The organism is Nonomuraea sp. LPB2021202275-12-8 (assembly GCF_037044575.1).
Taxonomy (GTDB): Bacteria; Actinomycetota; Actinomycetes; order Streptosporangiales; family Streptosporangiaceae; genus Nonomuraea.
The window spans coordinates 57,137-114,086 of record NZ_JBAHWD010000004.1; the positions used below are offsets into that span (position 1 = coordinate 57,137).

The 56,950-nt window shown below is 71.3% G+C and carries 48 protein-coding genes (2 of these 48 cut by a window edge); 28 read left to right on the forward strand and 20 right to left on the reverse strand.

Translation table 11 applies throughout. The features are described from left to right. The 3 genes from V5E28_RS08820 to V5E28_RS08830 form a co-directional block, all read right to left on the reverse strand. On the reverse strand, positions 1–862 hold the 5' portion of the coding sequence (locus tag V5E28_RS08820; protein ID WP_336205930.1) for a maltokinase N-terminal cap-like domain-containing protein. The gene continues 473 nt to the left of window position 1, outside the view; the window shows 862 of its 1,335 coding nt (coding positions 1–862); its start codon is at positions 860–862; its stop codon lies off the left edge, out of view. 3 nt (positions 863–865) lie between these two features. Then, entirely contained in the window at positions 866–2,566 is a 1,701-nt protein-coding gene (gene treS, locus V5E28_RS08825; RefSeq protein ID WP_336205931.1) for a maltose alpha-D-glucosyltransferase, read from the reverse strand. A 71-nt stretch (positions 2,567–2,637) separates the two neighbouring features. Continuing rightward, entirely contained in the window at positions 2,638–4,740 is a 2,103-nt protein-coding gene (locus V5E28_RS08830; protein ID WP_336205932.1) for an alpha-1,4-glucan--maltose-1-phosphate maltosyltransferase, read from the reverse strand. 241 nt (positions 4,741–4,981) lie between these two features. On the opposite strand from V5E28_RS08830, the gene glgP reads away from it, so the two are divergent. Beyond that, on the forward strand, positions 4,982–7,564 hold the full coding sequence (gene glgP / locus V5E28_RS08835) for an alpha-glucan family phosphorylase (RefSeq protein ID WP_336205933.1): 2,583 nt from the start codon (positions 4,982–4,984) through the stop codon (positions 7,562–7,564). Between the two features lie 46 nt (positions 7,565–7,610). Beyond that, on the forward strand, positions 7,611–8,507 hold the full coding sequence (locus V5E28_RS08840; protein WP_336205934.1) for a MurR/RpiR family transcriptional regulator: 897 nt from the start codon (positions 7,611–7,613) through the stop codon (positions 8,505–8,507). Here the strand turns inward: V5E28_RS08840 and V5E28_RS08845 are convergent. Further along, positions 8,470–10,395, reverse strand: coding sequence for an N-acetylmuramoyl-L-alanine amidase (locus tag V5E28_RS08845; RefSeq protein WP_336205935.1), 1,926 nt, complete (start codon positions 10,393–10,395; stop codon positions 8,470–8,472). The two genes, V5E28_RS08840 and V5E28_RS08845, sit on opposite strands and share 38 nt — an antisense overlap. Before the next feature lie 113 nt (positions 10,396–10,508). Between V5E28_RS08845 and V5E28_RS08850 the strand changes: the two genes are divergently transcribed. Together V5E28_RS08850 and V5E28_RS08855 are read left to right on the forward strand one after the other, a co-directional pair. Continuing rightward, positions 10,509–11,408, forward strand: a complete 900-nt coding sequence (locus V5E28_RS08850; RefSeq protein ID WP_336205936.1) for an NAD-dependent epimerase/dehydratase family protein — start codon at positions 10,509–10,511, stop codon at positions 11,406–11,408. Further along, positions 11,401–12,174: an enoyl-CoA hydratase/isomerase family protein gene (locus V5E28_RS08855; RefSeq protein ID WP_336205937.1), complete on the forward strand. Its 774-nt coding sequence runs from the start codon at positions 11,401–11,403 to the stop codon at positions 12,172–12,174. Before V5E28_RS08850 ends, V5E28_RS08855 begins: the two co-directional genes overlap by 8 nt. Here the strand turns inward: V5E28_RS08855 and V5E28_RS08860 are convergent. Then, a complete protein-coding gene (locus V5E28_RS08860) occupies positions 12,161–13,240 on the reverse strand; it encodes an endo-1,4-beta-xylanase (RefSeq protein WP_336205939.1) in 1,080 nt (359 codons plus the stop codon). The two genes, V5E28_RS08855 and V5E28_RS08860, sit on opposite strands and share 14 nt — an antisense overlap. Beyond that, a complete protein-coding gene (locus tag V5E28_RS08865; protein WP_336205940.1) occupies positions 13,237–14,577 on the reverse strand; it encodes a glycoside hydrolase family 30 protein in 1,341 nt (446 codons plus the stop codon). The genes V5E28_RS08860 and V5E28_RS08865 overlap by 4 nt, the downstream gene beginning before the upstream one ends. Before the next feature lie 188 nt (positions 14,578–14,765). Between V5E28_RS08865 and V5E28_RS08870 the strand changes: the two genes are divergently transcribed. The 10 genes from V5E28_RS08870 (at position 14,766) to V5E28_RS08915 (ending at position 26,678) form a co-directional block, all read left to right on the forward strand. Further along, entirely contained in the window at positions 14,766–15,131 is a 366-nt protein-coding gene (locus V5E28_RS08870) for a hypothetical protein (RefSeq protein WP_336205941.1), read from the forward strand. Continuing rightward, complete coding sequence (locus V5E28_RS08875) at positions 15,122–16,366, forward strand: DUF6395 domain-containing protein (protein WP_336205942.1); 1,245 nt, start codon at positions 15,122–15,124, stop codon at positions 16,364–16,366. Before V5E28_RS08870 ends, V5E28_RS08875 begins: the two co-directional genes overlap by 10 nt. A gap of 19 nt (positions 16,367–16,385) precedes the next feature. Beyond that, positions 16,386–17,228, forward strand: a complete 843-nt coding sequence (locus V5E28_RS08880; RefSeq protein ID WP_336205943.1) for a M55 family metallopeptidase — start codon at positions 16,386–16,388, stop codon at positions 17,226–17,228. A 19-nt stretch (positions 17,229–17,247) separates the two neighbouring features. Beyond that, complete coding sequence (locus V5E28_RS08885; protein ID WP_336205944.1) at positions 17,248–18,792, forward strand: flavin monoamine oxidase family protein; 1,545 nt, start codon at positions 17,248–17,250, stop codon at positions 18,790–18,792. 59 nt (positions 18,793–18,851) lie between these two features. Beyond that, positions 18,852–19,364, forward strand: coding sequence for a YbaK/EbsC family protein (locus V5E28_RS08890; RefSeq protein WP_336205945.1), 513 nt, complete (start codon positions 18,852–18,854; stop codon positions 19,362–19,364). A gap of 188 nt (positions 19,365–19,552) precedes the next feature. Then, the gene (locus V5E28_RS08895) at positions 19,553–21,592 is read left to right on the forward strand and encodes a serine/threonine-protein kinase (protein ID WP_336205946.1); all 2,040 of its coding nucleotides are present in this window, start codon (positions 19,553–19,555) and stop codon (positions 21,590–21,592) included. 16 nt (positions 21,593–21,608) lie between these two features. Continuing rightward, on the forward strand, positions 21,609–23,411 hold the full coding sequence (locus tag V5E28_RS08900) for a serine/threonine-protein kinase (protein WP_336205947.1): 1,803 nt from the start codon (positions 21,609–21,611) through the stop codon (positions 23,409–23,411). 36 nt (positions 23,412–23,447) lie between these two features. Further along, on the forward strand, positions 23,448–24,674 hold the full coding sequence (locus tag V5E28_RS08905) for a serine/threonine-protein kinase (RefSeq protein ID WP_336205948.1): 1,227 nt from the start codon (positions 23,448–23,450) through the stop codon (positions 24,672–24,674). Positions 24,675–24,925: 251 nt separating this feature from the next. Further along, complete coding sequence (locus tag V5E28_RS08910) at positions 24,926–25,705, forward strand: electron transfer flavoprotein subunit beta/FixA family protein (protein ID WP_336205949.1); 780 nt, start codon at positions 24,926–24,928, stop codon at positions 25,703–25,705. A 19-nt stretch (positions 25,706–25,724) separates the two neighbouring features. Next, positions 25,725–26,678 carry an electron transfer flavoprotein subunit alpha/FixB family protein gene (locus V5E28_RS08915; RefSeq protein WP_336205950.1) on the forward strand — a complete coding sequence of 318 codons (954 nt, stop codon included), beginning with the start codon at positions 25,725–25,727 and terminating at the stop codon, positions 26,676–26,678. 197 nt (positions 26,679–26,875) lie between these two features. Here V5E28_RS08915 and V5E28_RS08920 read toward each other — a convergent pair whose 3' ends face one another. The 7 genes from V5E28_RS08920 to V5E28_RS08950 form a co-directional block, all read right to left on the reverse strand. Further along, positions 26,876–27,370 (reverse strand): HIT family protein, encoded by a 495-nt coding sequence (locus V5E28_RS08920; protein WP_336205951.1) that lies wholly within the window; start codon positions 27,368–27,370, stop codon positions 26,876–26,878. 17 nt (positions 27,371–27,387) lie between these two features. After that, positions 27,388–27,993, reverse strand: a complete 606-nt coding sequence (locus V5E28_RS08925) for a response regulator transcription factor (protein WP_336205952.1) — start codon at positions 27,991–27,993, stop codon at positions 27,388–27,390. Beyond that, positions 27,990–29,111: a sensor histidine kinase gene (locus V5E28_RS08930; protein ID WP_336205953.1), complete on the reverse strand. Its 1,122-nt coding sequence runs from the start codon at positions 29,109–29,111 to the stop codon at positions 27,990–27,992. The genes V5E28_RS08925 and V5E28_RS08930 overlap by 4 nt, the downstream gene beginning before the upstream one ends. A 17-nt stretch (positions 29,112–29,128) precedes the next feature. Continuing rightward, entirely contained in the window at positions 29,129–29,926 is a 798-nt protein-coding gene (locus V5E28_RS08935) for an ABC transporter permease (protein ID WP_336205954.1), read from the reverse strand. Beyond that, positions 29,923–30,843, reverse strand: a complete 921-nt coding sequence (locus tag V5E28_RS08940) for an ABC transporter ATP-binding protein (RefSeq protein WP_336205955.1) — start codon at positions 30,841–30,843, stop codon at positions 29,923–29,925. The genes V5E28_RS08935 and V5E28_RS08940 overlap by 4 nt, the downstream gene beginning before the upstream one ends. Positions 30,844–30,942: 99 nt before the next feature. After that, positions 30,943–32,127, reverse strand: coding sequence for an MFS transporter (locus V5E28_RS08945; protein WP_336205956.1), 1,185 nt, complete (start codon positions 32,125–32,127; stop codon positions 30,943–30,945). Between the two features lie 207 nt (positions 32,128–32,334). Continuing rightward, positions 32,335–32,850, reverse strand: coding sequence for a TetR/AcrR family transcriptional regulator (locus V5E28_RS08950; protein WP_336205957.1), 516 nt, complete (start codon positions 32,848–32,850; stop codon positions 32,335–32,337). A 53-nt stretch (positions 32,851–32,903) separates the two neighbouring features. Here V5E28_RS08950 and V5E28_RS08955 point away from each other — a divergent pair, with 53 nt between their 5' ends. Further along, positions 32,904–34,067, forward strand: a complete 1,164-nt coding sequence (locus V5E28_RS08955) for a cysteine desulfurase family protein (protein WP_336205958.1) — start codon at positions 32,904–32,906, stop codon at positions 34,065–34,067. A 62-nt stretch (positions 34,068–34,129) separates the two neighbouring features. On the opposite strand, the gene V5E28_RS08960 is transcribed toward V5E28_RS08955, so the two are convergent. Further along, on the reverse strand, positions 34,130–35,182 hold the full coding sequence (locus tag V5E28_RS08960; protein WP_336205959.1) for a DUF695 domain-containing protein: 1,053 nt from the start codon (positions 35,180–35,182) through the stop codon (positions 34,130–34,132). A 79-nt stretch (positions 35,183–35,261) separates the two neighbouring features. Here V5E28_RS08960 and mnmA point away from each other — a divergent pair, with 79 nt between their 5' ends. Continuing rightward, entirely contained in the window at positions 35,262–36,320 is a 1,059-nt protein-coding gene (gene mnmA / locus V5E28_RS08965) for a tRNA 2-thiouridine(34) synthase MnmA (RefSeq protein WP_336205960.1), read from the forward strand. A gap of 23 nt (positions 36,321–36,343) precedes the next feature. Here the strand turns inward: mnmA and V5E28_RS08970 are convergent, their stop codons facing one another. Further along, complete coding sequence (locus V5E28_RS08970; RefSeq protein WP_336205961.1) at positions 36,344–36,976, reverse strand: MBL fold metallo-hydrolase; 633 nt, start codon at positions 36,974–36,976, stop codon at positions 36,344–36,346. A gap of 23 nt (positions 36,977–36,999) precedes the next feature. Here V5E28_RS08970 and V5E28_RS08975 point away from each other — a divergent pair, with 23 nt between their 5' ends. The 7 genes from V5E28_RS08975 to gatB all read left to right on the forward strand — a co-directional run bounded on the left by V5E28_RS08975 (position 37,000) and on the right by gatB (position 46,089). Next, positions 37,000–37,992: a methionine synthase gene (locus V5E28_RS08975; protein WP_336205962.1), complete on the forward strand. Its 993-nt coding sequence runs from the start codon at positions 37,000–37,002 to the stop codon at positions 37,990–37,992. Between the two features lie 42 nt (positions 37,993–38,034). Further along, entirely contained in the window at positions 38,035–40,230 is a 2,196-nt protein-coding gene (gene ligA / locus V5E28_RS08980; protein WP_336205963.1) for an NAD-dependent DNA ligase LigA, read from the forward strand. Between the two features lie 201 nt (positions 40,231–40,431). Then, on the forward strand, positions 40,432–42,504 hold the full coding sequence (locus V5E28_RS08985) for a putative bifunctional diguanylate cyclase/phosphodiesterase (RefSeq protein WP_336205964.1): 2,073 nt from the start codon (positions 40,432–40,434) through the stop codon (positions 42,502–42,504). A gap of 1 nt (position 42,505) precedes the next feature. Beyond that, on the forward strand, positions 42,506–42,736 hold the full coding sequence (locus V5E28_RS08990; RefSeq protein WP_336205965.1) for a hypothetical protein: 231 nt from the start codon (positions 42,506–42,508) through the stop codon (positions 42,734–42,736). Between the two features lie 76 nt (positions 42,737–42,812). Continuing rightward, positions 42,813–43,112, forward strand: coding sequence for an Asp-tRNA(Asn)/Glu-tRNA(Gln) amidotransferase subunit GatC (gene gatC / locus V5E28_RS08995; RefSeq protein ID WP_189136523.1), 300 nt, complete (start codon positions 42,813–42,815; stop codon positions 43,110–43,112). Next, complete coding sequence (gene gatA, locus V5E28_RS09000; protein ID WP_336205966.1) at positions 43,109–44,599, forward strand: Asp-tRNA(Asn)/Glu-tRNA(Gln) amidotransferase subunit GatA; 1,491 nt, start codon at positions 43,109–43,111, stop codon at positions 44,597–44,599. The genes gatC and gatA overlap by 4 nt, the downstream gene beginning before the upstream one ends. Positions 44,600–44,601: 2 nt before the next feature. Then, positions 44,602–46,089 (forward strand): Asp-tRNA(Asn)/Glu-tRNA(Gln) amidotransferase subunit GatB, encoded by a 1,488-nt coding sequence (gene gatB, locus V5E28_RS09005; protein WP_336206406.1) that lies wholly within the window; start codon positions 44,602–44,604, stop codon positions 46,087–46,089. Positions 46,090–46,111: 22 nt separating this feature from the next. Here the strand turns inward: gatB and V5E28_RS09010 are convergent, their stop codons facing one another. After that, positions 46,112–46,684 carry a TetR/AcrR family transcriptional regulator gene (locus V5E28_RS09010; RefSeq protein ID WP_336205967.1) on the reverse strand — a complete coding sequence of 191 codons (573 nt, stop codon included), beginning with the start codon at positions 46,682–46,684 and terminating at the stop codon, positions 46,112–46,114. Between the two features lie 90 nt (positions 46,685–46,774). On the opposite strand from V5E28_RS09010, the gene V5E28_RS09015 reads away from it, so the two are divergent. Then, entirely contained in the window at positions 46,775–47,680 is a 906-nt protein-coding gene (locus V5E28_RS09015; protein WP_336205968.1) for a TIGR03564 family F420-dependent LLM class oxidoreductase, read from the forward strand. Between the two features lie 127 nt (positions 47,681–47,807). Beyond that, positions 47,808–49,127 (forward strand): MFS transporter, encoded by a 1,320-nt coding sequence (locus tag V5E28_RS09020; protein WP_336205969.1) that lies wholly within the window; start codon positions 47,808–47,810, stop codon positions 49,125–49,127. Positions 49,128–49,163: 36 nt separating this feature from the next. Here V5E28_RS09020 and V5E28_RS09025 read toward each other — a convergent pair whose 3' ends face one another. Genes V5E28_RS09025 through V5E28_RS09035 form a run of 3 tightly spaced genes read right to left on the reverse strand, consistent with a single transcriptional unit; the run spans position 49,164 to position 52,171 of the window. Continuing rightward, positions 49,164–50,687, reverse strand: a complete 1,524-nt coding sequence (locus V5E28_RS09025) for a tripartite tricarboxylate transporter permease (RefSeq protein ID WP_336205970.1) — start codon at positions 50,685–50,687, stop codon at positions 49,164–49,166. After that, positions 50,688–51,203 (reverse strand): tripartite tricarboxylate transporter TctB family protein, encoded by a 516-nt coding sequence (locus V5E28_RS09030; protein WP_336205971.1) that lies wholly within the window; start codon positions 51,201–51,203, stop codon positions 50,688–50,690. It abuts the gene before it with no gap. Then, on the reverse strand, positions 51,203–52,171 hold the full coding sequence (locus tag V5E28_RS09035) for a tripartite tricarboxylate transporter substrate binding protein (protein ID WP_336205972.1): 969 nt from the start codon (positions 52,169–52,171) through the stop codon (positions 51,203–51,205). Before V5E28_RS09035 ends, V5E28_RS09030 begins: the two co-directional genes overlap by 1 nt. Before the next feature lie 143 nt (positions 52,172–52,314). Between V5E28_RS09035 and V5E28_RS09040 the strand changes: the two genes are divergently transcribed. From V5E28_RS09040 to V5E28_RS09050, 3 genes are all read left to right on the forward strand, one after another. Then, positions 52,315–53,892, forward strand: a complete 1,578-nt coding sequence (locus tag V5E28_RS09040; protein WP_336205973.1) for a sensor histidine kinase — start codon at positions 52,315–52,317, stop codon at positions 53,890–53,892. Then, positions 53,889–54,551 (forward strand): response regulator, encoded by a 663-nt coding sequence (locus V5E28_RS09045; RefSeq protein ID WP_336205974.1) that lies wholly within the window; start codon positions 53,889–53,891, stop codon positions 54,549–54,551. The genes V5E28_RS09040 and V5E28_RS09045 overlap by 4 nt, the downstream gene beginning before the upstream one ends. A 92-nt stretch (positions 54,552–54,643) precedes the next feature. Beyond that, positions 54,644–56,647, forward strand: a complete 2,004-nt coding sequence (locus V5E28_RS09050) for a VanW family protein (RefSeq protein ID WP_336205975.1) — start codon at positions 54,644–54,646, stop codon at positions 56,645–56,647. 3 nt (positions 56,648–56,650) lie between these two features. Here V5E28_RS09050 and V5E28_RS09055 read toward each other — a convergent pair whose 3' ends face one another. Beyond that, on the reverse strand, positions 56,651–56,950 hold the 3' end of the coding sequence (locus V5E28_RS09055) for a PQQ-dependent sugar dehydrogenase (protein ID WP_336205976.1). The gene runs 753 nt beyond the window's last position; the window shows 300 of its 1,053 coding nt (coding positions 754–1,053); its start codon lies beyond the right edge, outside the window; the stop codon is at positions 56,651–56,653.

The window sequence follows — 56,950 nt, forward strand, 5'->3', positions numbered from 1 at the left end:
GCTCGCGCAGTTCGGGCACCTCGGCCACGGCGCGCCCGAGCTTGCGCCGGAACCCCTCGGCCATCCGCTTGACCTCGTGCGTCTCCACGGTCCCGGTGGGGAAGGCCTGGGCCAGCTCATGGTGGACGCGCGCGGTGGCGGCGCCGAGCCGGCACGCCTCGGCGGCGAAGTCGCCGCCCGCCTCGGCCGCGGCGAGGCCGGGCAGCGAGTTGTACAGGTCACGCACGCTGGTGAGCGCCAGGTCCCAGCCGTCGGTCGAGTTGGACAGGAACTCCTGCATGATCGCCAGCGTGGTCGGGGTCCCGTCGAGGCCGGTCTCGATCCACCCGTACGGCTGGGCGATGTGCGGGGCGTGCCGGTCGGCCAGCGCGGTGATGATCTCGAGCTCGGGGTTGACGCCCGGGATGAGGCGGCGGAACAGCTTGCAGATGTAGCCCTCGCCGAACACCAGCGAGGTGTTGGACTGCTCGGCGCCGAGCACCATGCTGCGGATGGAGGTGTCGATCTCGACGCCCGGCATGTGCCTGAAGCGCACCTCGCCCTGACCGGCGCCGCTCGCCATGGACTCGAGGATCCAGTGGGTCAGCTCCGGGTCGTGGACGGCGTCGTAGACCTGCCACTGCTCGTGCCGGCCGATGAGGGCGTGCTGGAGGGTGTCGGGGAGCTGCCTGCGCATGCCGAGCAGGAGCTGGTAGCGCTCCCGCGAGCCTTCCTGCCACACAGCGACGATCAGGTGGCGCAGGCAGGGGTCGCCCGCCTCGATCGTCGCGTCGGACTCGATCGACAGGGAGTCGATCGGGCGCCCCTTGCCACCGAACCAGCGCTGATGTCCGATCCACGCGGCAAGGAGCTCATCCAGCACGTCTTACTCCTCCTGGGTGATGGCAGGCGGGAGAGTGAACCAGTAGAACCCATGCCCAGGAAGCGTCAAAAGATACGGAAGCTCACCAATTGGTGGAAATGGAACCCCGCCCATCGTCTCGACCGGCGAGACGCCGACGAATCTCCGCAGGTCCAGCTCCACCGGCTGCGGGAAGCGGGACAGGTTGTTCACGCAGAGCATCCGGTCGTCGCCCAGCTCGCGGACGAACGCGAGCACGCTCGGGTTGGATGAGTTGAGCTCGGCGAACTCGCCGAGCCCGAACACCGGATGGCGCTTACGGATCTCGATCATGCGCCTGGTCCAGTGGAGCAGCGAGCCGGAGCTCTTCTGCTGCGCCTCGACGTTCAGCGCCTGGTAGCCGTAGAGCGGGTCCATGATGACCGGCAGGTAGAGCCGCCCCGGATCGCAGTCGGAGAAGCCGGCGTTGCGGTCGGGGTCCCACTGCATGGGCGTGCGCACGCCGTCGCGGTCGCCGAGCCAGATGTTGTCGCCCATGCCGATCTCGTCGCCGTAGTAGAGCACCGGGGAGCCCGGCAGCGACAGGAGCAGCGCGGTGAACAGCTCGATCTGGTTGCGGTCGTTCTCCAGCAGGGGGGCGAGACGGCGGCGGATGCCGACGTTGGCCCGCATGCGGGGATCCTTGGCGTACTCGGTGTACATGTAGTCGCGTTCCTCGTCCGTGACCATTTCGAGCGTCAGCTCATCGTGGTTACGGAGGAAAATCCCCCATTGGCAGTTTTCGGGGATCTTCGGGGTTTGTGCGAGGATTTCCGAGATGGGGTATCGGGACTCCCTGCGCACCGCCATGAAGATGCGCGGCATCAGCGGGAAGTGGAAGGCCATGTGGCACTCGTCGCCGCCGCCCACCGAGTCGCCGAAGTACTCCACCACGTCCGAGGGCCACTGGTTGGCCTCGGCGAGCAGCACCCTGTCGGGATAGATCCGGTCGACCTCCTTGCGGACCCGCTTGAGGTATTCGTGCGTCCTCGGCAGGTTCTCGCAGTTGGTGCCCTCCTCCTCGAACAGGTACGGCACCGCGTCCAGCCGGAACCCGTCGATGCCCAGGTCCAGCCAGAAGCGCAGCACCTCCAGCATCGCGTCCTGCACGGCCGGGTTCTCGTAGTTGAGATCCGGCTGGTGGTGGAAGAAGCGGTGCCAGTAGTACTGGCCGCGCACCGGGTCGTAGGTCCAGTTGGACGTCTCGGTGTCGATGAAGATGATCCGGGCGTCGGAGTAGGCCGTGTCGGTGTCGGACCACACGTAGAAGTCGCCGAACGGTCCCTCCGGATCGTGCCGGGCGGCCTGGAACCACGGGTGGGCGTCGCTGGTGTGGTTCATCACGAGGTCCGCGATGACGCGCATGCCGCGTTTGTGCGCCTCGTCCACCAGCTTGACGAAGTCTCCGAGGTCGCCGAACTCGGGAAGGATCTTCATGAAGTCGGCGATGTCGTAACCGCCGTCGCGCAGCGGCGATTCGTACAGCGGCAGCAGCCAGAGGCAGTCGACTCCGAGCCACTGCAGGTAGTCGAGTTTGCCGATCAGGCCCTTGATGTCGCCGGTGCCGTCTCCGTTGGAGTCGGCGAAGCCCCTGATCAGGACCTCATAGAAGACCGCACGTTTGTACCAGTAGGGATCGCGAGGCTTCTCCTCGTCGAAGGAGTTGGGAATGGGTGTGGAGCTCATGAGCTCTCCCCTCGGGGGCTCATGAGGGAGGCGCTTTCACACACGTTGAAGACTCCCCGCTGAATTCAGTTCTACCGTGGCGAGGCCCGGACGGTGAGAATGTGGGCAGGCTGGATGTGAGGGTCGAGACGCACGTAGTTGCTCTGCCGCCAGCGGTAGGACTCGCCCGACAACTCGTCGTCCACGACGAACTCGGCGTTCCAGTCGAGCCCGATCGCGGGCAGGTCGAGATCGACCGTCGCCTCGTGGGTGTGGTGAGGGTCCAGGTTGATCACTGCCAGAACGACGTCGCCCAGCCCGTGCCTTCGTGTGGCCGTGTCATAGGCGCCCGGGAGTCGCTTGGAAAAGCAGATCATGTCCGGTTGGTCGACCCTGTGGAACCGTAGATTACGCAATTCCTGCAGTGCGGGATGGGCTCTTCGAAACAAATTCAAATGCGTGATGAGAGGAGCCATACTGCGGCCTTCTCGTTCAGCAAGAACCCAATTACGAGGTTTGTACTGATATTTTTCGCTATCTAGATATTCCTCACTGCCGGGCCGTACCGGGACATTCTCTGCCAGCTCGTAACCGGAGTACACACCCCAGGTCGGTGAGGCGAGAGCGGCGAGCACGGCCCTGATCTTGAAGGCGGGCACGCCTCCGTGCTGGAGGTATTCGTGCAGGATGTCAGGCGTGTTGACGAACAGGTTGGGCCGCAGGAAGTGCGACGTCTCGTCCGCCAGCTCCGCCAGATACGCCTCCACGTCCCACTTGGTGTTCTTCCAGGTGAAGTACGTGTAGGACTGGTGGAAGCCCACCTTGGCCAGCGCCTGGAGCATCGGCGGCCGGGTGAACGCCTCCGACAGGAAGAGCACGTCGGGGTCGCTCGCGTGGATGTCGGCCATCAGCCGCTCCCAGAAGGCCACCGGCTTGGTGTGCGGGTTGTCCACCCGGAAGATCCGCACCCCGTGGTCCATCCAGTGCCGCACCACCCGCTTGACCTCGGCGTAGATGCCCTCGGGATCCCTGTCGAAGTTGAGCGGGTAGATGTCCTGATACTTCTTGGGCGGGTTCTCGGCGTAGGCGATCGTCCCGTCCGCCCTGATCGTGAACCACTCCGGGTGCTCCTTGACCCATGGATGGTCGGGAGAGCACTGCAGCGCGAAGTCGAGCGCCACCTCCATGCCCAGCTCACGGGTGCGGGCGACGAACTCGTCGAAGTCCTCGATGGTGCCCAGGTCCGGGTGGATCGCGTCGTGCCCGCCGTCCTCCGAGCCGATCGCCCACGGCGAGCCCGGCTCGTCGGGCTCGGGGCTGAGCGTGTTGTTGCGGCCCTTGCGGAACGTCTGGCCGATCGGGTGGATCGGCGGCAGGTAGACGACGTCGAAGCCCATCTTGGCGACCGCGGGCAGGCGCTTCGCGGCAGTCTGGAAATTTCCGGACTTGGAGATGCCGTCCTCGTTGACCACCGCGCCCTCGGACCGCGGGAAGAACTCGTACCAGGAGCCGTACAGCGCCCGGCGCCTGTCCACCCTGATCCGCTGCTGTTTGGCCCTGGTCACCAGGTCGCGCAGCGGATGGGCCTCCAGCAGCGAGGCTGTCTCCGGCAACTGCGCGATCGACAGCCGGGCCCGCGGGTCCAGCTCCTCGTCGCGCAGCGTGGCCGCGATGGCGAGCAGGGCGGCCCGGTGCCCGCACGCGGCCTCGCCGTTGGCGCCGTTCCGGCCGTTCTTGCGAACGTCGTTGCGGGCCTGGACGGCCGGGTGCCCGGAGCCGTCGGAGCCGGGGCAGTCGGCCTGCCGCACGGCCCTGGCGGCGCGCTCGAACAGCCGGGCGCCCTCCTCGCACATCAGATCGGTGTCCATGCCACGCGGGATCTTGATCTCCGCGTCGTGCAGCCAGGTGGCGATGGGATCACTCCACGCCTCCACGCGGAACAGCCAGTCGCCCTCGGTGGGCAGGCTGACCTCCACCGACCACCGATCGGTGGCCGGCGTGACCTCGCGCATCCGTCTCAGCCGGCCACGCTGCCCGTCGGGCGCGGTGAGCACCACGCCCGCGGCCACGGCGTCGTGGCCTTCTCTGAACACGGTCGCCGAGACCTCGAAGGTCTCGCCGGCGACCGCCTTGGCGGGCCACTGCCCGCAGTCGACGACGGGGGAGATGTCCGTGATGGGAATTCGTCCGATCATCGCATTTCAAGGTTGCGACGGCACACTCGGTACCGCCGGAGGCTTTCCGTAGCAGGAACGATCCTTGCATGTAAATTGCGGGCAGCAGTGGATAGACCTCCCGAGTGTCACCGGGAGAGCTGACATTGGAGAAAGTTGCCCCAATCGTCCCTCTTCATGCTTCGTCCCGGAAGGTGGTTTGAAGGCCGTTGCCGGGGGTGAAGGACTCAGAGGTCCCTCCTAGCCCGTAGGGTTCGAAACTGTGAGAGCTATCCGCCGGTTCACCGTCCGGACTGTCCTGCCCGCGGAGCTGGCCGCACTCGGCGAGCTCGTGCACAACCTGCGCTGGTCCTGGCATCCCGAGACGCTGGACCTGTTCGCCGAGGTCGACTCGGACCTCTGGGAGCAGGTCGGCCACGACCCGGTCGCCCTGCTGGGCGCCGTGGGGCCCGACAGGCTGGCCGAGCTGGCCGCCGACCGCCGCTTCCTGCGCCGTCTCGCCGACGCCGCCGACGATCTGCGCGAGTACATGACCGCGCCGCGGTGGTATCAGACGCTGCCCGACGCCGCGCGGGCCATCGCCTACTTCTCCCCCGAATACGGCATCGCCGCCGCCCTGCCGCAGTATTCGGGCGGCCTGGGCATCCTGGCCGGAGACCACCTCAAGGCGGCGAGCGACCTGGGCGTGCCGATCCTGGCCGTCGGGCTCCTCTATCGCCACGGTTACTTCACTCAGTCGCTCTCGCCAGAGGGCTGGCAGCTGGAGCACTACCCGTCGCTCGACGCGGGCGGCCTGCCGCTGAGCCTGCTCAAGGACGACGACGGCACCCCGGTCAGGGTCCGCATCGGGCTGCCCGGCGAGCGGGTGCTGCACGCGCAGGTCTGGGTGGCGCAGGTCGGCAGGGTGCCGCTGCTGCTGCTCGACTCCGACGTGGCGGAGAACGACAACGCCGCCCGCGACGTCACCGACCGTCTCTACGGCGGCGGCACCGACCACCGCCTGATGCAGGAGCTGCTGCTGGGCGTGGGCGGGGTGCGGGCCATCCGCTCCTACTGCCGCATCACCGGGCACGCCGACCCCGAGGTCTTCCACACCAACGAGGGCCACGCCGGATTCCTCGGCCTGGAGCGCATCCGCGAGCTGACCGAGGCCCGGCTCTCCTTCGACGAGGCACTGGAGGCGGTGCGCGCCGGCACGGTCTTCACCACCCACACCCCCGTCCCCGCGGGCATCGACCGATTCCCCGTCGACATGATCGCCCGCCAGTTCGGCGGCGACAACGCCTGGCCCACCGTCCCGGTCGAGCGCATCCTCGCGCTGGGCGCGGAGGCCGACCCCAGCAGGTTCAACATGGCCGTCATGGGCATGCGCCTGGCGCAGCGGGTCAACGGCGTCTCCAAACTGCACGGCCAGGTCAGCCGCGACATGTTCAAAGAACTGTGGCCGGGATTCGACCTGGACGTGGTGCCGATCGGCTCGATCACCAACGGCGTGCACGCGCCGACCTGGGTGGGGCGCGAGCTCATGGAGCTGGTCGCCCGCGAGCTGCCCTCGCTGCTGGAGAGGGCGCGCGGCTGGGAGGGCGTCCAGAAGATCCCCGACGCCGAGATCTGGAACATCAGGGGCATCCTGCGCGCCCGCCTGGTCCAGGGCGCCAGGGACAGGCTGCGCAAGTCCTGGCGCGCCCGAGGCGCGTCCCGGGCCGAGCTCGGCTGGATCGACGACGTGCTGGACCCGGAGGTGCTGACCATCGGGTTCGCCCGGCGGGTGCCGTCCTACAAGCGGCTCACGCTGATGCTGCGCGACCCCGACCGGCTGACCGAGCTGCTGCTGGACCCGGACAAGCCGGTGCAGATCGTGATCGCGGGCAAGGCCCACCCCGCCGACGAGGGCGGCAAGAAGCTGATCCAGCAGATCGTCAAGTTCGCCGACCGACCCGAGGTGCGCCACCGCATCGTCTTCCTGCCGGACTACGACATGACCTTGGGCCAGCTCCTCGTCCAGGGCTGCGACGTCTGGCTCAACAACCCGCTGCGCCCGCTGGAGGCCTCGGGCACGTCCGGCATGAAGTCGGCGCTCAACGGCGGACTCAACTTGTCCATCCGCGACGGCTGGTGGGACGAGTGGTACGACGGCACCAACGGCTGGGCCATCCCCACGGCCGACGGGGTGAGCGATTCCGACAGGCGTGACGAGCTCGAGGCGACCGCCCTCTACGACCTGATCGAGCACGAGGTGTCCGACCGCTTCTACGACAGGGCCGGCGACGGGCTGCCGCGCCGGTGGATGGAGATGGTCAAGCACACGCTGGCCTCGCTCGGGCCCAAGGTGCTGGCCGGCCGGATGCTGCGCGACTACGTGGTGGGCCTCTACTCGCCCGCCGCCGGCGCGGCCCGCGCGCTGTCGGCCGACTCCTACACACCTGCCAAGGCGTTCGCCGCCTGGCGGCTGAAGGTCACCAGGGCATGGCCGGGCGTGCGCGTGGAGCACGTGGAGGCCGCGGGCATCGGCGACACCCCGGAGGTGGGCGCGGCGCTGGAGCTGCGCGCCACGATCGCGCTGGGCGACCTGGAGCCGGGCGACGTGCTGGTGGAGGCGGCCTACGGCAAGGTGGGCCCGCACGACGAGCTGGTCCACCCGGCCTACATCGAGCTGACGCCCGGTGACGTGGACGACGACGGCCGGGCCCACTACACCGGCGTGGTCCCGCTGGACCGCACCGGCGCGTTCGGCTACACCGTCCGCGTGGTCCCGCACCACCCGCTGATGGCCGCCAAGGCCGAGCTGGGCCTCATCGCCGTGCCCGAGGAGCCGGCCGGGATGACGAACGGCACTCTGCGCTGATCCGGTGCCGGTAGCAAAGCGGTGAACGACCGGCATAATCGGGACTGTGGACGACAGCGGCAACGGCCTGCGGGCTGACAATCTGGTGGCCACGGTCCGAGGTGTGCTGCCGTCCCTGACGCCGGCCGCGCGGACCGTCGCCCGCCTGATCCTCGAGGATCCCGCGACGGTGGCGCGGAGCACCATCACCGAGCTGTCGGCCGCCTCCGGCACCAGCGAGGCCACCATCGTGCGGACGGCGCGGCTGCTCGGCTTCGCCGGCTATCCGCAGCTCCGGCTCGCCCTGGCGGCGGCCGCCGCCCAGCCCGATCGGCTGGTGCCCGGCGACCTGGCTCCCGACGATCCGCTGTCGGAGGTCATCCAGAAGGTGGCCAGGGCCGAGTCCGAGGCGATCAACGACACGGTCGCCCAGCTCACCTCGGAGCGGCTCGGCCTGGTCGTCGACGCCATCGCCGGCGCGCGCCGGGTGGACGCCTACGGGGTGGGCGCCTCCGGTCTGGTGGCGGAGGACGTGGCCCAGAAGCTGCTGCGCATCGGCATGTCCAGCCACGCCTTCCAGGACGCCCACCTGGCGCTGACCAGCGCGGTGCTGCTCAAGCCGGGCGACGTGGCGATCGGCATCAGCACCTCGGGTCAGACGCCCGACGTGATCGAGCCGCTGCGGCTGGCGGGGGAGGCGGGCGCGACCACCGTCGCGATCACCAACAACCCCCGCTCCGCCATCGCGGAGCTGGCCGAGCACGTGCTCATCTCGGCCGGGCGCGAGACGGAGTTCCGTCCCGGCGCCCTGGCCAGCCGGATCAGCCAGCTCCTCGTCGTCGACTGTGTGTTCGTCGGCGTCGCCCAGCGCACGTTCGACTCCTCTCAGGAGGCTCTCACGAGCACCAGGCGCGCCGTCGCGGACTTCACCAGGCGAACGACACCCGCACGTCGTCAGCCTTGACGAACATCACCCGGTGCCCGAACTGGATCTGCAGATACTTCGTCTTGCCCCGGACCACCGTGTGGCCGGCCGGGTCGAAGGTGACGGCCCGGTAGTACTCCGCCGGCGCGAGTCCGGACAGCGTGTACTTCTCGCCTGCCGAGAACGTGTACTGCAGCGGGGTGACCGCCTGATACGGGATGCCCTCGGGGTAGGCCTCCTGCTCCGGATACGCCCTGCCGTACACCGGGACGGTCGCCAGGCCCGGCTTGGGCGTCACCACGAGTCCCGCCGACGGGATGGCGGTCGGCGCCGAGGCCGGGTTGTGGAACCAGGCCTTCTGGCCGAGATACCAGATCGCCGTCCAGTCGCCCTGCCGCTCGGCCACCGCGTAGCGCTGGCCGGTGCTCGCCCTGGCGCTGTGGTCGTACACGCTGTAGAGCGACTCGCCCGTGGGGTGCTTGCCGATGTCCTTGACCAGCGGCGCGTCCGCGCGCGGCTCGGTGCGCAGCCAGACGGTGTGCGCGCTGAGCGGCGGGCAGGCGGCCTCCGGGTTCTTGCGGTCGCAGCCGTAGAAGTACGGCTTGTTGGTGGCGAAGTCGGGCCTGATCATCACGCTGCCGGCCTTCGGGCCGCCGAACGGGTGCAGCGGCGCGCCGAGCAGCTTGAAGTAGTGCGCCCAGTCCCAGAACGGTCCCGGGTCCTCGTGCATGCCCCGGACCGTGGTCGGCAGGGTGCCGGGCACGTTGTCGTGGCCGATGATGTGCGCGCGGTCGAGCGGCACGCCGTGCCTGATCGCCAGATAGCGCACGAGCCTGGCCGAGGTGCGGTACATCGCCTCGGTGTACCAGGTGGTGCCCTCGGCCAGGAATCCCTCGTGCTCCAGGCCGATGGACTTGGCGTTGATGTACCAGTTGCCGGCCTGCCAGCCTACGTCCTTGGCCTTGATGTGCTGGGCGATGTGGCCGTCGGCGGAGCGCAGGGAGTAGTGCCAGCTCGCCCGGTTGGTCGGGTTCTCCACCAGCCCGATCGACGGGCGGAAGTAGCCCTCCATGTCATGAATGACGATGTAGTCGATCTTCTGGTTCTTCGGCCGGTCGGACAGGTCGTGGTTGCCGTAACTGCCGGTGGGCAGCTCGGCGTAGCCTGCCGGGATCCACTCGCAGGAGATCGTGGACGGGCACTCCACGCCGTCGCGGCGCGGCGGGCGCAGGCCCAGCTTCTCCAGCCACTTCGCGACCGTGGACAGGCCGGCCACCGGCGCCAGCCGGACCTTCTGGCCGTCGTCGGTGACGCGCTCCTCGCCCGACTTGATGGTGGCGTAGACCTCGTCGGCGAAGAATTTGGCCGCCTCCGACTCCTCGGCTCCCGAGTATCGGGCGACCGCGCCGTACCACTGGCCGGGGTCGTCGCTGAGCGGCGCGCCGAGTGACTTCTGATAGTCGGCCAGCAGCGCCGCGCCGCCCCTGATGTTGGCCGCCGGGTCGGTGCGGAGCTCCTCGTGGCTCTCGCCGGTGAGCTGGGCGGCCTTCTCCATGGTGCGGAGCGAGGCGGGGATCTCCACGGGGGCGGGCGTCTCGGTGGGCGGGGCCAGTGGCCTGCTCTCGTCGCCTCGCGCGTCCTCCTCGCCCTCGGCGTGGTGGTTGGTCCCGGTGTAGGCGGCGGCGTCGGTCAGGTGCATGGGCCCGAATCCGGCGTCGTTGCTGGGGCGGCCGGCGTGGGCGTCCCACCGCGACTCCAGGTAGGAGACGCCGAGCAGCACGCTCTCGGGGACCTGGTACTCCTCGGCCGCCGCGGCGAATGCCTGCTGCCGGTCGTCCGGCTCCGCGGCCCGCGCGGCCGTGGACGTCACCGTGGTGTTCACTAATGGCAGGATGGCGACCGCGGCGATCGCCAGCGCTCTGCGCATGTATCGCTCCTTGACTGGGGGGCTGGACGGAGTCAGCGTCTCAACAATTTCCTTCTTCGGCGAGAGTTTTGCGAAGGAATTTTTCAGTCGTTAACACCTTATGGATGGGGCGGATGACGGCGATCGTGACCGGAGCCGCCGGATTCATCGGCCGCGCGCTGACCTCTGCCCTGCTCACGGCGGGTGAGCTGGTGATCGGCGTCGACCGCCGCCCGCCGCCGGCTCACGAGAGCCCGGCCGGCCGCCCGGGTCTCACGTGGCTGACCGCCGACGTGCTCGACGACGACGACCGGCTCAGCGCCGCATTCGCGGCGGCCGGCGCCGTCTACCACCTGGCCGGACGTCCCGGAGTGCGGGAACGCGGCCCGGCCGCCGCCCGCGCCCGCCACCGCGACAACGTGCTCGCGGGCGCGCGCGTGCTCGCCCTCACGCCGCGCGCCGTACCCCTGCTGGTCGCCTCCTCCAGCTCGGTGTACGGCGGCGCCACGGACGGACGGCCCAGCGCCGAGACCGACCCGCTGCGCCCGGCAGGCGGCTACGCCCGGAGCAAGGCGGCGTTCGAACTCCTCTGCCGGGGCCGCCAGGTCACGATCGTGCGCCCGTTCACCGTCGCGGGGGAGGGGCAGCGCCCCGACATGGCGCTGTCGCTCTGGCTGGCGGCCGCCCGCGAGGGCCGCCCCTTACGGGTGCTCGGCTCGCCGGAGCGCACCCGCGACGTCACCGACGTACAGCAGGCGGCCCGCGCCCTGATCGAACTCACCGGCTTCGACGGCACGGTCAACCTCGGCACCGGACGGGGGCGCAGCCTGCGCGCCATGATCGGCGCGGTGGCCGAGGCCACGGGCACGCGGGTCCGCCTGGAGATCGTGCCCGCCCCGCCGGCCGAGCCCGCGGACTCCCTGGCCGACACCCGCAGGCTGCGCTCGATCATCGGCTGGACGCCCGAGACGGACCTGCTGGAGCTGGTGCGCCGACAGCACGACGCCGCTCTTGTAGGGTCGGATCATGGCTGAGTTCGTGAACGTCGAGGTGGCCGACCAGATCGCCACGATAAGGCTTGACCGTCCGAAGATGAACGCGCTCAACGGCCAGGTCCAGCGCGAGATCGCCGAGGCGGCCCGCGCCGTGGACGCGGACCCCGGGGTGCACGCCGTCATCCTCTACGGCGGCGAGCGCGTCTTCGCCGCCGGTGCCGACATCAAGGAGATGGCCGGCATGTCGTATGCGGACATGGCCGCCCACTCCCGCACCCTGCAGGACTGCTTCACCGCCGTCGCCCGCGTCGGCAAGCCCGTCATCGCGGCCGTCACCGGCTACGCCCTCGGCGGCGGCTGCGAGCTCGCCCTCTGCGCCGACTTCCGGGTCGCCGGGGAGTCCGCCAAGCTGGGCCAGCCTGAGATCCAGCTCGGCATCATCCCCGGCGCCGGCGGCACCCAGAGGTTGCCGCGCCTGATCGGCCCCTCCCGGGCCAAGGACCTCATCTACAGCGGCCGCCACGTGCCGGCCGCCGAAGCCCTCGCCATCGGCCTGGTGGACCGCGTCGTCCCCGACGCCGAGGTCTACCAGGTGGCCCGGGACTGGGCCGCCACCTTCACCGGCGGGCCCACGGTCGCGCTGCGGGCCGCCAAGCAGGCGGTGGACCAGGGGCTGGAGGTGGACCTCGACACCGGCCTGGAGATCGAGCGGCTCCAGTTCGCCGGGCTCTTCGCGACCGACGACGCGAAGATCGGCATGAGCGCGTTCGCCGAGAAGTCCACCCCCAAGTTCACCGGCCGCTGACCCTTCTCGTGGCGAGCAGGGTCTCGTAGGCCGGTTTCGGAGCGAGGTTCTCGTCGAACAGGCAGGCCGCGCCCTCACCGTCGAACCAGCCCGGGACCCAGGAGTGCCGGTCGGTGAAGCCCCAGACGGTGAACTCGCGGCAGGCCTTCACGCTGAGGCAGTCCGACAGCGCCCTGCCGTAGTACTCCGCCTGGGTGGCGAGCTTCTCGGGCGTCACGGGCAGCACCATGCGCACGTCCATCTCGGTGATCGCGATCTCCAGGCCGAGGTCGGCAAACCGCCGCATGACGTTGGCCCAGTCGCCCGGATAGCCGTACTGGATGCCGAGGTGTCCCTGGAAGCCCATGCCGTCGATCGGCACCTTCTGCGCCTGCAGCTCCTTGACCAGGGTCAGCGTGCCTTCGATCTTGGGCGCGTTCCACTCCACGTTGTAGTCGTTGAGGTAGAGCTTGGCGTGCGGGTCGGCGCGGTGCGCCCAGCGGAAGGCGTCGGCGATGTAGCCGGGGCCGAGGTGCGTCAGCCAGATGCTCTGCCGCAGCGTGCCGTCCTCCTCCAGCGCCTCGTTGACCACGTCCCAGGCCCTGATCTTGCCCTTGTAGCGGCGCACCTGGGTGGTGATGTGCTCGCGCAGGATCGTCCTGAGCTCGGCGGCGTCGATCGTGCCGTCGGCGACGCCGCGGGTCAGCCAGCCGGGGAGCTGGTTGTGCCAGACCAGCGTGTGACCGCGCACCCGCTGACCGTGGCGTCGGGCGTTGCGCACCACCTCGTCGGCGTCGTCCCAGGTGTGGACGCCGCGCTCGGGCTCGACGGACTCCCACTTCATCGCGTTCTCCGCGGTGACGTGGTCGAACTCGCGGTTGAGCACGGTCCTGTAGTCGGGCTCGGCGCGCAGGGCGGCTACGTCCACGGCGGAGCCGATGCTGATGCGGTGCTTGCGTGCCAGGTCACGCAGGTCGCGCGGGCCGTGAGCCGACCCGCTGCCGGGCCCGGCGGCGGTCGCGGGCGCGGCGAGGGCGAGCGGGGGCACGGCGAGTGCCAGGGCCAGGGCGAGGATCAGCGGTCTCATCGGTGTCCCCTGATGACGATGGTGGTGAGCGCGCGGGGCTGGAGGGTGACGGCCGAGCCGGCGACCGGCTGCGGCGTCAGCGAGTTGGCGCTGTCGGTGAGGTAGGAGGTCGCCCTGCCGTGCACGCCCCGCCACGTCACGGGCGCGGTGCCGGTGTTGAGGACCTCGATCACCTTGGAGCCGTCGGGGTTGCGGAACGCCGAGACCTTCAGTGCGGGGTCGGCGGCCGAGGCGCCCAGCCGCACCGCGCCGGGCCTGATGAACCTGCTGTAGGCGGCCAGCGCCCACATCCGCTTGGACACCCGGTAGGTCCTGGCCACGTCGTCGATCTGCATCAGGGCCCGGGTGGCGCCGCGCGAGGCGCCGAACCAGTAGACGTAGGCGTTGACGTTGCCCAGCGTGAGCGCGTCGTGCACCGCCTGCGCGATCGTGAAGCCGTCGTAGCCGCTGCCGTCGTCCCAGTTCTCGTTCCAGGTGTCGCCGTTCGGGTTCCACTCCGACATCCAGGTGTTCCGCCTGGTCGGCAGCGGGGCGTCGACCGGGCTGGCGTAGGTGTGGCCCGTGTGGACCTTCACCCAGCGGCGCGCCTGCGGATCGGCCTCGATCGCCGCCGTGTACGCCTTCGCCTCGTTCCAGCCGAAGGAGTCGCAGCAGGTCACCTTGACGCCCTTGGCGATCGGCCCGAGCACCTTGACGAAGGCGGCGGCCTGCTCGGGGGTGAAGCGCATGGAGGCGTACGTCGCGGTCCAGTCGGGCTCGTTCGTGAACCCGAGGTCGGTGATCTTGATGCCTTCGCGGGCGTAGAACTTCGTGTACTGCATCAGGTAGCGGGCGTAGGCCTCGGCCCACTCGGGCTTGAGGGTGCCGCCGTTCTTGTCGTCGCCGTTGTCCTTCATGTAGCCGGGGGCGCTCCAGGCGTCGGCGAAGAACCGCTTCACCCCGTAGGCCTTGGCCTCCTTGGCGACCCAGACCTGGCTGTTGTCGTCGCCGTCCCAGACGTATCTGGGCGGCGCGTCCGGGCCGCCGGGATCCTCCGGCTGGATCGAGACCATGTGGTCGTACGGGCTGCCCGCCGGGGAGGATCCGATGCCGAGGCGCAGGATGCTGAGCCCGGCTCCCTTCTCGCGGTCGAACCACAGGTCGAGGATCTCGCGCTGCTGCTGCTCGGAGAGCAGGCGCAGCAGCTCGTTGCGCCGGAACGCCTGCGACAGGCCGAACCCGTCGATCTCCTGGTGCCGGACGCGGTCGTGCACCGTGATCGCGGGGGGATCCGCCGGGTGCGCGGGATTCACCGCTGTGAAGCCGAGCAGGGTGACCGCGACAACGCCTCGTAACATGGGCGCCTCCGAAAGTTTCGGAATTATGACGATATATTTCGTCGAACGCCGGAAACGTAAGCGGGGACGGCGACGACGTCAACACCCATGTCAGGATCTTTCGCTACTTTCCATCTCTGGAACGCTCCGATGCCGATCGCGGGCGGCCCGGCCTGAGGGTGGCAGATTTGCCACTATGGTGGCGTTTCATGATGCGCGTCCCGGTCCCCGCACGGCTGCGCTCGGCCGTGCGTAGATGGTTCGACTCCCGCTACATCTCGATAGCGGACCACCGCCAGGACATCAGGGACGCCCTGTGGGAGGTGCAGACCCTCCGCCGCGAGATGGCGAGCCTCCAGAGCGAGGTCGAGCGGCTGCGCGAAGCCCGCTCCCCGGCGTCCGCCAAGATCGACAAGAGCATGGTGGAGGACACCCGCCGGCTGGCTCAGGAGACCGCCAAGGCGCTCGACGGGCTCCTGCAGAACGAGGTGCTGCTGTGGCAGGCGGTCGACGACCTCAGGGCGCGGCTGCCCCGGGAGGGCGCGGCCACGAGTGAGGAGCGGCCGTGCGTGTGAGCTGGTCCGCCGGGCGGCTGACCTTCCGCCTGGACCCCGAGGACGAGATCACCGGCAAGGCCGCCGACGGGCACCCGGTCAAGCTCGCCATCAACGCCTGCACCGTCGCCGGCGCGCCTGACGACGCCCATCCCGACCTCTTCGCCGTCGCCGCCTGGACCGTCGTCGCGCCGTGGACGCGCAGGAGGATCACCTTCGACCGGGCCGTCTCCGCGGAGGTGGCCGCCGCGCTGCACGACGGCTGGGGGATCGAGGCCGGGCCCGTGGGCGCCGAGCCGCGCCCGGCGGGACCGGTCCTGGCCATCTCCTACAGCGGCGGCGCCGACTCCGTGGCCGCGGCGACGGTCTACCCCGAGGCGCCGTTCGTGCACTTCAAGCGGGTGCCGCACGATCGCGTGCCGAACCGCTGGCCGCACTACCGCTCCGACGTGCTGGCCAAGCTGGCCAGGCGGACCGGACGCGAGCTCACCGTCGTGGCCTCCGACCTGGAGTACACCCTGGCCGAGCCCAGGCCCGGCTATCCGGAGCACCACGCGGTCGCCGCTGGGGCGCTGCTGCTCGCCGACCGGCTGGGCCTGGGCGGTCTGGCCTTCGGCTACGAGCTCGGCTCCCGCTGGCTGGGCGGCGATCGCTACCTGCTGCGTTACACGCCGGACAACCCCATGTGGGCGCCGCACGGCGCGTGGGGGCGGCTGTTCGCCTCGGCGGGCGTGCACATCGTGCTGCCGGTGGGTGGCGTGAGCGAGGCCGTCACCATGCGCCTGGCGCTGGGCTCGGCGCTCAGGGAGCACGTCCGGTGGTGCCTGACGGGCACCGACGGCCCCTGCCGCACCTGCGCCAAGTGCCTGTACAAGGAGCTCATCCAGGCCGCCGTCGAGCGCCGCCCGCTCGACACCCCCATCCCCGCCGACCATCCGCGAGCGCGCAAGTGGCTCCGGCCGCCGCCCTACGGCGGCCAGGAAATGGTCGAGTACGGCCTGGCGCGCGTCCCCGGCATCGAGCGGACCCTCTTCGGCGGAGCCCTGGACCACTTCGACGCCACCGAGGAGTCCACGAGCTGGCTCGACCGCTGCTACCCTCCGGCGCTCGACGAGATCCCGGACCCGTGGCGTGACCAGGCGGCAGCCTTCATGAGGGCCGACGTCGGTCTCATGACCGAGGACGAGGCGCGCCGGGTGGAGACCTGGGGCGCCGCGCCGGGCGCGGCGCCCGGCCGGGAGAATGCTCTGCGATGAGTGGCGAGGAGTGTGGCGGATGAGGGTGTACCTGTCGGTTGACATGGAGGGCATCACCGGCCTGACCGACCCCGAGGAGATGCACGCGGGCAAGCGCGGCTACGACCGCGGGTGCGAGCTGATGACCGCCGACGCCAACGCGGCCATCGACGGCGCGTTCGCGGCCGGGGCGGACGGGGTGCTGGTCAACGACGCGCACGGGTCCACCAAGAACCTGCGGATCGAGCTGCTCGACCCGCGCGCCAGCCTGATCCGCGGGCCGGGGAAGGCGCAGCGGATGGCCCAGGGGCTGGACGGGTCCTTCCAGGCGGCCTGCTTCGTCGGCTACCACGCGCGGGCCGGAGTGCAGCACGGGGTGCTCAACCACACGTGGATGGGCAAGGAGATCCAGAACGTCTACCTCAACGGCGAGGTGTGCGGCGAGACGCGGGTGGTGGCGGCCTGCGCCGGGTTCCACGGCGTCCCGGTCGTGCTGGTGACCGGCGACGAGGCCGTCGGCGAGGAGGCTCGCGAGCTGCTCGGCGACGTCGAGACCGTCGCGGTCAAGAAGGGCATCGACAAGTTCTCGGCCGAGTTGCTGCCGCCGAGTGTCGCCCAGGCCCGCATCCGTGAGGCCACGGTGAGGGCACTCAACCGGTTGAGCGACTTCACGCCCTACACCATGGCCCCGCCGTACACGCTGGGGGTGGAGTGGAACTCCACCGCCATCGCGGCCGCTGTGGCGCTGGTCCCCGGCGTCAAGTCCGTGGGTTCGCGGCACACGGAGTTCACCACCGACGACTTCACACAGATCATGGCGTTGTTCGGCATCTTCGCCACCATCGGCGGCCAGGTCGCCTGCGGCAGCGGTCCGTACGGCTGAACGTGCGGGAGAAGCTGACATGGCGGATCTGACCAGGCGCGGGCTGCTCGTGGGCATCGGGGCGGCGGGAGGCGCCGGGGCCATGTACGCCGCCATGGGGGCGCTCGGACTGGCGCCCGGCGAGCAGGACAAGGCGTTCGTCCCTCCTCAGGCGAGCGACTTCTCCCTGCGGGGCCGGGCGGCGGCCAAGGTGGTGATCCTGGGGGCCGGGGTCGCCGGGCTGACCGCGGCGTACGAGCTGGGCAAGGCGGGCTACGACTGCACCCTGCTGGAGGCGGGCGCCAGGGCCGGGGGACGCAATCTCACCCTGCGGGGCGGGGACCGGCTGACCGAGCTGAACGGGCCCGCCCAGGAGGTGGCGTTCGGCGAGGGCGTCTACTTCAACGCGGGGCCGGCCCGGATCGCGCCGTGGATGGTCACCCTGGACTACTGCCGCGAGCTGGGCATCCCCATCGAGACGTTCGTGAACCGCAACGCGCAGGCGTACGTCCACACGGCCGGTCAGACGGTGCGGTCGGGAGCGGCCCGAGCCGACATGTACGGCTATGTCGCTGAACTTCTTGCCAAAGCGACAAATATCGGCGCGCTCAACCGGAAGATCACCAAGGACGACCGGGAACGGCTGCTCGAATTCCTGCGCAGGTTCGGCGACCTCGGCCCCCGGCTGGAGTACGACGGATCCAGCCGGCGCGGCTACGCCGAACTCCCCGGCATGGACGGCGGCACCCCGCTCGGCGCGCCTGGCACGCTGAGCCAGATTCTCGCCGCGGGCACCGGCCGGGCGATCACCAACGACTTCGGCTACGACCAGGCCACCCCGATGTTCCAGCCCGTCGGCGGCATGGACGCGATCGTCACCAGGCTCGTCGAGGCGGTGGGCGAGGACCGGATCACGACCGGCGCCCGCGTCACCCGGATCACCAGCCTGGCCGACGGCGTCGAGGTCACCTGGGCCGGCGGCCGGACCACGGCGGACTACTGCGTCGCCGCCCTGCCGCCGCACGTGCTGGCGAAGATCCCGCACAACCTGGGCGCACCGGTCACGGCCGCGCTCAAGACCCCCGCCCCGGTCGCCGCCGGCAAGATCGGCCTGGAGTACGGCAGGCGCTGGTGGGAGATCGAGGACCGGATCTACGGCGGCGTCACCGAGACAGACCTGGACATCACCCACATCTGGTACCCCTCGCACGACTACCACGCCCAGCGCGGGGTGGTCGTCGGCTACTACAACACCGAGCGCGACGCCGAGCTGTACGGCGCGCTCAGCCCGGAGGACCGCAGGCGGCGCGCGCTCACCCAGGGCAAGAAGATCCACGGTGAGAAGTACCGGGACGGCGTGCTGTCGGCCGTCTCGATCGCCTGGGAGCGCCAGGAGCACATCCAGGGCGGCTGGGTGCGCTGGCCGGCCTTTGATTCGTCCTTCACTCTTCTGCAACGTCCCAGCGGAAGGGTGTACTTCGCGGGCGACTGGCTCACTCATCTGATCGCCTGGCAGGCAGGCGCCATGGAGTCCGCGCGCAGCACGGTCACCCAGCTGCACGAACGGGTGCTGCGGTCGCCGTGACGTCGCACGCTGTTCCCGTGACCGGGTTAGGGTCCTGGAAGAGCGATCGAGGAGATGGGATGACGTTGGACTGGGTGCCCGCCGCCGACCGGAGCGACCTGCTGGCCGATCCGGTGGCGCGGGCCGTGCGGGAGGTCGAAGGCGTGCGGGTGGCCGAGATCGACCCGGATCTGGCAGACACCGCCGCGTTCTGCGAGCGCTACGGCGTGGCGCTCGACGCGTCGGCCAACTGCGTGGTCGTCGCGGCCAAGCGCGGCGGCGAGGTCCGCTACGCCGCCTGCATGGTGCTGGCGACGATGCGGGTTGACGTGAACGGCGTGGTGCGCAAGCACCTCGACGGGCGCAAGGCGAGTTTCGCCCCGATGGCGGAGGCGGTGGAGCTCACCGGGATGGAGTACGGCGGGATCACCCCGCTCGGCCTGCCCGACGACTGGCCGGTCCTGGTGGACACGCACGTCGCCCGGCACCCGGAGGTGGTCATAGGCAGCGGGGTGCGCCGCTCCAAACTCGCCGTTTCCGGAGCCGCGCTGGCCGGGCTGAAGAGCGCCGAGGTGCTCTCCCTGGCCGGCTGAGCGCAGGCGTAGAGAGCGAGGGACGATGCCGGCACAGGGCCGCGCGGGCGCGACGATCAGACGCCGTAGCCAATTCGAGACCATCGTTTGGGAAACCGATGGCCTCGTTCCAGACGTTGTACGAGTGGGAATGTGGCCTCATGGTTCATCTCGTGGGCGGGGATTAAGCCGGTATGGTGCTTCATGCCATGAACGATGACCGACTCGGCCCTTACCGGCTGCTCAGGCGGCTCGGTGAAGGCGGAATGGGTGTTGTCCACCTCGCTGTCGACCCTCAGGGGCGGCAGGTGGCGGTCAAGGTCCTGCGCGCCGAAGTCGCCGGTGACGAGGTCGCCAGGCGGCGGCTTTCGCGCGAGGTCGAGACGATGCGGCGGGTGCGCAGCAAGTTCATCGCCGAGGTGCTCGACGCCGACGTGACCGGTCATCGTCCGTACATCGTCACGCGTTACGTGCCGGGCCGGCCGCTCGACGAGATCATCAAGAACGACGGGCCGCTCGACCTGCCGGCGCTGGTGAAGATCGCGCACGGCGTGGCCACGGCGCTGGCCGCCGTGCACTCGGTGGGCGTCATCCACCGCGACCTCAAGCCCGGCAACGTGCTGATCCTCGACGGCGAGCCCGTCCTCATCGACTTCGGCATCGCCCAGGCGGTCGACGCGACCAGGCTGACCCAGACGGGCATGTTCATCGGCACGCCCGGCTATCTGGCGCCGGAGATCATCGAGGGCCAGGAGGCCGGCCCCGAGGTCGACATCCACGCCTGGGCCGGCACGCTGCTGTATGCCGGCACCGGCCAGCCGCCCTTCGGCAAGGGCACGCTGGAGATGATCTTCTACAACATCACCGCGGGCAAGGCCGACGTCAGCGCCGCTCCGGCGGCCATCCAGCCGCTCCTCAAGGCCGCCTTCCAGCGCAACCCGGCCAAGCGGCCCAAGGCCGCCGAGCTGGCCGAGCAGACCGCGCGCATGCTGCCCAAGCCCGCCGGCAACGCCTCCGACGAGATCTCCACGGTGCCCCGCCCGGACCACGGCGAGCCGCCGCGCACCGGCGACAACGTGGCGCCGCCGCGCGACCCCTCGGTCACGCCGCCCTACATCGCCGACCGCCCGCGCGACGTCCCGGCCGCGCACTCCTACGGTGACCGGCCGCCCCAGGAGACGCCCGGAGCGCCGTTCCCCGGCGAGAAGCCGCCGTGGGACATCTCCACCCCGCCGATGACGCCGAGGCAGCTCGTCGACGGCCAGGACCCGCGCGCCCTGCCGCCCCCCTACGGCCAGCAGCCGCCCGGGCCTGACCAGCAGTACGTCTCCCTGCTGCCCGGCCAGGGCGACCCGTGGCCCACCCGCAGGGTGAGCCCCGAGGAGCTGCGCCAGATGCAGCGGGAGGCGGCGGCCCAGCCGAGCCTGCCCTGGCAGCAGGCGCCCGCGCAGCCCGGCAACCACGGCCCGGCCGCCCAGCACCGCGAGGGCGACGTGCCGACCAGGCGGGTGCGCCCCGACGGGCCCGACTACGGCAGGGGCAACCCGGTCCAGCCGCCGCCCTACATCCCGGCGCAGGGCCAGTTCCAGCCCGACCCGAAGACCAGGCGCGAGCCGTTCATCCCCGGCGCGATCCCCGGGCAGGCGCTGCAGCGCTCGGCCGCCTACGGCGTGGCGGGGGCGATGCTGCTGATCATCATGATCGTGCTGGCGGCCCTGGCCCCCGTGCTCGTGGCCGTGCTGGCGATCCCGTTCGCCGTGCTGCTGCGCGCCGCCGACCTGGCCCAGCCGCAGCTCATCGCGCGCCGCTCGACGGGCGCGGCCGCGTTCGACGTGTTCAGGGTGTTCGCCTTCCCGCAGGCGCTGGCCAAGTCGGCGGGCATCACGCTCGCCCTGGTCCTCTACGCGCTCATCCTCGGGCTGCCGGTGACCCTCCTGCTCACCGTGGTGGTCAGGATGAGCCCGTACAACGCCCTGGCCTGGGGAGCGGCGGTGGCGCTGTGGACCGTCTGCGCCGGTCCGGGAGTCGAGGGACCCGGCAGGCAGATGCGCAGGACGCTCTCATCCCTCGTACCCTCGAGAACAGCGGCGATGGTGATGGCGGGAGTTTTCGCGGCAGCGGCCGCGCTCTCGTTGCTCCTCGCCATCACCACATTCGGGGACAACGCGAGGAGGGCCGTATGGACTCCGGTGAACGTAGGGCCGGTGGTCGGGCTGCTCAACGATCTGAAGGGGGACTCGGGGGGATGACGCGAGGCAGGTGGCAATGAGCACGGGCGACACCCAGACGCCAGAGCGGCTCGGCCCCTACCGGCTGGTCAGGAAGATCGGCGAAGGTGGCATGGGGGTTGTCCACCTGGGCCTCGACGGCGAAGGCCGTGAGGTCGCCATCAAGGTGCTGCATCCGCACGTCGCCGCCGACCTCAAGGCGCGCGACCGGCTGACCCGCGAGGTCGAGACCATGCGCCGGGTGCGCAGCCCGCACGTGGCCGAGGTGGTCGACGCCGAGCTCGTCGGCGGCCAGCCGTACGTGGTGACCCGCTTCGCCCCCGGCCGCACGCTGGAGGAGACCGTGCTGACGGAGGGCGCGCTGCAGGCGCGCCAGATCATCCGGCTGGCTCAGGGGCTCTGCCAGGCGCTGGTGGCCATCCACGCCGCCGACGTGATCCACCGCGACTTCAAGCCGTCCAACGTCATGCTCGTCGACGGCGAGCCGCTGGTCATCGACTTCGGCATCGCCCACCTGGTCAACGCGACCAGGCTGACCCAGACGGGGATGTTCGTCGGCACCCCCGGCTATCTCGCGCCCGAGATCATCCGCGACTCCGACATCACCCAGGCGGCCGACGTGCACTCGCTGGCCTCCACGGTGTTCTTCGCCGCGACCGGGGCGCCGCCGTTCGGCACCGGCACGTTCGAGGCGGTCTGCTTCAACATCATGGAAGGGCGGGCGCAGCTCGACAGGGCGCCCGCGTGGCTGCGCGGCTGGCTGAGCCGGGCGCTCCAGGTGGATCCCGCCGCCCGGCCCAACGCCCACCAGCTGCTGAAGATGGCCCGGTCGCTGGACCCGTCGGTGACCACGTTCAACGAGACGACGCCTGATGACGGCCCCGGCCGCACCAAGCGGCTCCCGAGCCGGACGCGGACCATGGACGCCTACTCCGACCTGCTGCCGCCGGTGGAGTACGAGCGCCGGCGGCGCGAGCCGCAGCCGTCCCGGCAGGAGCGGCCGCCGCCGTACGTCCCGGCGCCGATGTCCGCCAGGCCGCCCGTGGCCGACCAGCGGGTGGCCGGCTACCCGGCGCCCCAGCGCGCGGCCCATCCGCCGCCGCAGCAGCAGCCGCAACACCAGCCGCAGGCCAGGCCCTACACCCCGCCCGCGCCCCACGCCCCCGCCGCCGAGCGCAAGCGCTATCTGGTAGGCAGCCAGTTCGTCGCGCTGTTGCTGCTGGTCACGCTGATCGCGCTGGCCGTGATGATGCCCGTGGTGGTGGGCGCGGTGGCGATCGCGCTCGCGGTGGTCTTCCGGGTGGGCGAATACCTGTTCGGCGACATGGTCAAGCGCCGCCAGGTGCGCGGCAGCAGTGCGGCCGATCCGCTGCTCGTGCTGGTGGGCACGCCGTGGGCGCTGGTCAAGGCCTCGCTCGTGAGCCTGGTCCACGTGCCGCTGGCGATCGCGTTCGGCGCGTGCGTCTGGGGTGTGCTGCGCTGGGGCGGCGGGTTCAGCGTGAACGACGCCGCCGCCTACGCCGCCGGGGCCTTCGCGGCCGGGCTGTTCGTGCTGCCGGGCGGCGGGGCGCCCCGCCAGGCGGTCACCCGCTCTCTCACCGGCGTCCTGCGCACGCCGGGCGCGGCGCTGGTGGCCGCCATGATCGCCGGCACGTTCGCGCTGTTCGCGGTGATGTTCGCGCTGGGCGCGGAGACGTCGTGGGAGCCGTGGCGGGCGCCCGAGACGGTGATCAACGAGCTGACCAGCCAGGCGCGCAACAGCGCGACGGGACTGATCACCGGTCTGCTCAACGACCTTCTGAAGGATCTGAACCTGGGGTTCCTGTCCCCTTGGTCCTGAGTGTCCCCGCCTCCGGGCGGGGGGAGAGTAGGGGGTATGAGCGAGCGACTCGGCCCCTACCAGTTGCTCTCGCGGCTGGGCGCGGGCGGGTTCGGCGAGGTGCACCTGGCGCTGGACCCCGAAGGCCGCACGGTCGCGGTCAAGGTGCTGCACCCGCACGTCGCGGCCGACGGCGGCGCCCTGGCGCGGCTGGCGCGCGAGGTGGAGACCATGCGCCGGGTGGGCGGGCCGCATGTGGCCGAGGTGCTCGACGCTTCGCTGGACGGCGCCAGACCCTACCTCGTCACCCGTTACGTCCAGGGCAGGCCGCTCAGCGCCGTCCCCGTGCCGGTGGCCGACCTGAGGTCGCTGGCGACCGGGCTGGCCGACGCCCTGCTGGCCGTGCACGAGGCGGGGGTCGTGCACCGCGATCTCAAGCCCGCGAACGTGATGATGACCGAGGGCGATCCGGTCGTGATCGACTTCGGCATCGCCAGCGCGCTCGACTCCCTGTCGGTCACCGCCTCGGGCGCGGTGGTCGGCACTCCCGGCTACTTAGCCCCGGAGGTGCTGGAGGGCGGCGAGGCGGGCCCGCAGGCCGACGTGTTCTCCTTCGGCGCCACGCTGGCCTACGCCGCGACCGGCCGCCAGCCGTACGGGCACGGGCCGCCGTCCGCGGTCGCCTACCGGGTCGTCCACCACGAGCCGGACCTGGAGGGCACGCCCGCGTGGCTGGAGCCCCTGCTGCGCGAGTGCCTGTCCGTCGATCCGGCCGCGCGGCCGACGGCCGCCGGGATCTGCGCCACTCTCGGCGTCGAGGCGGCCCCCCCGGCGCGCCGCCTGTCGCGCTGGTCCATGGGTACGGCGCAGCGGGGGGAAGGTGACGTTCACCACCTGTCCACGCGGGAGTGGCGGCCGGGCAGGGACAGGCACGCGGAGTCCGCGGCGCTGTCGAGGGCGCGACACCGGGAGCGGGTGCGCAGGCGCTGGCTGATCGGCTCGGGGTTGTTCGTCTCGCTGCTGGCCGCCGCCGCGCGTGGGCTGCTGCCGGAGGTGTCGCTGTTCCTGCTGGCCGCGTTCGCGCTGGCGGTGGTGGTCGACGCGGGGTTCGCGCTGTTCTCCAGCGGGCCGTTCAAGCGGCGCAGGGTCGTCGCCGACTTCACCGGCATCGCCGGCACGCTGGGCCTGTCCGTGGCGCTGAGCGCCTTGTTCAGCACGCCCGTGCTGGCGCTGTTCGCCGGCACGGCGCTGGTGGTGGGGGTCGTCTTCCTGCTCTCCGCGTGATCGGCCCCGTCGAGCAGTAACGGAACAAAGTTCGGTAGGGTGGGCCGTAGGCAGTTTCGCGCAGACCGCACCAGCTGTGTGTTTGCGCGTAAGCTACTCATGGGTAACATGGCCGCGGGAGTCCGGGACACGCCTCGGGCACACCCACTGTCGCGACCCCCATGGGGCACCTGGCAGTCTGGACAGCATGCATCCGGCGCCACCGCATCGACGCGGTGGCGCACGCGAACACGGGAGGTCGGCCACCGGCCATGAACATCGTCGTCTGCGTGAAGCAGGTCCCCGACACGGCGACCGAGCGCAAGCTGCGGTCCGATGACAATACGCTCGACCGTGACGCGGTCGACGGCGTGGTGAACGAGCTTGACGAGTATGCCGTGGAGGAGGCGCTCAAGCTCAAGGAGGCCCACGGTGGTGAGGTGACCGTCCTCACCATGGGTCCCGGCAAGGCCACCGAGACCATCCGCAAGGCCCTGGCAATGGGAGCCGACAAGGCGGTCCACCTGTTCGACGACGCCCTGCACGGCTCCGACGCGCTGGGCACCTCCTACGCCATGGCGCAGGCGCTGAAGAAGATCGGGTTCGACCTGGTCATCCTCGGCTCCGAGTCGACCGACGCGCGCACCGGCGTGCTGCCGGCGATGCTCGCCGAGCGCCTCGGCACGCCGCAGCTCACGCTCGCCAACAAGGTGGACGTGGACGGCTCGTCGATCACCGTCCAGCGGCTGACCGACTACGGCTACGACAAGGTCGAGGCCTCGCTGCCGGCCGTCGTCTCCGTCGTGGAGAAGATCAACGAGCCGCGTTACCCGTCCTTCAAGGGCATCATGGCGGCCAAGAAGAAGCCGGTCGAGACGCTGGCCATCGCCGACGCCGAGATCGACGCCGGTCAGGTCGGCCTGGAGGCCTCCTGGTCCCAGGTGGTCGACTTCGCCGCGGCGCCGCCGCGCGCCGCCGGCACGATCGCCAAGGACGAGGGTGACGGCGGCGCCAAGGTCGCCGAGTTCCTCGCCGCCAAGAAGTTCATCTGAGAACGGGGGTTTTACTGATATGTCGGAGATTCTCGTTCTCGTCGAGCAGGTCGACGGCGAGGTCAAGAAGGTCACGCTGGAGCTGCTGACCCTCGCCCGCTCTCTCGGCACGCCCGCCGCCGTCTGGGCAGGCCCCGGCATCACCGCCGAGGCCAAGGCCAAGCTGGCCGAGTACGGCGCGGACACGATCTACGTCGCCGGCTCCGAGGAGATCGTCGGCTACGTGGTCGCCCCCAAGGCGGAGCTGCTCGCCCAGCTCGTGGCCGCCAAGTCGCCGGCCGCCGTGCTGGTGGCCGCCACGGCCGAGGGCAAGGAGGTCGCCGGGCGGCTCGCCGTCAAGACCGACTCCGGCGTCATCACCGACGCCGTCGGCCTCGGCGAGGGCTTCGTCGCCGAGCAGTCCATCTTCGGCGGTGGCGTCAACGTGCACTCGAAGGTCAGCAGGGGCATCCCGATCGTCGCCGTGCGGCCCAACTCGACGGCCCCCGTGGCCGCCGCCGGGGCCGGCGCCGAGGAGGAGGTGTCGGTGACGCTGTCCGACTCCGCCAAGGCCGCCCGCATCGTCGAGCGTGTCAAGCAGGAGAAGGGCGCCCGCCCCGAGCTCACGGAGGCCGCGATCGTGGTCTCCGGCGGCCGCGGGGTCGGCTCGGCGGAGAACTTCTCGGTCATCGAGGGCCTGGCGGACGCGCTGGGCGCGGCCGTCGGCGCCTCCCGCGCCGCCACGGACGCGGGCTGGTATCCGCATCAGTTCCAGGTGGGCCAGACGGGCAAGACGGTGTCGCCGCAGCTCTACATCGCCGCGGGCATCTCGGGCGCCATCCAGCACCGGGCCGGCATGCAGACCGCGAAGACCATCGTCGCGATCAACAAGGACCCCGAGGCTCCCATCTTCGAGCTGGCCGACTACGGCATCGTGGGCGACCTGCACCAGATCGTCCCGCAGCTCACCGAAGAGGTGGACAAGCGCAAGTAGGGCGGCGCTCCGGCGGGCCACGTCCAGTCCTCCTCGCGGAGGGCCGGGCGGTGCCCGAGCCGCCGTCCGTGACCGGCGTCGCGCGATCCTTCGTGCGGCGCCGTTCTCATCCCCGGAGTCCATGTCCGGTCCGCCGTGTCGAAGCCCCTCGCCGCCTCCTGCGGGCTCAGCCCGGCCGCGCGGGACTCACCGGGGACTCACAGCTCCCGCCTGAGGCGGGTGGCGAGGTCGGCGGCCTGTTCCAGGCTCCACGGGATCAGCCCGTTCTCGGACATGAGCGCGTGATACTGCTGCCGCTCGTACGGGGTGCCCGGCGGGAGCGGGGCGATGTGCCAGTGCAGGTGGGCGTTGCCCTGCTGGCTGCCCAGGGAGAGCAGATAGGTCCGTTCGGAGGGGATCACCGCCTCGACGGCCAGCGCCACCCGGCGGACCAGCCTCATGAGGTCGGTGTAGGCGTCCTCGTCCAGGTCCCGCACGGCATGCTCGACGTGCGCCTTCGGGCTCACCAGCACGTAACCGGGCATCGTGGGGTAGCGGGCCAGGAAGGCCAGGTGGCGGTCGTCCTCGTAGACGACCTCCTCCAGGTCGTACGCCGGATCCCCGGAGACGATGGCGCAGATGAAGCAGGGGCTGGATCGCACGCGGGCCACGTAGGCGTCCACGTCGAAACGGACATTCCTCTCAGGGGGCATGTCCTTGATCATGCCTGTCAGAGCCAGCCCATGTCACGGGCGCGGCGGACGGCGGCGTGCCTGTTCTCGACGGCCAGCTTGGTCACCGCGGCGGACAGGTAGTTGCGCACGGTGCCCTCCGACAGGCTGAGGTCGCGGGCGATCCGGGACACCGGCGCGCCGTTCGCGGCGGCGCGCAGCGTGTCCAGCTCCCGCGGCGTCAGGGGGCACTCCTGCGTCGACAGCGCGTCCGCCGCCAGCTCGGGGTCGATGTAGCGGCCGCCCTCGTGCACCTGCCTGATCACCTTCGCCAGCGCGGCCGCGGGATTGTCCTTGCCGACGAAGCCGCGCACCCCCGCCGCCATCGCCCGGCGCAGGTAGCCGGGCCGTCCGTGCCCGGTCACGATCACCACCCGGCACCCCGGCGCCTCCGCGCCGATCCGCTCGGCGGCGGAGAGACCGTCGAGGCCCGGCATGTCGATGTCGAGCATCGCGACGTCCGGTCGCAGCTCCACGGCGAGCCGTACGGCCTCGTCCCCGCGACCGGTCTCGGCCACCACCTCGATGCCGGGCTCGGAGCCCAGCAGCGCCACGAACGCGCCTCGTACCAGATGGTGATCTTCGGCGAGCAGCAGCCTGATCACCTGGCCTCCACGGGGACCGCCGCGCTGATCCTGAACCGGCCACCGCCGGACTCGGCCTCCAGCGTGCCGCCCGCCGCCCGCACCCGCTCGGCCAGGCCGGTCAGCCCGCTGCCCCGGGCGAACCGGGGGCCGGGCGGCCCGCCGTCGTTCGCGATCTCCAGCACCACGTGCCCCTTCTCGGTGTGTACGGTGACCTCGCACCACGTGGCCGTGCTGTGCCGCAGGACGTTCGTGACGGCCTCGCGCGCCACCCAGCCGAGCGGCTCGTGCACATGCCCGGGCAGATCGCCGGGGAGCTCGGGCCGCTCGCAGCGGATCCCGGCGGCGCCGAGCACGGCCGCGACCCCGTCCAGCTCGGTGGCCAGCGACGTGGCCCGGTAGCCGCGGACGACCTCGCGCACGTCGTGCACGGCGGTGCGCGCGATCCGCTGGATCTCGGCCAGCTCCGCGCCCGCGCCGCCGGGATCGGTGCTGACCAGCCGCTCGCCCAGCTCGGCGCGGAGCGCGATCGCGTGCAGGGTGTGGCCGAGCGTGTCGTGCAGGTCGCGGGCGAAGCGCAGCCGCTCCTCGTCCACCGCCCGGCGCGCCAGCTCGGCTCTCGCCTCGCGCAGGTCGTCGATCACGTGACAGAGCCAGGCCACGCCGTACGTCATCGGCGCGATGAACGGCAGCACGCCGAGCCCGTACAGCAGCGCCAGCGGCAGCGGGATGCCCATGAAGAGCAGCAGCGGCGGCGCGGCGGCGATCGAGGCGAGAGTGGCGGTCCAGGCGACGGCAGGCCTGGCGAACACCACCGTGGCCACCGAGATGAACGCCATCGGCAGCGCGATCCACTCCTGGCCGGCGAAGAGCGGGACGCCGTAGGAGATGACACCGACGACGCTCACGTCGAGGTAGTGCCGCCAGGTCAGCCGGCGCAGGAAGGCCGCCCAGAGCACGCGCGTGTAGCAGGTGGTGAGCAGCAGGCCGACCACGCCCGTCAGCAGCAGTGTGGCGCCCGATCCCGTCTCCATCGCGATCGAGATGGCGGGCAGGGCGAGCGCCGTGGCCATGGAGCCGGCGAACAGGGCCACCGCCACCGCGGCGATGACCCTGGTGCTCACGACAGGTGCGGTCATTTGTCGCATTATGGCGGTCATGCGCGGCGCGGGTCCCACCTGAAATACTTCCGGGTCGACCACAGGCCCACACCGATCCACAGCAGGCCGATCCCCAGCCCCGCCGCGGAGACCTGGAAGGCCTCCAGGAAGCCGACCACCGGAGCGGCCTCCTGGGCGAAGTCGCGGCCCAGGAAGGCCGTGCGCATCATCGTCACGACCGGCGTCAGCGGCAGCAGTTCCGCCACCCGCTGCCCCCATTCGGGCAGCGCCGACAGCGGGATCATCATCCCCGTGCCCACCAGGCTGATGAACAGCACCGGCAGCGCCACGAGCTGCGCGACCTCGTAGTTGGGGATGAACCCGGCCGTCCCGATCGCCAGCGCCGCGAACACGGCCGCGCCCAGGACGAAGGCCAGCAGCATGAGCGGGACGTTGCTCGGCATCGGCGCGTTCGCCACCGTGATGGCGTAGACCAGGATGACCACGCCCTGGACCGCCCCCAGCAGGGACGCGTGCAGGATGTCGCCCGCGAAGATCGCGCTGGTGGGCAGGGCGCTGCCGCGCAGCCGCTTGTAGACGCGCTCCTCCCGCCGCACCACGATGCTCGTGGCGATGGTCATGTAGGAGAACGGGAAGACCACCGCGATCGCCCCCACGGCGGCGAAGGCCGCGGCGGGCACGCCGTTCACCGTGTCCAGCGACCGCGCGTTGGCCGTGTTGGCGAAGGCCAGGAACAGGGGCAGCAGCAGCACGCTGAACGCCAGGCCGCGCTGCCTCATCAGGACCGTCTGGTTGAGCCTCGCCTGCGCCCACACCATCGACAACCAGCTCATGCCGCGACCCTCTCCGTCTCCGCCACCTCAAGGAAGAGCTCTTCGAGCGACGGCCTGCGCACCTCCAGGCCCCCGAGCTCCCAGCCACGCTCGTGCGCCCACTCCAGCAGCGTCCGCAGGTCCTCCTGCGGCTCGTGGGTCTCGACGGTGAACGCCTCGCCGTCCAGCCGGACCGAACGCCGGGCCAGGCCGGGCGCGTAGGGCAGATCGCTGGGCCGGACGGCCGGCAGCCGGAACGTGATGCGGGTGCCGCGCTCGCCGAGCACGTCCGCCAGCGTGCCCTCGGTGACGATCCGGCCGGCGTTCATGATCGCCAGGCGCTGCGCGAGCTGCTCGGCCTCGTCCAGGTAGTGGGTGGTGAGCAGCACGGTCACGCCGTCGGCGACCATCCCGCGCACCAGCTCCCACACGTTGCGCCGCGCCTCCGGGTCCAGGCCCGTGGTCGGCTCGTCGAGGAAGAGCACCTCGGGCCGCCCCAGCACGGCCAGGGCAAGGTCGAGCCGGCGCTTCTCACCGCCGGAGAGCTGGGAGACGCGCACCGCCTCCCGGTGCGCGAGCCCCACCCGCTCCAGCACCTCGCGCCGGCCCAGGGGGCGCGGGGTCCAGCGGCGCCAGGCGTCCACGGTCTCGGCGACCGAGAGGTCCTTGTAGAAGCCGGCCTCCTGCAGCACGATGCCCATCCGCTGGCGTACCTCGGCCCGCTCGCTGATCGGGTCGTGTCCGAGCACGCGCACCTGGCCACGGGTGGGGGCGTGGTAGCCCTCCAGAACGTCGAGGGTCGTCGTCTTGCCCGCGCCGTTGGTGCCGAGCAGCGCGTACAGCTCGCCCCGGCCGACCTCGAAATCGATCCCTCTGACGGCTTCGAAGTCGCCGTACTTCTGGTGCAGATCCCGCACCTCGATCGCTGTCGTGTTCACGTGCCACACTCTGCCGGTGGGCGGCCCCCGCCCGGCAGTGCGCGCTCTCAGCTATGACCTGGGAATTTCGCGGGGCCGCCGCATGACATTTGTCACCGCTCAGCCGACCGTGGCGTGCTCGAGCCGTGGGACGGGCTCGATCGCCACGGGCTCCTCGCGGGGCAGGAAACGCGCGGCCGCCGCGATCAGCAGGCCCAGCACGACCGCGAGCCCGAGCGCCGTGCGCAGCGACGTGGCGTCCGACAGGAAGCCGATCACCACCGGCCCCAGCAGGAGGCCCGCGTAGCCCATGGCGCCGGCCTGGGCGATCGCCGGGCCGGGGTTGCCGGTGGCGGTGCCCGCCAGGGAGAGGGTCAGCGGCGAGATCGTCGCCACGCCCAGCCCGACGAAGAACACCGCGCCGAGAGCGACCATCGGGGCGGGCGCGGCCAGCACGACCGCGAAGAACCCCGCCGTGGCCAGGCCGGAGACGGTAAGCATGCCCCGCACGCCGAACCGGGAGCGCAGCCGGTCTCCGGTGAGCCTGGCGATCAGCATGCCCGCCTCGAAGATCGGGTACCCCAGCGCGGCCAGCGCCTCGGGCGCGCCGAGCGAGTCGCGCATGAACAGGCCGTTCCAGTCGGCGACCGTGCCCTCGACCATGAACGCGAAGAACATCAGCGCGCCGAGCAGGTAGACGACCGGCGGCAGGCGGCGGCGTCCGGTGGCGGCGGACTCACGCGCCGGGGCGTCGGGGACGTAGGTACGGCCCAGCACGATCATCGCGGGCAGCGAGACCAGGCCGACCAGCGCCAGGTTGGCGGTGAACGACAGGCCCAGGGCGATGGACAGGCTGCCCCCGGCCCCGGCCCCGATGGCGCCGACGCACCAGCCCGCGTGCAGGCCGTTCATCAGCGGCCTGCCGTAGGCACGTTCCACGGTCGAGCCCTGGGCGTTCATCGCGATGTCGATCATCCCGAAGGCCATGCCGAAGAGCGCCGCCGCGGCCAGCAGCAGCGGAAGGTTCGGCGCGAACGCCACGGCCACCAGGCCGATCGCGGTCGCCGGGCCGCCGACGCGCAGGACCGTCCTGCTCCCCGTCCGGGCCATGACCCGGCGCATGGACTGCATGGTCACCAGCGCGCCCAGACCCCACACCAGCAGGATCGTGCCGACCATGGACTCGGACAGGCCGAGCTTGTCGGTCAGCGCCGGGATGCGCACGGTCATCGTGCCCACCATCAGGCCACCGAGGAGGAAGGTGAGAACGGCCCCGTAGCGGGCGGTCCTCAGGTCGCGCGTCATAAGGCACACCTCATTCGTCATCAGGATCAGTCGCGAGAATCGGTCAGCGCGGCGCGCTGAGCGCAGAAGGAAAGCCCGGCGACGGCCGGGCGGTTTCGGCTTGGCAGGAGCCGGTACGGCGCGGATCCCCGTGGACCGGGGAGCCGGCAGGGTCAGGACCTCTCGCGGCGCGGAACCTCACAGAGGAACCGGCGCGGGTCCGTGCGGTCAGACCGGAGGCGTTCTGACCAGAGCCCGCAGCCTGGCCTCCAGGGCCAGCAGGTCTCTCTCGCTGTTGAGCGAGGGGTCATGGCTCGCCACGTCCCACAGGCCCTCACAGGCCAGCCGGGCGATCTGTGACGCGACCGGATCGGGCTCCGCGTCCAGCTCCTCGCGATGCCACCGGGTCATCGCCTCGCGCAGCGGCGTGAGGAGGAAGAGATTGCCCGAGGCGCCGGTGACGACGGCCCATCGTCGGAGCCTGCCCGAGCGCACGGCGGCCAGCGTGGCCCCGATGTAGCGCTCGGTGTAGGTCTCGTCCCGCTGGGCGGCCATGAGCTCGTCGAAGTCGTCGATCAGGCGCTCGACCATGCCCTTGATGAGGGCTTCCTTGGTGCCGAAGTGATAGAGGAGGCCGCCCTTGCTCACGCCCGCCCTCTCGGCGACCGCGGCCAGGGTCAGCGAGGTCGAGCCCTGGTCGCAGAGGAGCTCCTCAGCGGCGTCCAGCAGCTCGTCCCTTGTCATGCGTGTACTGTACCGTCCGGACGGTACAGCGGCAAACGAGATACCCTGGCGGCGTGAACAGACCGTCGGCCTATCTTGATCACGCGGCGACCACGCCCATGCTTCCCGAGGCGATCGAGGCCATGACGGAGCAACTCGGCCGGGTCGGCAACGCCTCCTCCCTGCACGCCGCCGGGCGGGAGGTGCGCAGGGTGGTCGAGGAGTCGCGTGAGACCATCGCCGACGCGCTCGGCGCCCGGCCCAGCGAGGTCGTGTTCACCTCGGGCGGCACCGAGGCCGACAACCTCGCCATCAAGGGCCTGTTCTGGGCGCGCCGGCCCAGGTCGCGCCTCCTCATCAGCTCGGTCGAGCACCACGCCGCCCTCGACCCCGCCCAGTGGCTGGCCGACAGCCAGGGCGCCCGGATGGAGCTCCTGGAGGTCGACGAGCTCGGCCGGGTCCACCCCGACACGCTGCGTGCCGCGATCGCCCGCGAGCCGGACGACGTCGCGATGATCAGCATCATGTGGGCCAACAACGAGGTCGGCACCGTCCAGCCCGTCCACGACCTCGCGGCCGTCGCCGGCGAGTACGACATCCCCTTCCACACCGACGCGGTCCAGGCCATCGGCCAGCTCCCGGTGTCGTTCGCCGCGTCCGGCGCCGACGCCCTCACCCTGACCGGCCACAAGATCGGCGGCCCCATGGGCGCGGGCGCGCTGCTGCTGGCCAGGGGTCTGACACCTGTCTCCGTGCAGCACGGCGGCGGCCAGGAGCGCGACGTCCGCTCCGGCACCCTCGACGCCCCCGCCATCGCCGGCCTGGCCGCCGCCGTCCGCACCGCCGTGAAGGAGCAGCAGGCTCAGCAGCGCCACCTCACGGCACTGCGCGACGAGCTCATCGACCGTGTCCGGCAGGCCGTGCCCGACGTGGTGCTCAACGGCGACCCCGTCGACCGGCTGCCGGGCAACGCCCACTTCTCCTTCCCCGGCTGCGAAGGCGACGCCCTGCTCATGCTGCTCGACGCCCGGGGCGTCGAATGCTCCACCGGATCCGCCTGCTCGGCCGGGGTCGCGCAGCCGTCACACGTGCTGCTGGCCATGGGCGCCGACACTGCCGCGGCGCGCGGCTCCCTCCGCTTCACCCTCGGCCACACCTCGACCCGCGACGACGTCGACCGCCTGCTGGAGGTGCTGCCGGCCGCCGTGGAGCGTGCCCGCCGAGCCGGCCTCAGCTGACTCGGGGCCGGCTAGGGGCCCGGCGACCGTCGGGCGACCGTCGGGCGTACGTCGGGCGAGGGTCAGGTGAGGAAGGCCGCCACGGCGCTCCAGGCCGGGTCGGCGGCGACGTCCACGCGCGGCTTGCCCTCCTTCCAGCTCGCGATCTGCTCCTGGGCGGCGATCGCGCCGTCGCCGGACGGGTCGGCGTACACGTGAACGACCCGGTGGCCCTCCGCGCTCAGCTGCACGGTCATCACCGCGTCGGCGTGCGGCTTGAGCAGCCGGGCGGCCAGCCGTTCCTCGAAGTCGCGCAACGCCGCCAGCGAGTCGCCGGCGGGCAGGCCGCTGTCGTCGCGGTGCGCGTACGGCAGGGTTATGGCGATGTGCTGGTCGAACAGCGGATAGTCGACCGGCCGCAGCGGATGGCGAGCGGTGGCGATCAGCGCCGCGCCGCCGGCCGTCTGCCCCTCCAGCAGGACCCACTGCTCCTCGCCGAAGTCGGCGGCCACATCGGCGACGACCGCGGGCAGATGCACGGCGGGCACCGCGTCGATCGGCTGGAAGGTGGCCGGCGAGATCTCGCCGACCCAGCGGGCCACGTCGTCCTCGCCGAGCAGCCAGTCCAGGGCGAGCAGCGTGGCGTCCAGCCGGGTCTCCTCGTCGAGCTCGCCGAAGATCGGATGGTAGGCGGACACGTCCACCCGCGGCGCCCCCCGGGGGACCCGCAGCCCCAGCACCAGCTTGTCCAGCCCGAACGCGAAGCCGCCCACGTCCAGGGTGATCTCCGCGGCCTGCGGATTGGCCTGGCGTGACGGATGGAACTCCCAGAGCATGTCGGCGGGCGGCGCGCCCCTCGCCCAGCGGTGCGCCAGCGACCTCAGCTCGGCGTCACCCGCGGCGGTCACGACCAGCGCGTGCGCGGCGTTTCTGCCCGGGGCCACCTCCCAGACCAGTCCCTGGTGGATCGCGCTCACCGCGGGCGCGAGCAGGTCCTGCAGCCGCTCGGCGTCTCCGTCCGCCACCATCGCGTCGAGCCGTGGCCTGGTGTCGCCCCACCACACCCAGAAAGCGGCGATGGCCTCATCCGCCACGGCGGGCTCTTCCTCGTCGTCCTTGCGCCCGAACAGTCGCATGACCAGATCCTCCCAGACCGAGCCGCCGCTCGTGCCCCCGCTCCGCGCAGTCCCGGGCGGACAGTAGGCTGGAACGGTCATGGGACTGCGTGTGCTTGCCGCCATGTCGGGCGGCGTCGACTCCGCCGTGGCCGCCGCTCGGATCGCCGAAGCCGGTCACGACGTCACTGGTGTGCATCTGGCCCTGTCGGCCAACCCCCAATCCCACCGCACGGGAGCCAGGGGCTGCTGCACGATCGAGGACTCGCGCGACGCCAGGCGCGCCGCCGACGTGATCGGTATCCCGTTCTACATCTGGGACATGGCCGAGCGCTTCCAGCGTGACGTGGTCGAGGACTTCGTCGCCGAATACGCCGCCGGCCGCACGCCCAATCCGTGCCTGCGGTGCAACGAGAAGATCAAGTTCGAGGCGGTGCTCGACCGGGCACTGGCGCTCGGCTTCGACGCGGTCGCCACCGGGCACCACGCCAAGCTGGTCGACGGCGTGCTGTCCAGGAGCGTCGACCCCGGCAAGGACCAGTCCTACGTGCTGGGCGTGCTCACCCGTGAGCAGCTCAGCCACGCGATCTTCCCGCTGGGCGACTCCACCAAGGCCGAGGTGCGCGAGGAGGCCGCCAGGCGCGGTCTGACCGTCGCCGACAAGCCCGACAGCCACGACATCTGCTTCATCGCCGACGGCGACACCCGCGGCTTCCTGGCCAAGCGGCTCGGCTCGGCCGAGGGGCCCATCGTGGACGAGCACGGCGGCGTGGTCGGCAGCCACCAGGGAGCCCACGGCTACACCGTCGGCCAGCGCAAGGGCCTGCACATCGACCGGCCCGCCCCGGACGGCAGGCCGCGCTACGTGCTGTCGATCGAGCCGGTGTCCAACACGGTCACCGTCGGTCCCCGCTCCGCGCTGGAGGTCACCTCGATCACCTGCGTGCGGCCCCTGTGGAACGGCCCGTCCGTCCAGCAGGACGTGACCGTGCAGCTCCGGGCGCACGGCGAGGTGTTCGGCTGCCGCTTCGAGGAGCGGGACGGGGGGCTCGTCATCGAGCTCGACCGGCCCGCGACCGGCGTCGCGGCAGGCCAGGCGGCGGTGCTCTATTCAGGGGCCACGGTGATCGGTTCCGCGACGATCGCCGCCGCGGCCTAGCCTCCTGCACGGCGGGCCGCCGGTCAGGAGAGGGTGACGGATTCGCCGATGGTCAGCCTGCGCATCTCCGCGTCCTGCTTGTCCGATTCCAGGCGGAGATAGTTGTCCACCAGCGTCAGGCCGAAATCGTTGAGCAGGCCGTCATGGGTGGAGAAGGCCCTGGCCGGGCGGACGGTGCGCAGATAGTCGACCATCTCCATGAGCTTGAGCCAGGGCGCGTTGGTCGGGACCAGAAGGGTGGGGACCTCGACGTCCGGGACGGTCAGCGCGTCGCCAGGGTAGAAGAGCTCGTCGTCGACCAGGAAGCCGATGTTCTGCACGATGGGGACGTCGGGGTGGTTCTTGGCGTGCCACTCGCCGAACGCCCTGACCGCGAAGCCCGCGGTCCGGAAGTCGTCGCCGTGCCGGACTACCTGGACCTTGGCGGGCAGGTCCGCGAGCTGGGCGGCGACTGCTTCGCAGGTCCAGATCTCCAGGTCCGCTGAGGCGGCGGAGAGGCGGTCGACGTCGAGGTGGTCGGCGTGCTGGTGGGTGACCAGGACCGCGTCGGCGCCGTCGAGGACCGGGTCGGCGGTGAAGGTGCCGGGGTCGACGACCAGGACCTTGCCGTCCTTCTCCAGGCGAACGCACGCGTGGCCGTACTTCGTGAGCTCCATCTCAGACAGCCTACGCTGGTGCCATGTTGACGTGGGAAGCCACCGGGGTCGGCTCGCATCCGGGCGTAGATCATTTCGAGGCGTTGCGGGTCGTGTTCGGGGAGGTGCCCGGCCTGCCCTACCTGCCGGAGCTGCCTGCCCGGGGCGTCGGGGCGGACATGGTGGGCCGGACCGCGGCGCTGCTCGTCGACCTGCACGTGGAGGTGCAGCCGTCCGGGTGGCGGCTGGCCGGGCGGCCGGGGCGCGATCACCAGCGGGCGGTCGACCATCTGCGGCGCGATCTCGACGGGCTGGAGGAGGTCGGGCACGACTACACCGGGCCGCTGAAGGTGCAGGTGTGCGGGCCCTGGACGCTGGCGGCCTCGATCGAGCTCCGCCACGGCGACAAGATGCTGTCGGACAAGGGAGCGGTGCGCGATCTGATCGCCTCGCTCGTCCAGGGGGTGGCCGACCACTGCGCCGAGGTGCGGCGGCGGCTGCCCGGCGTGACCGAGATCGTGCTGCAGCTCGACGAGCCGGGGCTGCCCGGGGTGCTGGTGGGGACCGTGCCGACCGCCTCCGGGTTCGGCCGGCTGCCGGCCGTGGAGGCGTGGCTGGTCGAGGAGTCGCTGCGCCGCTTCGACGCCCCCGTGGTGCACTGCTGCGCGCCTTCCGTGCCGTTCGGGCTGCTGCGCGGCGCGGGCGTGCGGGGGATCTCGGTGGACACGTCCATGCTCCGGCGCGCCGACGACGAGGCCATCGGCGAGGTGGTCGAGGCGGGCATCGGGCTGTTCCTCGGCGTGGTGCCGGGGACCGACACGCGGCTGGCCGGTGCCGGTGCGGTGGCCAGGCCGGCGCTGGAGCTGTGGCGGCGGCTCGGGTTCGCGCCCGAGCGGCTGGCCGGGCAGGTCGTGCTGACTCCGGCCTGCGGGCTGGCCGGCGCGTCCCCCGGTTACGCGAGGGCGGCACTGGCGGCGTGCGTCAAGGCCGCCCAGGTGCTCAAGGAGGATCCGGAGAGCGATCTCGCAGGCGGCTGACGATAGCGTTGCCGCAGATGGAAGCACGGAAGGAGAGCCCCCGTGAGCGAGCAGGGCACCGACGCCGGAGGCGTCCCCGTGAGCGCGTTGCGACGGCACGCCGAGCTGAGCGAGCTGGTCGAGGACGCCCGCAGGCGCTACTACGTCGACGACCGGCCCACGGTCAGCGACGCCCAGTTCGACACGTGGTTCAACGAGCTGCTCGAGCTGGAGAGGGCCCACCCGCCGCTGCAGACGCCCGACTCGCCGACGCAGAAGGTCGGCGCGCCCGCTTCGGGGGACTTCGCCAAGGTCGAGCACCTCGCCAGGCTGGAGAGCCTCGACAACGTCTTCAACGCCGACGGCGTGGCCGCCTGGCTGGTCAGGGCGGAGCGGCTGGCCGAGCACGACCCCGGCCCCTACCTGTGCGAGCTCAAGATCGACGGCCTGGCCATCGCGCTGGTCTACCGCGACGGCAGGCTGGAGCGCGGCGCCACCCGCGGTGACGGGAGCGTCGGCGACGACGTGACGGCCAACGTCCGCACCATCAGGGGCATCCCGCACCGGCTCACCGGCGACGACGTGCCGAGCCTGGTGGAGGTGCGCGGCGAGGTCTACATCCCCGTCGAGGACTTCAAGAGGTTCAACGAGGAGCTCGTCGAGCAGGGCAAGCAGCCCTTCGCCAACCCGCGCAACTCGGCCGCGGGCACGCTGCGGCAGAAGGACCCGCGCGTCACCGCCCGGCGCCCGCTGCGCATGCTGGTGCACGGCGTCGGCGTCTGGGAGGGCGCGGCCGAGCCACAGGCCCAGTCGCAGGTGTACGACCGGCTGCGTGAGTTCGGCCTGCCGGTCAGCGACCTCTATCGGGTGGTCGGCGGCCTAGACGAGATCAACGACTACATCGAGTACTACCGCCGCCACCGGCACGACGTGGCCTATGAGATCGACGGCGTGGTGGTGAAGGTCGACCGGTTCCGCGAGCAGCGCGAGCTGGGCTCCACCTCGCGGGCGCCGCGCTGGGCCACCGCGTTCAAGTACCCCCCTCAGGAGGTCAACACCAAGCTCCTCGACATCCAGGTCGGCGTCGGCCGCACCGGGCGCGTCACGCCCTTCGGCGTCATGGAGCCGGTGGTGGTGTCGGGCTCGACGGTGGTGCGGGCCACCCTGCACAACGCGGCGATCGTGGTCAAGAAGGGCGTGCTCATCGGCGACACGGTGGTGCTGCGCAAGGCGGGTGACGTCATCCCCGAGATCATCGGTCCGGTCACGGACCTGCGCGACGGCAGCGAGCGCGAGTTCGAGATGCCGGTCCGCTGCCCCGAATGCGGCACCGAGCTGGCCTACGAGCAGGAGGGCGACGCGGACCTGCGCTGCCCCAACGCCCGTGGCTGCCCGGCGCAGATCCGTGAGCGGATGTTCTTCGCCGCGCGTCGCGAGGCGCTCGACATCAGGGGGCTCGGTTACGTGGCGGCCACCGCGCTCACCCAGCCCCTCCCGCCGCAGGAGCCGGTGGTGCGCACCGAGGCGGACCTGTTCGACCTCACGCTGGAGAAGCTCGTCCCCATCAGGTCCATCGTCCGCGACCAGGACTCCGGCCTGCCCAAGATCGATCCGAAGACGGGGAAGGAGAAGGTCGTCTCGTTCTTCTCCAACGTGGACGGCCGGCCGAGCCAGAACGCCCACCGGCTCATGGAGGAGCTGGAGCGGGCCAAGCAGACCCCGCTCGCGCGGATCCTGGTCGCCCTGTCGATCCGGCACGTCGGCCCGCCCACCGCCCGCGACCTGGCCGGCGCGATGGGATCGATCGAGGCCGTCATGAACGCCTCCGAGGAGGAGCTGGCCGCCGTGGAGGGCATCGGCCCGCGGGTGGCGGCCACGATCAGGCAGTGGTTCGAGGTCGACTGGCACCGCGAGATCATCACCCGCTGGCAGCGGGCCGGGGTGCGCATGCGGGACGAGGCGCCGGCCGGTGCCGAGAAGGTCGAGCGGACGCTGGAGGGGCTCACCTTCGTGGTGACGGGCACGCTGTCCGGCTACACCCGCGACCAGGCGGGCGCGGCCGTCACCAGCCGGGGCGGCAAGGTGACGAGCTCGGTGTCGAAGAAGACGTCGTTCGTGATCGCGGGGGAGAACGCCGGGTCCAAGTACGACAAGGCGGTCAGCCTGAAGGTCCCGATCCTGGATGAGCAGGGTTTCGAGGCGCTGCTCGACCGGGGCCCCGAGGCGGCGGCGCAGCTGGCGGTCACCCCGGAGGAGTGAGTCCCAGGTGTCAAGGAGGCGCCGCCGGACGAAACCGATTCCGTGACCCGGGAAGGTCTCGCGGACACGTAGCGTTTAGCTATTAGCTACACAGGGTGGGTATTTCCGGAAAGCGACGTGACGGAACGTACGCGCTTGGTTTCGCGAAGTGGGGTTAAGGTCGTACCCTCCCATAGTGACCTAATGGGGGTTCTGTTACCGATGACTGACCCAACCGACACCCGCGACACAGGACCACGCGTCGGCACGCCCCTGTGGGCGTTCCTCGCGGGCGTCACCGTGATCGGCTTCACCGCGCTCGTCGTCGCCATGCTGAGACTGGACACGACACAGCTCCCGGAGCTCGCCCTGACACCGCTGTTCTGGGTGCTGACGGTGCTGGTCATCCTGGGAGAGCTGAGGCCCGTCATGGTGTCCTCGGCCACCGCGGTGGGCGGCACGTACCCGTCGGCCATGTTCACCTTCGCCGTCCTGCTCCACTACGGGCTGCCCGTCGCCGTGCTCATGCAGGCCGTGGCCGTCGCCGTCAACGGGGTGGCCACCCGTAAGGCGTGGCACCGGGTGATGTTCAACGTCGCCCAGTCGACGCTCGCGCTGACGGCCGCGGCCGTGGTGCTCGGGCTGTTCGGGATCGTGCCCAGTGCCGCCGCGCCCTGGGTGCCGTCCGGCGCGGACCTGCTGGCGATCGCGCTGGCCGGCGTCGCCTACTTCGCCACCCGGGCCATGCTGGTGTGCGGCGCCGTCGCGCTGCACGAACGCAGGTCCATCGTGCGGGTGCTGCGGGTCACGGTGGGGCCGCAGAGCCTCGTCTACGCCGCGCTGCTCGGGCTGGCGCCCCCGGTCGTCGTCGTGATGGCCCACTCGCCGGGGCTGGTGCCGCTGTTCGTGGCGCCGCTCGCCGCCGTCTACTTCACCGCCACGCTGTCCATGCGCCGCGACCACCAGGCGCTGCACGACGAGCTGACCGGCCTGCCGAACCGCAAGATGCTCATCGTGAGCACCGAGGAGGCGCTCGCCGAGGCCCGCCAGGACGAGCGGGTCGGCCTGTTCCTGATCGACCTCGACCGGTTCAAGGAGGTCAACGACACCATGGGCCACCCGGTCGGCGACCGGCTGCTGCAGATGGTCGCGCACCGGCTCACCCACTCCGTGCGGCCCGGGGACGTGGTGGCGCGGCTGGGCGGCGACGAGTTCGCCGTGCTGCTGCCCTCCATCAGGGACGCCCACGCCGCGCGGGAGGTGGCCGCCAGGCTGCGCGCCGCGCTGACCGAGCCGGTGCGGCTCGAAGGCATGACCTTCGACCTGGACGGATCCGTCGGCATCGCCCTGCATCCGGACCACGCGCCCGACTTCGAGATGCTGCTCCAGCGCGCCGACGTGGCCATGTACCTGGCGAAGGAGGGCCGCACGGGCGTGGAGCTCTACCAGCCGGACAAGGACCGCAACTCGCCCGAGCGGCTCAACCTCCTCGGCGACCTGCGCCGCGGGCTCGACAACCACGAGCTCAGGCTTCACTACCAGCCCAAGGTGGGCCTTGCCGGAGGCGCCGTGGCCGGCGTCGAGGCGCTGCTGCGCTGGCGCCACCCGGTGCACGGGGCGATCGCGCCGTCGGAGTTCATCCCGCTGGCCGAGCAGTCCTACCTGATGCGCCACCTCACCGCGTATGTCATCGACGAGGCGCTGGAGCAGGCGGCCCGCTGGTGGCATACCGGCCTGCAGGTGCAGATCTCGGTCAACATCTCCGCCCGTGACCTGCTCGACTCGGCGCTGCCCGAGCAGCTCGAAGCCGGCCTGGCCCGGCTGCGGCTGCCGCCCGCGTCGATCCAGCTGGAGGTCACCGAGCGCATCCTGACCGGCCAGCAGGCCTACACCCACGAGACCATCAAGGCCCTGGCGACGCTCGGCGTGCCGCTGGCGCTCGACGACTTCGGCACGGGCTACTCCTCGCTCATCAGGCTGCAGCGCCTGGCGGTGTCCGAGGTGAAGATCGACGCCTCGTTCGTGCGGCGCATCGCCGAGTCCGAGGACGACAACCGGATCGTGCGCTCCATCGTCGACCTGGTCCGCTCGCTCGGCCTGCGCTCGGTCGCCGAGGGGGTCGAGTCCGACGAGGTCGCCCTCCGCCTGGCGGAGATGGGCTGCGACCTTGGTCAGGGCTGGCTCTTCGGCCAGCCGATGCCCGCCGCCGACGCCACGGCCTGGCTGCGCGAGCGCTACGAGGCGGCCCCGGAGATCGGGTACGGCTACCGCCCGGAGGTCACGCAGACCGCCTGACGTGGGTGACTCTCGCGAACGGTTCGGCTGTCAGGTGCTCGGCCCGCATTTCGAGGAGTTGTGCCGTGAGTTCGCCCGGAGCGAGGACGCCTTCGGGGAACTGCCAGGTGACGTGGGCGCGGGAGTGATCACCGATCCGGCGCGCCGCGAGCAGATCGAGGTGGATGTCGCGGTGTTCGCGCCCGCCGGCCGAGATTTACGGGTGAGCCCCGGCGTGTTTCCAGGTGGTTAACGGTTCGGAGGCGTTCGGACAGGGCCCCTAGGATGTGAGTGTCCAAACTCCATCCACGAAACGGGTTCAACGACTCATGTCCGCCATAACCCGCGACGAGGTCGCGCATCTGGCCCGGTTGTCCAGGCTGGCGCTCACCGACGACGAGCTCGACCACTACGCCACGCAACTCGATGCCATCATCGAGTCGGTCGCGAAGGTGGCAGAGGTCGCCGCCGAGGACGTGCCGCCATCGTCGCACGCTCTTCCGCTGACCAACGTTTTCCGTCCCGACGAGGTGCGACCGTCCCTGACGCCCGAGCAGGCCCTGTCGGGCGCTCCCGCCGTCGAGGACGACCGCTTCCGGGTGCCGCGCATCCTCGGGGAGGAGGCATGAGTCTGATCCGCAAGACCGCCGCCGAACTGGGCGCCATGATCGCCGCCGGTGAGGTGACCGCCGCCGAGGTGGCCGAGGCCCATCTCGACCGGATGGCCGAGGTCGAGCCCAAGGTGAAGGCATTCCTGCACGTCGACCGGGAGACGACGCTGGAGCAGGCGCGGGCCGTCGACGCCAGGCTGCGGGCGGGCGAGAAGCTCGGGCCGCTGGCCGGGGTGCCGATCGCGCACAAGGACATCTTCGCGACCCGCGACATGCCGACCACGGCCGCGTCCAGGATCCTGGAAGGCTGGCGGCCGCCGTACGACGCGACCGTGACGCGCCGGCTGCGCGAGGCGGGGCTGGTCATCCTCGGCAAGACCAACCTGGACGAGTTCGCCATGGGCTCCTCCACCGAGAACTCCGCCTACCACCTGACGCACAACCCGTGGGACCTGACCAGGATCCCCGGCGGCTCGTCGGGCGGCTCCAGCGCCGCCGTCGCCGCCTACGAGGCGCCGCTGTCGACGGGCACCGACACGGGCGGCTCGATCCGGCAGCCCGCCGCGGTGACCGGCATCGTGGGCATGAAGCCCACCTACGGCGGCTCGTCCCGCTACGGCCTGATCGCGTTCGCCAGCTCGCTCGACACGCCGGGGCCGTTCGCCCGCAACGTGCTCGACGCCGCGCTGCTGCAGGAGTCGTTCTCCGGGCACGACCCGATGGACTCCACCTCGATCGACGCCCCGGTGCCCTCGGTCGTGGAGGCCGCCCGGCAGGCCGACGTCGCCGGCATGCGGATCGGCGTCGTCAAGGAGTTCGCCGGCGAGGGCGCCCAGCCGGGCGTGCTGGCCCGCTTCAACGAGGCCGTCCAGCTGCTGGAGTCGCTCGGCGCGAAGGTCGTCGAGGTCTCCTGCCCGTCGTTCGAGACGGCCCTGCCGGCTTACTACCTCATCGCGCCGTCGGAGTGCTCGTCCAACCTGGCCCGCTTCGACGCCATGCGCTACGGCCTGCGCGTCGGCGACGACGGCACCCGCAGCGCCGAGGAGGTCATGGCGCTGACCAGGGCGGCCGGTTTCGGTCCCGAGGTCAAGCGGCGGATCATGCTGGGCACCTACGCCCTGTCGAGCGGCTACTACGACGCCTACTACGGCCAGGCCCAGAAGGTCCGCACGGTCATCTCCCGCGAGTTCGAGGCCGCCTTCCACCAGGTCGACGTGCTGATCTCACCCACGACGCCGACCACGGCGTTCCCGATCGGCGAGCGTGCCGACGACCCGATGGCGATGTACCTCGCCGACCTCTACACCATCCCGTCCAACCTGACGGGCAACGCGGCCATCTCGGTGCCGTGCGGCCTGGCCGACGAGGACGGCCTGCCCGTGGGCCTGCAGATCATGGCGCCGGTCCTGGGCGACGAGCGCTGCTACCGTGTCGGCGCCGCCGTGGAGAAGGCCCTGGAGAGCCGCTGGGGCGGCCCGTTGCTGAAGGAGGCACCGTCACTGTGACCATGGTCTATGACGAAGCGCTCGATCGTTTCGAGCCGGTGCTCGGGCTGGAGACGCACGTCGAGCTGGGCACGCGCTCGAAGATGTTCTGCGGCTGCGAGACCGCCTTCGGCGCGCCGCCCAACACGCACGTCTGCCCGACCTGCCTGGCACTGCCCGGATCGCTGCCCGTGGCCAACGCCGTGGCGATCGAGTCCACGATCCGCATCGGCCTGGCGCTCAACTGCTCCATCGCCGAGTGGTGCCGCTTCGCCCGGAAGAACTACTTCTATCCGGACATGCCGAAGAACTACCAGATCTCGCAGTACGACGAGCCGCTCTGCTTCGACGGCTACATCGACATCGAGGTCGAGGGCAAGCCCGTGCGGATCGAGATCGAGCGGGTGCACCTGGAGGAGGACACCGGCAAGTCCACCCACATGGGCGGCGCGACCGGTCGCATCCACGGCGCCGACTACTCGATCGTCGACTACAACCGCGCGGGCATCCCGCTGGTGGAGATCGTCACCAAGCCGATCCCCGGCACCGACCGGATGGCGCCCGAGGTGGCCAAGGCCTACGTCACCGAGCTGCGCGAGGTCATGCGCTCGCTGGGCGTCTCCGACGTGCGCATGGAAGAGGGCTCGCTGCGCTGCGACGTCAACGTCTCGCTCATGCCTCGCGGCGCCTCGGAGTGGGGCACCCGCACGGAGACCAAGAACGTCAACTCTCTGCGCAGCGTTGAGCGGTCCGTACGCAGTGAGATCGAGCGGCAGGCGGCGGTTCTGGCCGAGGGTGGCCGGATCGTGCAGGAGACCAGGCACTTCCACGAGGACACCGGCACCACCACGTCGGGCAGGTCCAAGGAGGAGGCGCAGGACTACCGCTACTTCCCCGAGCCCGACCTGGTGCCGATCGCGCCGGACCCGGCCTGGGTGGCGGAGCTGAAGGCGGGGCTGCCCGAGCTGCCGTCGGTCAAGCGCCAGCGGCTGAAGGCCGAGTGGGGGCTGTCCGACCTGGACATGCAGGCCATGCACAACGCCGACGCGATCGACCTGGTCGAGGCCACGGTCGCGGCGGGCGCGCCGGCCGCCGACGCGCGCAAGTGGTGGATGGGAGAGCTGGCCCGCCGCGCCAACGAGACCGGCACCGCGCTGGCCGGCCTGCCGATCACGCCGGAGCAGATCGCCCGGGTCACCGAGCTGGTCGCCTCCGGCGCGCTCAACGACAAGCTGGCCCGCGAGGTGCTCGAGGGCGTGCTGGCCGGGGAGGGCTCGCCTGACGAGGTGGTCGAGAAGCGCGGCCTGAAGATCGTCAACGACGAGGGCGAGCTTTCGGCGATCATCGACGAGGTGCTCGCGGCCAACGCCGACGCGGTGGAAAAGGTCCGCTCCGGCAAGATCGCCGCGGCGGGAGCCCTGGTCGGAGGCGTGATGAAGGCCAGCCGCGGCAAGGCCGACGCCGCCCGGGCGCGGGAGCTGATCCTGGAGAAGCTGGGCGTCTCCGGATAGCGGCAGCGAATTGCGGGCCCCGTCACTCCGGTGGCGGGGCCTTTCGCGTGCCGGGGATGGTCACCAGGGCGAGCAGCCGGTCGATGAGCCGCTCGTCGCCGGGGGACTGCTCGGCCGCCCAGCCGATGGCATTGGCCAGCGTGAGCAGGTCGTCGACGCGGGGAGCGCCGGCCTGCCCGGCCGGTGACGCCGTCTCGGGCGGGCGGGCGCGGTGGAGCAGGGCGGCTCCGGTCGCCGTGATCTGGTCGTGGCAGGCCGCGAGCGCCGGGCCGGCACCCGCCATCTCGACCGCGACCAGCCCACGCATGGCTGTCGCGTGCACCGCGACCGCCCGCAGCCAGGTGCGCAGCGCTTCGCCGGGCGACGGGTGGTCCGCGAGCTCGCGCCCCCGCGCGCACAGCGCGTCCACGTCGTCCTTGATGATCTCGACGAGCAGGTCCTGCGAGGTGGGGAAGTGCCGGTAGAGCGTCCCCGCCCCCACGCCGGCCCGCTGCGCGACCTGGTTGAGCGAGGCGCCGGGCCCCTGCTCGGCGAACACCTCCCGGGCGGACGCCACGATCCGCTCGCGGTTGCGCCGGGCGTCGGCACGCATCATCGGGGCTCCCAGGGTTGCTAAGTGGAGAAGCTCTCCATATCCTAGCCGCACAGTAAACCGGAGAACCTCTCCGATTAGTCAGGAGGAGTCATGCGGATCGGGATCTCCATCGGCGACGTGCGCGGCCCCGCGTCCCCGGCCGACCTCGTCGCCCAGGTGCGTACGGCCGCCGAGCTCGGCTACGACACCGTCTGGTCCAGCCAGGCGTTCGGCTGGGACGCTCTCACCTCCCTCGCCGTGGCGGGGACGCTCGTGCCGGGCATCCCGCTCGGCACGGCGGTCGTCCCGGTGCCCCAGCGCCACCCGCTGGTGCTGGCGAGCCAGGCGCTCAGCGTCCAGGCCGCGACCGGCAACCGCCTCACGCTCGGCGTCGGCGCGGGCGTCGCGATGATGGTCACGTCGATGTACGGGTTGCCGGCCGACCGGCCGGCGGCCCGGATGCGCGAGTACCTGACGGTCCTGGGCCCGCTCCTGCGCGGCGAGAGCGTCGCGCACGAGGGCGAGCTGATCACCGCCTCCGGGCAGGTGGCCGTGCCGGGCGCCGAGCCGCCGGAGGTGCTGGTGGCGGCGCTCGGCCCGGCCATGCTCAGGGTCGCGGGCGAGCTCGCGGGAGGCACGGTGACGTGGATGACCGGCCCGCGGACGCTCGCCGCCCACATCGTGCCGGCCATCACCAGGGCCGCGGAGTCCGCCGGCAGGCCCGCGCCGCGCGTGGTCGCCGGGCTGCCGGTCTGCGTCACGGACGACGAGGCCGGGGTGCGGGAGCGGATCGCCGAGCAGTTCGGCCTCGCCGGGCGGGTGCCGGAGTATCGGGCCGTGCTCGACCGCGAGGGCGTGGCGGGGCCGCAGGACGTGGCCGTCGTGGGCGACGAGAAGGGCGTGGCCCGCCAGCTCGCCCGGCTGGCCGACGCCGGTGTCACGGACTACCTGGCCTCGCCGTTCGGCACCGCCGAGGAGCAGGAGCGCACGGTCCGGGCGGTGGCCGCGCTCATCTGAGCCGGCCTAGGTCTATTCGCGTGCATGGACCTAGGACCCCCGCCGGAGGCGCCCCGGCGTGCGGGGTCCTAGCGTCGGGAGCATGACACGTAGAGCTGTGACACGTAGAGCTGTGACACGTAGAGCTGTGACACGTAGAGCACTGACAGCGGGTTTGGTGGCGATGGTGTCGCTGGTGGCCTTCGAGTACGTCGCGGTGGCCATCGCCATGCCGGTGGTGGCACGGGAGCTCGGCGGGATCGAGCTGTACGGACTGGCCTTCAGCGGCGCGATGGCGGCCGGGGTGGTGGGGACGGTGGTGGGCGGCCGGTGGGCCGACCTGCGCGGACCTCTTGCGCCGTTGTGGACTGGTGCGGCAGCTTTCATCGGCGGACTGGTCATGGCCGGTCTCGCGCCGTCCATGGAGGTGCTGATAGCCGGGCGGCTGGTGCAGGGGTTCGGGGGAGCGCTGGTGAACGTGGCGCTCTATGTGGTGGTGGCCCGGGTCTATCCCGAGGAACTGCACCCGAAGATCTTCTCGCTGTTCGCGACGGCATGGGTGGTGCCGTCGATGGTGGGGCCCGCGATCGTCGGAGTCATCGTGGACACGGCGGGCTGGCGCTGGGTGTTCCTGCTGGTGCCGTTCCTGACGGTGGCCGGCGGCCTGGTGCTGCTGCGCGGGCTCGCGGGCCAGCCGGTCACCGGCGGGCAGGGCACGCCCGCCCCCGGACTGCTGGCCAAGGTCGGTTGGGCGGCGCTCGCCGCGCTCGCCGCGGGTCTCATGCAGTACGGCAGCAGCGGGCAGGTGGTCTTGCTGATCGCCGGCCTGGTGCTCCTGGCCGTGGCGCTGCCCAGGCTGCTGCCCGCGGGGACGCTGAAGGCCGCCAGGGGGCTGCCCGCGGTCGTGGGGCTACGCGGGCTGGCCACCGGCGCGCTCTTCGCGACCGAAGTGATCATCCCGCTCATGCTCGTCGAGGAGCGCGGCCTGTCGCCGCTGATGGCCGGGATCGCGCTCACCGGAGGCGCGGTGACCTGGTCCTTCGCCTCCTGGCTGCAGGGACGCGAGGTGTTCAGCCAGATCACGAACCTGCGGCTCGGCTCGGTCATGCTGGCGGTGGGCATCCTGCTCATGGGCGTGGTGACCTTCGCCGCGGTGCCGGTCGCCCTGGCCTACCCGTCGTGGATCGTGGCCGGGTTCGGCATGGGGCTGATCTATCCGACTTTGTCGGTGCTCACCCTGGAGCTGTCGGATCCGGGCGAGGAGGGCGTCAACAGCTCGGCGCTGCAGGTCGGCGAGTCGGTGTTCTCGGTGGTGGCGGTCGCCGTCACCAGTGCGCTCTTCACCGCGGTGGGTTCCGGCTACTGGGCGGTCTTCGCGGCCGCGCTCGTCATGGCGCTGGCGGGGCTGGCGATCGCGCCGCGCGCCATGCGGGCCGCCGTCCTGGTGCCCAGGGCGGTGGGCGTGTGAACGGTCCCGAGGGGGCGTGGACCAGCCCCCTCGGGGTCAGTCCTCCCGGGAGGCCGGCAGGGACGGCCGGACGTTCCGCCTGGCCAGCATCTTTCTGAACAGCGGGGTGAGCAGGGCCAGCAGCGACAGCACCAGCAGGACCACCGCCACCGGGCTGCGCACCAGCACGGTGACGTCGCCCGCCCCGATGGCCAGCGCCCGCCGCAGCTGGATCTCCGCCATCGGCCCCAGGATCAGGCCGATCACGGCCGGCGCGATGGGCAGCCCGAAGCGGCGCATCGCGAACCCGAGCAGGCCGAGCAGATACAGCACGACCAGGTCGACCACGCTGCCGTTCAGCGCGTAGACGCCGAGCGCGGCGAACATGACGATCCCGGCATACAGGTACGGCCGAGGGATGTGCAGCAGTTTCGCCCACACCGGGGCAAGGGGCAGGTTCAGCACGAGCAGCATCGTGTTGCCGATGAACAGCGACGCGATCATGCCCCACACCAGGGCCGGGTTGTGGTCGAAGAGCTGCGGTCCGGGCTGCAGGCCGTACTGCTGGAAGGCGGCGAGCATGATCGCGGCCGTCGCCGACGTCGGCAGGCCCAGCGTGAGAAGCGGGACGAGGGTGCCCGCCGCCGAGGCGTTGTTGGCCGCCTCCGGTCCCGCCACGCCCTCGATGGCGCCCTTGCCGTACTCCTCGCGGGCGACTCCGCGTGCCAGCCGCTTCTCGGCGGCGTACGACAGGAACGTGGGGATCTCCGCGCCGCCGCCGGGCAGCGCGCCGAACGGGAAGCCCAGCGCGGTGCCGCGCAGCCACGGCCGCCACGACCGGCCCCAGTCCGAGCGGCCCATCCACGCCCTGCCCACGGGGACCACCTCGGGCGGCGCGTGGCGCAGCCGGGAGGCCACGTACAGCGCCTCGCCCAGCGCGAACAGGCCGACCGCGACGATCACCACGTCGATGCCGTCGAGGAGCTGCGGGATGCCCAGCGTGAGCCGGGCCTGCCCGGTCTGCTGGTCGATGCCGATCAGCCCGATCACCAGGCCGAGCCCGAGCGAGGCCAGGCCGCGCACGACCGAACGCGACAGCACCGACGACACCGCGGTGAACGCCAGGATCGCCAGCGCGAAGTAGTCCTCGGGACCGAACGAGATCGCGAAGCTCACCACGGCCGGCGCGGCGACGACCAGCAGCGCGGTGGCGATCGTGCCGGCGACGAACGAGCCGATGGCCGCCGTGGCGAGCGCCTGCGCCGCCCGGCCGCGCCTGGCCATCTTGTTGCCCTCCAGCGCCGTGATCATCGAGGAGGACTCGCCGGGCGTGTTGAGCAGGATCGACGTCGTCGACCCGCCGTACATGCCGCCGTAGTAGATGCCCGCGAACATGATGAACGCGCTGGCGGGCGGCACCGTGAACGTGATCGGCAGCAGCAGCGCCACCGTCATCGCCGGCCCGATGCCGGGCAGCACGCCGACCAGGGTGCCGAGGGTGACGCCGACCAGCGCGTACAGCAGGTTGACCGGCGTCAGAGCCGCGCCGAACCCGTCGAGCAGCAGCTGCAGCGACTCCACCTAGATCACCCCCTGCAGCGGCCCGCCGGGCAGCGTGACGCCCAGCCCCTTGACGAACAGCAGGTACGTGGCGATGCCCAGGACCACGGCGATCCCCGCCGCGCGCAGCCTGTGCTCCGCGCCGAGCGCCACCGACAGCCCGAAGAACAGCAGGCTCGCGGCGATGATCCAGCCCAGCACGTTCAGGACCGCGGCGAAGGCCAGGAAGATGCCGCTCACCAGGCCCACGCTGCGCCAGTCGGACGGCGCGTCGACGTCCACGTCCTCGCTCGCCTCGGGATCGCCCCGCCCGCCGCGCAGCACGTCGGCGACGTAGAACAGGCCGATGAGGATCATGGCGCCGCCCACCAGGATCGGGAAGAACCGGGGCCCGAGCCCGAGCTGCGAGGCCGCCGCGGACACCTCCAGCGTGCCCAGCACGACGAAGACCCCCAGGCCCAGCACCACCAGCGCCAGGCCCAGCTCCGGACGCCACCACCGCCGCCTGGCGCCGGGCGCCTCCTCTGGCGACGACATCAGGAGACGAGACCCATCTCGGCGATGATGGCCTTGACCCGGGTCTCCTCGGACTTCAGGTAGTCGGCGAACTCCTGGCCGGTCATGAAGGAGTCGATCCAGCCGTTCTTGGCCACCGCGTCCTTCCACGGCTGCGAGTCGTGCATCTTGGTGACCAGGTCGGTCAGCGCCTTCTTGTCGGCGTCGCTGAGCCCGCCGGGGGCCACGAAACCGCGCCAGTTGGCCAGCTCCACGTCCAGGCCGCCCTCCTTGAGGGTGGGCGCGTCCAGGCCGGGCAGCCGCTCGCCGGAGGTCACGCCGAGCGCGCGCAGCTTGCCGGACTTGACGTGCTCGGCGAACTCGCCGACGCCCGAGACGCCGATGCTGACCTTGTTGCCGAGCAGCGCGTTGAGCGCCTCGCCGCCACCGGAGTGCGCGATGTAGTTGACCTGCTTGGGGTCCACGCCCGCGGCCTTGGCCATCAGCCCGGCCACGATGTGGTCGGTGCCGCCGGCCGAGCCGCCCGCGACGGAGACCTTCGCCGGGTCCGCCTTCCAGGCCGCGGCCAGGTCGGCCAGCGACTTCAGCGGCGATTCGGCCGGGACCACGACGATCTCGTACTCCTCGGTCAGCTTGGCGATCGGCGTCGTCTCCGCCAGCGTGACCTTGGACTTGTTCTGCTCGATGGCGCCCACCATGACCAGGCCCATGGTCATCAGCAGGTTGCCGTTGCCCTTCTCGCCGGCGAGCTGGGCCAGGCCGATCGTGCCGCCGGCGCCGGGGACGTTGTAGACCTCGACCTTGCGGCCGGGGTCGGCGGCCTTCAACGCCTGCTCGGCCGTGCGGGACGTCTGGTCCCAGCCGCCGCCCGGCGCGGCCGGGGCCATGATGCGCAGCGCGCTGGTGCCGCCGCCGGTGCCGGTGTCGCCACAGCCGGTGAGCGCGGCGACCGAGAGCGCCGCGAGCGCGGCGAGTATGCGAACACGCATGATCACTCCAATGGGGGGATTGCACGTTATGGAAACTGGATGGTGAAGCGCCGCACCATCGGAGTCGAGCCTCTGTGAGTAGGCGTCGTAATGGTCGTATTGGTCGCAACCCCCCCGTGACCTGGGAGTGTTTCCATGTTTCCATGTGTCCCGTGAGACGGGTATACGACCCCTCCCTGGGCACCCAGCTGTTCGTGCTCCAGATGGCCATCGTGCTGCTCGCCGTGGGGAGCACCGCCGGCGTGTGGGCCCAGCACACGCGTGCCCAGCTCGACTCCCTCTACCAGCAGCGCGCCCTGGCGATCGCGCAGGCCGTGGCGGGACTCCCGGAGGTACGCGAGGCGTTCGAGCTCCAGCGGCCGGAGGCGGTCCTGCAGCCGCTCGCGCTGAGCGTCCAGCAGACCACCGGCGCCGACTACGTGGTGATCGCCAACGACGACCAGATCCGCTACGCCCACCCCAACGCCTCGCTGATCCGCAAGCGGCTGTCCACCGACGGCACCTACGTGCTCACGACCGGCCGGAGCTGGGTCGGCACCGAGAAGGGCACGATCGGCACCACGGTCAGGGGCAAGACGCCGGTGCTCAACGAGTACGGCGACGTCATCGGCCTGGTCTCGGTCGGTGTCCTGGAGGCCACGGTCGTCGACGAGGTCGCCGGGGCGCTGCCGCCGCTGCTGTGGACCGCCCTGGCCGTGCTCGTCGCCGGTCTGGGCGCGGCCGCGCTGATCACCGCGCGGGTGCGCAGGCAGACGTTCGGGCTGGAGCCGCGCGACATCGCCGCGCTCCTGGAGCAGCGCGAGGGCGTGCTGCACGGCGTCAAGGAGGGCGTGCTCGCGCTCGACCTCGACGGCCGGGTGACGCTGGTCAACGACGCCGCCCGCGAGCTGCTCGGGGACGTCGGCGACGACCTGACGCAGATGGCGGTCTCCGACCGGATGCGCGACGTGCTCGGCGGCGCCGACCCGGGCGAGGACCGGATCGTCCTGCACGGAGACCGCGTGCTGGTGCTCAACCGCACGCCGGTCTCCGTCCGCGGCCAGCACCGCGGCTGGGTGGTCACCCTGCGCGACCGCACCGAGCTGGTACGGCTGGCGCGAGAGCTGGACGACACGAGCAGCGCGACCGGGGCGCTGAGAGCCCAGGCGCACGAGTTCGCCAACCGCATGCACACGGTCGTCGGGCTGCTGGAGATGGGCGAGCACGACGCGGCGATCGCCTTCATCACCAGCACCACCCGCGGCACCTACGCCAGCGACCTGCGCGAGCGGGTGCGGGATCCGACCCTCGCCGCCCTGCTGCTGGCCAAGTCGGCCGAGGCGGCCGAGCGCGGGGCCCGGCTGGTGCTGGCCGAGGACTCCTGCGTTCCCGAGGGCGTGCTGGGCGACCCGCAGGACGCCGTCCTGGTCGTGGGGAACCTGGTGGCCAACGCCATCGACGCGCTCGACGGCCGGGGCGGCACCATCGAGGTGTCGGTCGCGGCGGACGAGGAGTGCCTGCGGGTGCGGGTCGGCGACTCGGGGCCGGGGATCACCCCCGAGCTGGTCGAGGAGGTCTTCAGGGAGGGCTTCACGACCAAGGCCGCGCACTCGGGCCCGCGTGGTCTCGGGCTGGCGCTGACCAGGCAGGCGTGCCTGCGCAGGGGCGGCTGGGTGAAGGTCCGCAACTCGGGCGGCGCCGTCTTCACGGCCCTGCTGCCGGCGGCGAAGGTCACTGTATGAACGGGATCCGCGTGCTCGTGGTGGACGACGACTTCATGGTGGCCCGCATCCATGGCGGCTACGTCGCGCGGGTGCCGGGCTTCCAGGTCGTCGCGACCGCGCACAACGGGGCCGGCGCGATCGAGGCGGTGGCCGAGCACCGGCCCGACCTGGTGCTGCTCGACATCTACCTGCCCGACATGTCCGGGCTGGACGTGCTCAAGGTGCTGACCGGCGTGGACGTGCTGGTGATCAGCGCGGCCCGGGACGTGCCCACCGTCAGGGAGGCGATGCGCGGCGGCGCGGTCAACTACCTGATCAAGCCCTTCACCGCCGCGGCGCTGGCCGAGCGGCTGCAGCAGTACGCCAACACCCGCAGGACGTTCACCGCCATCGGACCCGAGGCCCGGCAGGACGACGTGGACCGGCTCTTCGGCACCCCGACGACCGCCGCGCCGCTGCCCAAGGGGCTGTCGTCGGCCACCTGCGCGCTGGTCGCCGCGACGCTGCGCGAGGCGGGCCGCGACCTGTCGGCGGCGGAGACCGCCCAGCTCGCGGGGTTGTCGCGGGTCAGCGCCCGCCGCTATCTGGAGTACCTCTGCGCCGAAGGCAGGGCCGGGTCGCGGCCCAAATACGGCACGGCAGGGCGTCCAGAACACCGATATCGGTGGCTAGGCTGACACACTTCCGTAGTCTTTTCCCGTGACATATGCGGACCTGCGTGCCTTACTGTTGCCTGAGACTTGGCTGCGGAACGGGAGGAGATTGAGGCGTGCGTAACGCCGGACCGATCGAATCGCCGACCGACCCGTTCGCCTCGGTGCCCCTGCCCACGCGCGGCACATCCAAGAAGCCGAAGATCGAAGGACTGCCGCCCGGCGTGACCCGCGACATCTTCGGCCCGCAGGGCCCGCAGCAGGAGTCCCGCCGCCCCGCCGGGCCCGCGAGCCCGCAGGCCGCGTCCAACGGCGGAGCGCTGCCTCCGGTCGCGACACCGTCACAGCCCTGGCCCGTGAACGGCCATCCGCAGGACCCGCCGCTCCCCGTGTTCGGGACGCGCGGCCAGGACCGGATCCCCGCGCTGATAGATCCGGACCCGCCCCGGCGGCGCCGCCTGCTGCCGGCCATCGCGCTGCTCCTGCTCGTCGCCGTCGCCATGGCCTACCTGGTGCCCGCGGTGCTCATGTCAGGCTCGGTCCTGCGCGGCACCCACGTCGGCGGCGTCGACATCGGCGGCCTGACCGTGACCCAGGCGGCCGAGAAGCTCCGCACCGAGCTGGCCGCCAAGCTCAACAAGCCCGTCGTGGTCGACATCGGCGCCCGCAAGGACACCATCCAGCCCGACGAGGCCGGCCTCGAGCTCGACGTGGTCACCACGATCGGCCAGGCGCCCAGCGGCTTCCCCAGCCCCGCCGAGGTGTGGCGGGCGCTCACCGGCACGACCGAGATCGAGCCCAGGGTGACCGTCGACGCCTCCCAGCTCGCCAGGACCGTGGAGGCCCTGGCGGAGACCGTCGACCGGCCGCCGCACGACGGCCGGGTCGCGTTCAGGGGCCTGCGGCCCGTCTCCAGCCAGCCACGCGACGGCGCCCTCATCGACCGGGGCGAAGCGGTCCGGGTGATCAGCGACGCCTTCCTGCGCGGCAGCGGCACAGCGGTGATCTCGCTGAAGCCCGCCCAGCCGACGACCACGCCCGAGGCGGTCAGCAAGGCCCAGACGGAGGCCAGGCGGGCCGTGGAGGGGCCGATCACGCTGACTCTCGGCGACAAGCGGGCGCAGCTCGCCCCGGAGACGATCGCGGCCAACCTCGCGTTCGTCTCCGACGGCGAAGGCGCCCTGACGCCCCAGTTCGACGCCAAGGCCGCGCTCGCCGGAGTGGAGAGCGACCTGGTGGACGCGGCCCAGGTCCCGCGCGACGCGACGTACGCCATCGTGGACGGCAAGCCCGAGCTGGTGCCCTCGCGCCAGGGGAGGGGCGTCAACAGCAAGCTGCTCGCCCGCGAGGTGGGCAAGATGGTCCAGACCGGGGGAGACCGGGTCATACCGGTCGTGCTCTCCGCCGCTCCCCCCGAGATCACCACCGAGGAGGTGTCCGGGCTCGGCATCAAGGAGGCCGTCGCCTCCTTCACCTCCACCTTCGACTGCTGCATGCCGCGCGTGACCAACATCAGGCAGATAGCGGCCGACGTCGACGGGCAACTGGTGAAGCCGGGCGAGACGTTCTCGCTCAACGACGTGGTGGGCGAGCGCACCGTCGAGGGCGGCTACGTGCTGGCCCCCCAGATCGTCGGCGGCAGGCTGCTCACCATCATGGGCGGCGGCTCCTCGCAGTTCGCCACCTCGCTCTACAACGCGGTCTACTTCGGCGGGTTCGAGGACGTCGAGCACACGGCGATGGACTATCACTCATCCCGCTACCCGGCCGGCCGCGACGCCGCGCTGCTCCACCCGGACCTCGACATGAAGTGGCGCAACGACTCCGAGCACGGCGTGCTGATCAAGACCGCGTCCACCGCCACGGCGGTGACGGTCACGCTGTGGAGCACCAAGCGCTACGACAAGATCGACGCGGTGGAGTCGGAGAAGCGGAACTTCACCGCCTTCCGCACCGAGACCAGCGACGCCCCCGACTGCCGGCCCGTCATCGGCCAGCAGGGCTTCACCATCGACGTCACCAGGGTGTTCTACAGGGACGGCGACGAGGTCAAGCGGGACAAGAAGCTGACCACGAAGTACCGGCCACAGGCACAGGTGGTGTGCGCCGGCACGAGCTGACCGCTACGACGGCGTGACGGCGAGGATCTTGTCGTCACCGTCGCGCTCGTCGCCCCTGCCATCCTTGTTGCTGGTGCCGACCCACAGTGCCGCGCCGTCGGGAGTGGCGGTGACCGCGCGGAGCCTGCCGTAGGTGCCGGTGAAGCGCGCGACCGGGGAGCCGGGCGAGCCGTCACCCGCCAGCGGGATCTGCCACAGGCGCTCGCCCTGCAGCGCGCCCATCCACAGCGAGCCGCCCGCGTAGGCCAGGCCGGACGGAGAGGCCTCGGAGGTGTCCCAGGTGAGTATCGGGTTCGTGAAGTC

Excerpts from the sequence above, each read along its gene's own strand:
- treS (WP_336205931.1), bottom strand. The coding sequence starts at position 2,566 with ATGAGCTCCACACCCATTCCCAACTCCTTCGACGAGGAGAAGCCTCGC.
- V5E28_RS08830 (WP_336205932.1), bottom strand. The coding sequence starts at position 4,740 with ATGATCGGACGAATTCCCATCACGGACATCTCCCCCGTCGTCGACTGC.
- V5E28_RS08845 (WP_336205935.1), bottom strand. The coding sequence starts at position 10,395 with ATGCGCAGAGCGCTGGCGATCGCCGCGGTCGCCATCCTGCCATTAGTG.
- V5E28_RS08850 (WP_336205936.1), top strand. The coding sequence starts at position 10,509 with ATGACGGCGATCGTGACCGGAGCCGCCGGATTCATCGGCCGCGCGCTG.
- V5E28_RS08855 (WP_336205937.1), top strand. The coding sequence starts at position 11,401 with ATGGCTGAGTTCGTGAACGTCGAGGTGGCCGACCAGATCGCCACGATA.
- V5E28_RS08860 (WP_336205939.1), bottom strand. The coding sequence starts at position 13,240 with ATGAGACCGCTGATCCTCGCCCTGGCCCTGGCACTCGCCGTGCCCCCG.
- V5E28_RS08865 (WP_336205940.1), bottom strand. The coding sequence starts at position 14,577 with ATGTTACGAGGCGTTGTCGCGGTCACCCTGCTCGGCTTCACAGCGGTG.
- V5E28_RS08870 (WP_336205941.1), top strand. The coding sequence starts at position 14,766 with ATGATGCGCGTCCCGGTCCCCGCACGGCTGCGCTCGGCCGTGCGTAGA.
- V5E28_RS08880 (WP_336205943.1), top strand. The coding sequence starts at position 16,386 with ATGAGGGTGTACCTGTCGGTTGACATGGAGGGCATCACCGGCCTGACC.
- V5E28_RS08885 (WP_336205944.1), top strand. The coding sequence starts at position 17,248 with ATGGCGGATCTGACCAGGCGCGGGCTGCTCGTGGGCATCGGGGCGGCG.
- V5E28_RS08890 (WP_336205945.1), top strand. The coding sequence starts at position 18,852 with ATGACGTTGGACTGGGTGCCCGCCGCCGACCGGAGCGACCTGCTGGCC.
- V5E28_RS08895 (WP_336205946.1), top strand. The coding sequence starts at position 19,553 with ATGAACGATGACCGACTCGGCCCTTACCGGCTGCTCAGGCGGCTCGGT.
- V5E28_RS08900 (WP_336205947.1), top strand. The coding sequence starts at position 21,609 with ATGAGCACGGGCGACACCCAGACGCCAGAGCGGCTCGGCCCCTACCGG.
- V5E28_RS08905 (WP_336205948.1), top strand. The coding sequence starts at position 23,448 with ATGAGCGAGCGACTCGGCCCCTACCAGTTGCTCTCGCGGCTGGGCGCG.
- V5E28_RS08910 (WP_336205949.1), top strand. The coding sequence starts at position 24,926 with ATGAACATCGTCGTCTGCGTGAAGCAGGTCCCCGACACGGCGACCGAG.
- V5E28_RS08915 (WP_336205950.1), top strand. The coding sequence starts at position 25,725 with ATGTCGGAGATTCTCGTTCTCGTCGAGCAGGTCGACGGCGAGGTCAAG.
- V5E28_RS08920 (WP_336205951.1), bottom strand. The coding sequence starts at position 27,370 with ATGCCCCCTGAGAGGAATGTCCGTTTCGACGTGGACGCCTACGTGGCC.
- V5E28_RS08930 (WP_336205953.1), bottom strand. The coding sequence starts at position 29,111 with ATGACCGCACCTGTCGTGAGCACCAGGGTCATCGCCGCGGTGGCGGTG.
- V5E28_RS08935 (WP_336205954.1), bottom strand. The coding sequence starts at position 29,926 with ATGAGCTGGTTGTCGATGGTGTGGGCGCAGGCGAGGCTCAACCAGACG.
- V5E28_RS08945 (WP_336205956.1), bottom strand. The coding sequence starts at position 32,127 with ATGACGCGCGACCTGAGGACCGCCCGCTACGGGGCCGTTCTCACCTTC.
- V5E28_RS08950 (WP_336205957.1), bottom strand. The coding sequence starts at position 32,850 with ATGACAAGGGACGAGCTGCTGGACGCCGCTGAGGAGCTCCTCTGCGAC.
- V5E28_RS08960 (WP_336205959.1), bottom strand. The coding sequence starts at position 35,182 with ATGCGACTGTTCGGGCGCAAGGACGACGAGGAAGAGCCCGCCGTGGCG.
- mnmA (WP_336205960.1), top strand. The coding sequence starts at position 35,262 with ATGGGACTGCGTGTGCTTGCCGCCATGTCGGGCGGCGTCGACTCCGCC.
- V5E28_RS08970 (WP_336205961.1), bottom strand. The coding sequence starts at position 36,976 with ATGGAGCTCACGAAGTACGGCCACGCGTGCGTTCGCCTGGAGAAGGAC.
- V5E28_RS08975 (WP_336205962.1), top strand. The coding sequence starts at position 37,000 with ATGTTGACGTGGGAAGCCACCGGGGTCGGCTCGCATCCGGGCGTAGAT.
- V5E28_RS08985 (WP_336205964.1), top strand. The coding sequence starts at position 40,432 with ATGACTGACCCAACCGACACCCGCGACACAGGACCACGCGTCGGCACG.
- gatC (WP_189136523.1), top strand. The coding sequence starts at position 42,813 with ATGTCCGCCATAACCCGCGACGAGGTCGCGCATCTGGCCCGGTTGTCC.
- gatA (WP_336205966.1), top strand. The coding sequence starts at position 43,109 with ATGAGTCTGATCCGCAAGACCGCCGCCGAACTGGGCGCCATGATCGCC.
- gatB (WP_336206406.1), top strand. The coding sequence starts at position 44,602 with ATGGTCTATGACGAAGCGCTCGATCGTTTCGAGCCGGTGCTCGGGCTG.
- V5E28_RS09010 (WP_336205967.1), bottom strand. The coding sequence starts at position 46,684 with ATGATGCGTGCCGACGCCCGGCGCAACCGCGAGCGGATCGTGGCGTCC.
- V5E28_RS09015 (WP_336205968.1), top strand. The coding sequence starts at position 46,775 with ATGCGGATCGGGATCTCCATCGGCGACGTGCGCGGCCCCGCGTCCCCG.
- V5E28_RS09030 (WP_336205971.1), bottom strand. The coding sequence starts at position 51,203 with ATGTCGTCGCCAGAGGAGGCGCCCGGCGCCAGGCGGCGGTGGTGGCGT.
- V5E28_RS09035 (WP_336205972.1), bottom strand. The coding sequence starts at position 52,171 with ATGCGTGTTCGCATACTCGCCGCGCTCGCGGCGCTCTCGGTCGCCGCG.
- V5E28_RS09040 (WP_336205973.1), top strand. The coding sequence starts at position 52,315 with ATGTGTCCCGTGAGACGGGTATACGACCCCTCCCTGGGCACCCAGCTG.
- V5E28_RS09045 (WP_336205974.1), top strand. The coding sequence starts at position 53,889 with ATGAACGGGATCCGCGTGCTCGTGGTGGACGACGACTTCATGGTGGCC.